The following is a 55,035-nucleotide window of genomic DNA, read 5'->3' as shown; positions in this document are numbered from 1 at the left end:
GGCCGACGTCCTCGAAATCGGCGACAACGGCGATGCGCGCTGGGTCAACGGCCCTATGTCATTGGCACCCGTGGCCAATCTGCCCGCAGACGACGCCGCCAGCGCCCTCCCGCTGGCCGAAGTTCCGGCCGAAACGCTGCTCGTCCCCGACCACGCCATGGCCATGCCCCACCGCACCGCCGCGCAGGTTCCCGCAGCCTATGCCGCCAAGGTGGCAGAGCTTGCCGCCCGTTTCGACCTCAGCCCCGCGCTGATCGAGGCGCTGGTGTGGCAGGAAAGCCGCTGGCGCACCAACGCCATCTCCCCCGTCGGCGCCCGCGGCCTGGCCCAGCTGATGCCGGGCACGGCCCGATATCTGGGCGTCGATGCCGATGATCCCTTTGCCAATCTCGAAGGCGGCGCCCGCTATCTGCGCGAACAGATCGACCGGTTCGACGGCGATCTGGAACGCGCGCTCGCCGCCTACAATGCCGGCCCCGGGCGCGTGATCCGCGCTGGTGGCATTCCGCGCATTCGCGAGACTCAGACTTATGTATCTGCCATCATGGGCAGACTTTCCGCCCATTCCCGGAGCCCTGAATAACATGCGTTTGTTTTCCCGACTGGCCCTGATGGCCACGCTTTTCCTGCCCGCCGCAGCCCAGGCCCAGTCCGGCGATCCGCAAGGGTCCGGCCCGATCGTCGCCGCGCTGTCGTGGATGCAGGGCACCATGCTGGGCAATGTCGCCACCGCCGTGGCCGTGATGGCCGTCGCAGCCGTGGGCTTCATGATGCTGACCGGGCGGATGAACTGGCGCTTCGGCGCGACCGTGATCATCGGCCTTTTCATCCTGTTCGGTGCCGCAACCATCGTTGCCGGTATCCAGAGCGCGGCAGCGGTCGGGTAACGCGGTCATGGAAATGGTCCGCAGCCCCGTGCATCGTGCCCTGACACGGCCGCAGATGTTTGCGGGCGTGACCATGAATTACTTCATCATCAACCTGCTGGTCACGACCGAAGCCTTCCTGATTTTCCGGAGCTTCTGGATCCTGCCCGTGCCGTTTGTGATGCATGTGATCGGCTATTTCGCCTGCCTGCGCGAACCGCGGATCTTCGACCTGTGGATCACCAAGGTCAGCAAATGTCCCCGCGTTCCCAACTGGAAACGCTGGGGCTGCAACAGCTATACCGCCTGAGCGCCGCCCTGACCGGCGCGATGGCCATGCCGCCTGGCGGCACGGAGTAAGTCAATGAAGACGAAGTGGCTGGGAGCTGCCGCATGGAGCGCCAAGGAGGCGCAGGCCGGCGATCGCCTGCCCTATGCGCGGCTCGTGGACCAGCACACCGTGCTGCTGCGCGATGGTTCGCTGATGAGCGCGCTGCAGGTGCCGGGGCTGTTGTTCGAAACCGAAGACACGGTTGCGCTCAACGCCCACGCCGCCACGCGCGAAGTGATGCTGCGCTCCAATCTGGATTCGCGCTTCGTCATGTACCACCACGTCATCCGCCGCCGCGTGGCGGTGGAGCTGGACGCGCAATTCGATGATCCGCTGTCCGCCCATATCGATCGGCGCTGGCGTGAAAAACTGTCCAGCGGCTCGCTGTTCGTCAACGACCAGTTCGTCACCCTGATCCGCCGCCCTGCCCGCGGCAAGGCCGGTTGGGCCGAACGGCTGGGCAAGATGCTGCAACGCCGCCGGCAGGACGATATCGAAGCCGATGTGAAGGACATGCGCGGCCTGCGCGCGGCGATCCAGGCGCTGGGCGCCTCGCTCGGCGATTACGGCGCGCAACCGCTGGGCGATTACATCGGTGCCAGCGGCAACACCAACAACGAACTGCTCGAACTGCTGAGCGCGCTCTACAACGGCGAAATGCGCCCGGTGCGCCGCCCGGAAAACGATGTCGATATCGGCAATATGCTGCCCTATCGCCGCGCCAGCTTCGGCGTGGATGCGATGGAGGTGCGCGGCGCCGGCGGGTCCGATTTCGCCGCCATGCTCAGCCTCAAGGATTATCCTGACGGCACTTCGCCGGGTCTGCTCGATGGCCTGCTGCGCATGCCATTCGAAATGATCGTCAGCGAAAGCTTCGCCCCGCAGGAACGGCAGACCGCGCGGGAAAAGATCGATCTGGCCATTCGCCGCCTGCGCTCTGCGGATGAGGATGCGATGTCGGAACGCGCGGACATGCTGTCCGCCCGCGATGCGCTGGGCAATGGTTCGGTGGCCTTCGGCGATCACCATCTCAGCGTGCTCGTGCGCGAAAGCGATCTGGCCCGGCTGGATGATGCGAGCGCTGCCTGCGCCGCCGCCCTGGCCGATACGGGCGCGATCGCCGTGCGTGAGGACACCAATCTGGAACCGGCCTTCTGGGGTCAGTTCCCCGGTAACGAGAGCTATCTGGCCCGCCGGTCGATGATCTCCACCGCCAATATGGCCAGTTTCGGCTCGCTGCACGGTTTCGCGCTGGGTCAGGCCCAGGGCAATCACTGGGGCGATGCCGTCACCCTGCTGGAAACCACCAGCGCCACCCCGTTCTTCTTCAATTTCCACAACGGCGATCTGGGCAATTTCTCGGTCATCGGCCCGTCGGGCTCGGGCAAGACCGTGGTGATGAACTTCCTCGCCGCACAGGCGCAGAAATTCTCCCCCCGGACCGTATTGTTCGACAAGGATCGCGGCGCGGAGTTGTTCATTCGCGGCATCGGCGGGCGTTATGATCGCATCCGCGCGGGTGAACCGAGCGGGTTCAACCCCATGGCCCTGCCCGACAATCCCACCAACCGCGCCTTCCTGCGTGACTGGCTGGGCGTGCTGCTGCAGGCCACCGGTCCCGAAGAACTGGCCACCATTGCCGGCGCGGTCGACGCCGCCTTCGGCAATGATGCCAGCCTGCGCCGGCTGCGCTATTTCCGTGAACTGCTGTCCGGCACCCGCCGCCCGCAGCCAGGCGATCTGGCCGATCGGCTGAACCCGTGGATCGAAAATGGCGAGCATGGCTGGCTGTTCGACAATGCGACCGATCAGCTGGATCTGTCGACCCGGGTAATGGGTTTCGACATGACCGCGCTGCTCGAAAATCCGCGCCTGCGCACGCCGACCATGATGTATCTGTTCCACCGGATCGATGAACGGCTGGATGGCGATCCCGCCATGATCCTGATCGATGAAGGCTGGAAGGCGCTGGATGACGAGGTGTTTGCCGCCCGCATCCGCGACTGGCTGAAAACCCTGCGCAAACGCAATGCGCTGGTCGGCTTTGCCACCCAGTCTGCCCGCGATGCGCTGGAAAGCCGTATTTCCACCGCATTGGTCGAACAGACCGCGACCATGGTGTTCATGCCCAATTCGCGCGCCCGGCCGGAAGATTATTGCGACGGCTTCGGCCTGACCGAACATGAGCTGGCGCTCATCCGCAGCCTGCCGGCCCACAGCCGCTGCTTCCTGGTGCGGCAGCCTGACGCCAGCGTTGTCGTGCGGCTGGATCTGTCGGGCGCACCCGAAGTGCTGACCATGCTGTCCGGCCGCGAAAGCGCGGTCCGGCGGGTGGATCTGCTGCGTGAAACTGTCGGCGATGATCCGGCGCTGTGGTTCCCGGCCCTGACCGGCCGCCCCTGGCCCGGTGCCGTTACCGAACCCGCGGTGGAAGAACCGCAGGCTGATGGCAGCTTCGCCCGGTGGGAAGCGGCGGAATGACCCCGGCCACCTGCCAGCAGGCGATCGACAATATCGGCGGCGGCGTCGGTTCGGCGCTGCGCGCGGTCGATTGCGCCGCTGGCCAGGCATCGCAGATGGCGGTCAGCCGCCTGATGGCCAACAGCAGTTTTTCCACTGCGCTGACCATCATGCTCACGATGTTCGTCGCCCTGCTCGGCTTCGGCCTGATCACCGGGCGGATGCGGATGGGCGTTGCCGCGCTCACGCCCAAGCTGATCACCATGACGCTGGTGCTGACCTTCGCCACCAGCCTGACCGCACTGCAGAGCACGATCTATGCCTTGGCAGCCGGCGCCCCGAATGAAATTGCCGGCTGGCTGATGGGCGGCGGCGAAACCGCCACCAATGTGTTCGCCGACAAGATCGATATCACTTTCAACGCCCTGCTGCAGGCGGCCGGCGATCAGGCGGAGACGGAGGCAACCTCGGTCTTCTCGCCCCCCGGGCTGATGTGGCTGGGCGCAACCCTGCTGCTGCTGGGCACCGTCGGCGTGCTGGCCACCTGCAAGATCGCGCTGGCCGTGCTGCTGGCCTTGGGCCCGGTGTTCACCGTGCTGGCGCTGTTCAAGGCGACACGCGGCCTGTTCACCGGCTGGCTCAAGGGCGTTGTGCTGGTGGCGCTGACCCCGCTGTTCGCGGTGCTGGGCGGATCGCTGATGCTGGAACTGGCGGTGCCGGTGATCGCCGCCATCGGCCAGACCCCTGGCAAGATCGAACCGCGCGCGGCCATGGCCTTCTTCATGATCGGTGCCGTGCATGTGGCGCTGATGATCATGGTGCTCAAGGTCGCGGGCACCATGGTGGCCGGCTGGAACGTCTTCGGCCTGGCTGGCGGCAGTTCCGATCGCGCCGATCGACAGTCCGACAACACCCCGCGCCCGGCGCCTGCACCCACGCCCGTCCCTGTGGCGCAGACGACGCAGGCCGCCGCCGTGGCCGCCGCCGCCGCACGCCAGATCCGCATGACCGGATCGATGGTGGCCGCGAATGACAGTGGTGGCGCCGGCGGTGGGGGAACTCATCGTGAAACCCGTATCATTGCCGGCGCCGTGACGCCCGGCAGCAGCCAGCCGCAATCGGCTGGCCCATCGCGCGCGCGCGGTATCGGCAGCCGGTTCCGCTCCGCCCCGCCGCGCAAACCGGAGACGAAGTAATGATTCGCGCCCTGCCTGCCGCAGTTCTGCCTGCCGCAGCGCTGCTTGCCACCGCCCTGGCATCCACCGGCCTCGCCCTGCCCGCTCAGGCCCGCGATGCGCGGCTGGTCGAACGGCTGTATGATCCCAATCAGGTGGTCCGCATCGACGGCCGCGTGAATGTGCAGGCCACGATCCAGTTCGGCGAAGGCGAAACGATCGAAAATGTCGCCATCGGCGATTCCCAGAAATGGCAGGTCACCCCCAATCGGCGGGCCAATCTGCTGTTCGTGAAGCCGCTGGCCGAACGCGCCGCCACCAATATGACGGTGGTCACCAGCAAGCACACCTATCTGTTCGATCTGGTTGCCGGGCCACAGGTGCGTACCCCGCTCTATGTGCTGGCCTTCACCTATCCCAAGGAGTTGGAGCCAGAGCCCGAAGAAGGCACGCAGGTGGCGGACGTCGAAGGGCCCAACGCAACCGAACTCGCGGCTGCAACCGATCCTTATGCTGTCACCGATCCGGCCCGGCTGAACTTCGCCTGGACCACCCGCGGCGCCAGCAAGCTGCTGCCGCAGCGGATTTATGACGATGGCGATGCCACCTTCCTGTCCTGGCCGGCCAGTTCTGTGCTGCCCGCCATTCTGATCAAGAATGAAGAAGGGGTGGAAGGCCCGGTGAATTTTGCCGTGCGGGGCGATACGATCGTGGTCGATGGCGTGCCGCGTGAAATCGTGCTGCGCGCGGGCGAAGATCTTGCCACACTGATCAACAATGGCCCGCCGCGTCAGGCGGCAGCACCGCGCGATGCGGCACTGGCGGCCAACAATTCCCGGTCGGGAGGAAACTGACATGAAGCTTGCGACGCGCCTGCCGGACAAGACCAGCCAGACCCGCAATGATGCCGATCCGCGCGAGGAAGCCAGCGCAGAGGTGATCGATCTGGCCAGCCGCACCGCCTATCCCACGGTCGCGGCGCGCAAGGGCCGCTCCGATGCGGTCGGTCTCGCCGCTGGCGTCGGGCTGGTGGCGCTGCTCGGCGCGGCGACACTGTGGGGTCTGAACGCAGCCCGCACCGACGACCAGCAGGCTGCCCAGCAGGCGGCGCAGGCCAATGCAGAAGCCAATCGCTTCATCCCACCAGCCGATCAGGAAGTGGTGCCGCTGGCCAATGCCCAGCCCGGCGCCCAGCCGCAGCAGGATCCGGCGCCCACCCCCGTGATGGCGGCCGATCCCAATGCCATGGCCCAGCCGGCCGGCAATCCCTATGCCTCGCAGACCATCGTGTTCGATGGCGGCGCCGTGCAGGTACCCGCAGCCGCCGCAGCCGCCATCGCGGCCCCGGAAGCCGCCCCCGCATCGGTCGGCGGCACGGCGGGCGATTTCGCCAGCCGCATCGGTGGCGTCGGCGGCGGACCGGCTGTTGCGCGCAGCGATTTCGATCCGGCCACCACCGTCACCCAGGGCACGATGATCCCGGCCGTGCTGGAAACCGCGATCAACACCGATGTGCCGGGCTATGTCCGCGCGCTGGTGAGCCAGGACGTGCGCAGTTTTGACGGCAAGCGCGTGCTGATCCCGCGTTCGACCCGGCTGATCGGTCAGTATCAGTCCGGCCTGCAGGCCGGGCAGAAGCGCGCCTATGTCATCTGGACCCGGCTGATCCGCCCTGATGGCGTGTCGGTCGCCCTCGCCTCCCCCGCCAGCGCCTTTGATGGATCGGGCGGCCTGCCGGGCAAGGTCGACAGCCATTTCTTCCAGCGCTTCGGTTCGGCCATGCTGCTGTCGGTGATCGGCGGCCTCAGCACCATCGCCAGCGGCGGCGGCACGGCCGTGGTGCTGGGCGGCGGGCAGAGCGCAGCCTCCACCGCCTTGCAGCAGAACGGCCAGATCAGCCCGACCATCCGCGTGCGACCGGGTGAGCCGGTGCGCGTGGTGACCGCGCGCGACCTCGATTTCTCGCAGGCCCCTCGCCTCTGATCGGGCAGGAACGAACACAGGCCGGATCATGAGTGCGGAGATTTTTCATTTGAACGCAGGCGATCCGCCTTCGGATGCAGCAGCCGTGGGGGCAGGTTACCCCGCCCAGGCCGACTTTCCCGATCAGCCCGCGCCGGTATTGTCGGGCAGCGTCTATCTCGATGCGTATCTGGCACCGTTTCGCCAATGGCTGGAACGCGACACCGTCACCGAGATCCTGGTCAACCGGCCCGGAGAGCTCTGGATCGAAGACGCCACCCATCCGGGCATGCAGCGCGTCGCCATTCCGGAAATCGATGACCGGCTGATCCAGCGTTTGGCCGAACAGGTCGCCCGTGTCAGTCATCAGGGCATCAACCGCGAACATCCGCTGCTGGGCGCGACCCTGCCCGATGGCGCGCGGATCCAGTTCTGCGGCCCGCCCGCCACGCGCAAGCACTGGGCCTTGGCCATTCGCCGGCATCGCCGGCTCGATCTGCCGCTCAGCGCCTATGATCATGGCCCGCTGCTGCAGCCGGCCGAACCGGTCATGCCCGATCCGGCGCTCGAACCGATCGCTTTCCTGCGAGCGGCGATCCAGGCGCGGCAGACGATCCTGATTTCCGGCGGCACCTCCACCGGCAAGACGACCTTCCTCAATGCCATGCTCGGCGAAATCCGCGCCGAAGAACGCGTGGTGCTCGTCGAGGACACGCCAGAACTCAAGCTGCCCGGCGCCAATGGCGTGGGGCTGGTGGCGGTGAAGGGCGAATTGGGCGAAGCGAAGGTCACCGCCAACGAACTGCTGCAATCCGCGCTGCGCCTGCGGCCCGACCGGATCGTGCTGGGCGAATTGCGCGGCGCGGAAAGCGTCAGCTTCCTGCGCGCGATCAACACCGGCCATCCGGGCAGCTTTTCGACCATTCACGCCAACTCGCTGCGCGGGGCGCTGGAACAATTGTCGCTGATGGTGATGCAGACCGGGATCGGGCTGACCCGCACGGATACCATTGCCTATGCCGCGTCAGTGATCGATGTCATCGTGCAGCTGGATCGCAGCAACGGCAAACGTGGTATCAGCGCAATCGCGCGTAGCAGGGACCTTGTATGAGCACTATTGCCCCGAATGCCCCGCAGGTAGGTGCCAATCTGTTACCCGAAGACCGCTATTTCAATCGAGAGCTCAGCTGGCTGACCTTCAACGACCGGGTCCTGGCCGAAGCGCGCAATGACGCCTATCCGCTGCTGGAACGGCTTCGCTTCCTGTCCATTTCCGGCAGCAATCTCGACGAATTCATGATGATCCGTGTCGCCGGGCTGGCGGGCCAGGTCCGGCGCGGGGTCGGCAATATCTCCATCGATGGCAAGACCGCCAATCTGCAGCTGGCCGCCATCAAGGCGCGCGCCCGCGAACTGGCGCGGTTCCAGCATGATACGCTGGCCGATCTGCAACCGCTGCTGGCCGCGCAGGGCATCCACATCAAGGGCGAAGATCGGATCGATTCCGACGCGGAAGCCTGGTTGCAACGCTATTTCATCGATCACATCATGCCGGTCATCACCCCGCAGGCGATCGACCCGGCGCACCCCTTCCCCTTTGTCGGCAATCGCGGCATCGGCACGCTGTTCACCCTCACCCGCCTGGCCGACAACAGCCGGCTGGTGGAAATGGTGCTGATCCCCTCGGCCATTCCGCGCTTCGTGCGCGTTCCCGGCCCCGAGGCGATCTACATGTCCATAGACCGGATCGTCTGCCGGTTTGCCCATATTCTGTTCCCGGGCTTCCGCGTGGAAGGCGACGGCGTGTTCCGCGTGCTGCGCGACAGCGACATCGAGATCGAGGAAGAGGCAGAGGATCTGGTCCGCTTCTTCCGCACCGCGATCCAGCGCCGCCGGCGCGGCAAGGTGATCCTGCTGGAACTGGACGAAAGCTTCGATCCGGCGGCGGAGGCGCTGCTGCGCGAACAGCTGGGGCTGGAACAGGCGATCGTCGTCAAGACAGAAGGCATGCTGGGCATCAGCGATCTGTCGCAGGTGGTCGGCGAAGACCGGCCGGATCTGAAATTCGCCCCCTACAGCCCGCGCTATCCGGAACGGGTGCGCGAACACGATGGGGATTGCTTCGCTGCCATTGGCGAGAAGGATCTGGTGATCCATCACCCCTACGAAAGTTTCGAGGTGGTGATCGATTTCCTGCGGCAGGCCGCCGTCGATCCGGCTGTCGTGTCGATCAAGCAGACGCTCTATCGCGCCGGCAACCAGTCCCCGATCATCGCGGCGCTCGTGCAGGCGGCGGAAAACGGCAAGTCCGTGACGGCCGTGGTCGAACTCAAGGCCCGTTTTGACGAGGAACAGAACCTCAAATGGGCGAGCGAGCTGGAACGCGCGGGCGTGCAGGTGATCTATGGCTTCGTCGACTGGAAGACCCATGCCAAGGTGTCCATGGTCGTGCGCAGCGAAGACAATGGCTATCGCACATACTGCCATTTCGGCACCGGCAATTATCATCCGGTGACGGCGCGGATATACACCGATCTCAGCTTCTTCACCGCCGATCCTCGGCTTGCGCGAGACGCGGCCAAGCTGTTCAATTTCGTGACCGGCTATGTCGAACCGCAAAATCTGGAAGCGCTGGCGCTGTCGCCGCTGAACATGCGCGAAACGCTGTATGAGCTGATCGACAATGAAATTGCCCATGCGCAGGCCGGGCGCCCGGCTGAGATCTGGGCCAAATTCAATTCGATCACCGAAAAGGGCGTGATCGACCGCCTGTACGAAGCCAGCCAGGCCGGCGTGCGGATCGTGCTGGTCGTGCGTGGCATCTGCTGCCTGCGCCCTGGCGTTCCGGGCTTGTCCGACAATATCTCCGTCAAATCGATTATCGGGCGCTTCCTGGAACACAGCCGCATCTGGGCCTTTGGTAATGGTCATCCCCTGCCAAGCGCAGAGGCGCGGTTGTTCATTGCCAGCGCCGATGCCATGAGCCGCAGCCTGAACCGGAGAGTTGAGACACTCGTGCCCATTTTGAACCCCACTGTGCACGATCAGGTGCTGGAACAGGTGCTGATGGCCAATCTGCTGGACACGGAGCAGAGCTGGCTGCTGGATGGCGAAGACGGCACCTATGAGCGTGTGGAAAGCGATGGCCCCGACGGGGGCTTCAACTGCCACGAATATTTCATGACCAACCCTTCGCTTTCCGGACGGGGTGACGCGCTGAAGAACAGCCGCGTGCCCAAGCTGAGCCTGCGCAAGGGAGCCATATGATCGCCAGCAATGCCGCGCGTCGACGTCCCCCGGTAAGCGACCAGCCTGATCGGGCGGTTATCGATATCGGGTCCAATACGGTGCGCCTGGTGGTCTATTCCGGCCCGCCCCGCGCCCCTAATGTCTGGTTGAATGAAAAAGTCAGTGCCCGGCTGGGGCGCGATCTGTCGCAGACCGGGCGCATGCCGGACAAGGCGATGGATCTGGCGCTGTCGGCACTGGGCCGTTACGCCGCGTTGTTGCCCGATCTGGAGGTGCGCAATGTCGACACTGTGGCAACCGCCGCCGTCCGCGATGCTGCCAACGGCCCCGAATTTCTGGAACGGGTGGTGCAGCTTGGCCTGTCCCCCCGCCTGCTGTCGGGAGAGGAAGAGGCGCTGACATCGGCCACGGGCGTGATCGGCGCCTTCCCCGGGGCGCTGGGAACGGTGGCCGATCTCGGCGGCGGCAGCCTGGAACTGGTGCAGGTCGAAAATGGCGAATTGCATGGTGCCGCCAGCCTGCAACTGGGCACGCTGCGCCTGCCCAAGCTGCGCGAAGCCGGCCTGCCCGCATTTCGCAAGGCGGTGGCGGAAGATCTGCACCGGGTCGGCTGGGCCAATGCCCACCCGGGGCCCCTCTATATGGTCGGCGGCACCTGGCGCGCGCTGGCCGCCTTTGCCATGCGGCGCGACAGCCATCCCGTCACCGATCCACACGGCTTCCGCCTCAGCTGCGAAGATGCCGACGCTGCGGCCAAGCAGATCATGCGCATGACGCCCGCGCAACTGGCGCCGATCCCGGGAATATCCTCTTCCCGCGCGGTCGGCCTGCCCGATGCGGCGGCCATGCTGCGGGTCATGCTGGCGCGGTTGAAGCCCGATGGTCTGGTGTTTTCATCATGGGGCCTGCGTGAAGGTGTGCTGTTCGATCGACTGAGCCCGGGTGCGAAGGAACAGGATCCCTTGATCGCCGCCGTCAGCCATTTCGTTGCGCCGCGCGGCGGTTCGGCAACGCTGGCCGCCACCATTGCCGCCTGGACTGCGCCCGTGGCCGGGGGCAGCGGCAATGGCAGCGAAAGGCTGCGCCTGACCGCGACCATGTTCGCGCTGGCCGCGGCACAGGTCGAACCCAACCATCGGGCACGCCATGCCTATGAATGGGCGATGGAAAAGCGCTGGCTGACTCTTTCCCCCGCCGACCGTGCGCGGATTGCCGCCGCGCTGCTGGCGTCCTGCGGCCGCAGCGAATTGCCGCCGGAACTGGCGCGTATCGCCAGCCCGGAACAATTGCGGGAAGCCGTGGGATGGGGGCTGGCGATCCGCCTGTGCCGCCGGCTCGGGGCCGGATCACGCGTATCGCTGTCCAGCAGCGCCCTGCGCCGCGACGAAAACCGGCTGATCCTGCGGGTCGATCCGGTCCGGGCAGCCCTGGTGTCGGATCTGGTGCGCAATGACTGCAAGGCCCTGGGCCAATGGCTTGGTCTGCAGCACGAAATCGTATTCGCGGAAGCTGCCACCGGATAACAGTGTTATCGCGCCATATATTGCAGTTTTGTGACGAGTTGACAGTTTGCTTGCCATGAATCACGCTGCGCCTGCATTCCAATCGATCAGCGAACGGAAGGTAGATATGGCGCGCAGCAGCAATACGAAGAAACCGGAAGAGGTGGCGCAAGCGGAGGCAACACATCCCGCAAGTGACCCGCCAGAAACACTGGCGGAACCGGCAGCCGCTGCCGCCCCCGCAAACGCCGCAAAGTCCACGCCCCCGGCACTCGATCCTGCCAACCTGACCCCGGCGGAACTCGCCCGCGCCGTGCTCGACCGGAGCATCCGCCCGCTGGCGGCGCATGTGCGCATTCTGGCAGAAGCCGTGCTGGCTGCCGAGGCCGGCCACGCCAAGCCCGCTAAGACCAAATCCGATAAATCATCGGACAAGAAGAAGAAGGCCAAAGAGAAGAAGGGCGGCGAAAAGAAGGACAAGAAGAAACTGGCCAAGATTCCCAAGGCTGGATCTGGTCCGAAGTCTGCCCGCAAGACGCAGGAAAAGCCCGCCACGTGACGGAGTAACAGGCGGGCCATGATGCCCGCCTGTCCCACCGCGGATCTAGCCGCGTGGCACGCTTACCAGGGGTCGCGTGTCTGCTCGTCGAAGGGCCGTGTATCGGCCGGCGGAGAGATGTGGCGCGGGCGCTGCGGCATTGTCCGTTCACCCTTCCACGGCACCTGATCCGCAGCCGTCCAGGCATTCACATGCAGGCGGAAGAACTTCCACCGGCCATCGCGCTTGACCAGACGATCGTCGCGCGTGCCGATGCCGAACACGAAGCTGGTGCCGTAATCGGCGTTCCATTGCAGGATCTGGAAGAAACAGCGCACCCGCGCACCTTCGGGATGCGGATCCATGATGAAATGGTTCATGGCGTGCTGGCGGCCATACCACCAATGCTGACGGTCGTACCAAAGGCTGCGCAGGTTTTCCCGGATCGCCTCGTGGCCATTGGCCTTGCCCTGCCACAGATGGTCGAACTCCGCGTCTTCCGCAAAAGTGGCGATCACCTGTTCTTCATCGGCGAGATCGAGCCCCCAGGCATAGCGGGCGTATAATTCCTGGATTTCACCGCGATCATCCGCAGGCATGATCTGCGGCACACCGTCAGGCCAGCACACTTCGGCCATTCATCCATCTCCTTTTATTGTGGTCTTGCCTTGAGGCGGCAACCCGGTTCACTCTGGGGGTAACATAAGGGAGAAAAAGATGCCGGAAATTTTCCATGCTGCGGCCAGTTTCGGCCAGCAGCACAAGAAACCGATGCGCTTTGAAGCGGATGTCTTCGAATGCGAAGTGGAAGGGACGATTCCGCCAGAACTGAAGGGGGGTTATTTCCGAATCGGACCTGACCGGCAGTATCCCAGTCTTGAAAATGACATCGTTCTCAATGGCGATGGGCAGGTATCGGCCTTCTGGTTCGACAATGGCCATGTCAGTTTTCGCAGCCGCTATGTGATGACCGAAAGGCTCAAGCGCGAACGCGAAGCGCGGCGCCGGCTGTATGGCAAATATCGCAACAAATATTCCGACGATCCTTCAGTCTCCAACATCCCCGACCGTGACAACACCGGCAATACCTACGCCTTCGCCCATCATGGCGAACTGTTTGCCTTGCGCGAGGATTCACGTCCCCACCGGATCGATCCGACTACGCTGGAAACCCTGCCGGTCGGCGATTTCGGGAAGCTGGAAAGCAGCGCACTGACTGCTCACCCCAAGATCGATCCCGTGACGGGCGAATGGTGGAGCTATGGCGTCTATGCCAAGGGCGAAGCGAGCACCGATGCGTCGCTGCATGTGTTCGACGCGGACGGCGCGCTGGTACGCGAAGAATGGTTCCATACCCCTTTCCCCGGCCTCAGCCATGATTGGGGCGTCACCCGCGATCACATCGTCTTCCCGATCATGCCGCTGCTGGCTAGTGACGCGCAACTGCGCCGGGGCGAGGCCTGGTATGTCTACGACGATGATCTTGCCTCTGCCTGGGGCGTGATGCCGCGCAATGGCACGGTGGATCAGCTGCGCTGGTTCCGAATTCCGAATATGGTGATGGGTCATGTGATGAACGCCTTCAGCGAAGGCGATGTGGTGCATGTCGACGTGCCCTATTCACCTGGCAATGTGTTCTGTTTCTTCCCCGACAAGCACGGCAATCTGCCCACGCCCGCTGAAGGCGTAACCCAGATCAGCCGCATCAGTTTCGACCTGTCGAAACCAGATGAGGAAGCGGTCACGATCACCCCGGTGGCCGGCGCACTGGGCGATATGCCGCGCATGGACGACCGTTTTGCCATGGGAAAATACCGTACCGGTTATTTCGCGCTGCGCGACTTTCCCAAAATGGGCATTGGGCAGCTCGATTGGGAAACCGGCGAGCTGATTTCGCACGACCTGCAGGGCGCCGCCGCGCAGGAACCGGTGTTCGTGCCGCGCAATCCGGATGCGCCCGAAGGCGATGGCTATGTGCTATCGGTGGTGGATCGTTTTGCGGAAAAGCGATCGGATCTGCTGATCCTGGATGGGCGGGACGTATCACGCCCGCCGATTGCCACCATCACCCTGCCCTTCGCCCTGCCGATGGCATTTCACGGCTGCTGGATGGATGGCGTCGTCGCCGATCTCTGATTGATAGATGGGAAGGCGCGCGGCACCACACCGCGCGCCCTCTCTCTTATTTCCCTGCGGCGGCACTGCGCCGGATGGCCCGCAGCGCAAAACCCGCCACCAGTCGTTCGATCTCTCTCTCGCTCGATCCGATGCTGAGGATCGGGGAGACATGGTTGTGCCCGGTGATCAGATGCATTTCCGGATAGGCCGCATGGGCCACGCCCCAGGCACCGACCAGTTGGGCTGCCTGTTTCTGGAAATCTTCCGGATCGAGTTCGGACAGGGTGAAGCACAGCGGAATATCGGTGTTGAGCAACCCGGCCATGCAGGATGCACGCCCCCAGCCCTTGGGGTCGTCGCCGTAATAGGCGATGTGGAAGCCATTGGGGATGACCGTCAGCGTATCGAACATACCGGAAAACATCTGCGCGCCGGCGATGCCGCCGCCCGGTTCCACATGCCATGCCTTGTGGGCGACATAGCCAGCGACATGGACCGCGCCCGCCGACTGCCCGACCAGCACGATCTTCGACGGGTCACCGCCGTAATCGGCGATATTGGCCTTCACCCAGCGGATGGCATTGGCCAGATCCTCGACCCCGGACGGGAAGCGGTTGGCCGGCGCCAGACGATAGGTGATCGGCACCCCGACCATGCCGCGCCGCGCCGCGAAATCGCCGAAATTGGAATAGAATGCGCTGCCCTCGCTGTGCTTGTCACCCATGACGAAGCCGCCGCCGTGAACGAAGATCAGCACCGGCGCGCCGCTGGTGCCATCCTGGGTGAACACATCCAGCCGGTTGCGCGGATCATCGCCATAGGAAATGTCGCGGGTGATCCGCGTTTCCGGCGCGATCCCAAGGTTGAGCCCGGCGAAGAGCGCGTTGGTGCCCTGGATCAGTTCAGGCGAAAGCTCCCGACCGAAGCCTTCCAGAATTGTGCGCAGTTCACGATTCATGCGGCTTGTCCTTCCATCAGCAAAACAGGTTTGATCACCCGGCCCGCCCGCGCATCGGCGAAAGCCCGGTCTATGTCGGCAAAGGGGTAAAATGTCAGCAAACGATCGAAGGGGAAACGCCCCTGTCGCCAATATTCGGCCAGCATGGGAATGAAACTGCGCGGGGCAGCATCGCCACCCAGCACGCCTTTCAACGACCGGCCGCCGCTGAGCATGGGAAACATCCTGGGCGCCCATTCGCCATAGGGGGCGCTGACGAAGGCGGCGGTGCCGCGCATGGCCAGGCAATCCATCGCCGCATCGAACACCGCCGGGGCATTGGTGGTGTTGATGCTGGCATCCACCCCGCGGCCGGTGATGGCGCGAATGGCGGCCGCAAGATCCGCCTGGTCGCCACGCAGCAGATCTGTCGCCCCCAGATCGCGGGCCAGTTTCAGCCGTTCATCCGACAGATCGACCGCGACGATCCGCGCCGCGCCGGCCAGCCGCGCCGCCATGATCGCCGCCAGCCCCACGCCGCCGGTGCCGAACACCGCCAGCGTCTGCCCCGGACGGATCGCCAGCGTTTCCAGCACGGTGCCGGCCCCGGTGATGATTCCGCAGCCCAGCGGTGCCAGGCTCGCCAGCGGCAGATCGGCCGGCACCTTCACCGCCGTGCGTTCGGGCACGATAGCATGGCTGGCGAAGCTCGACTGGCCGAAGAAATGCGAATGGATCGGCTCCCCGCCACTGCTCAGCGCCACCGACCGGTCCATCCGCCCGCCACCGAAAATGCGCGGCATGGCCGTGTCGCAATAGCTGGGCCGGCTGGCCGCGCAGGATGGGCAGGTGCCGCAGGAACTGCCCGACAGCACCACATGATCGCCCACGGCGAAATCGCTGATGCCATCGCCCAGCGCTTCCACCACACCCGCGCCCTCATGCCCCAGCACGATCGGCAGCGGGGTCAGCCGCCCGTCCTGCGCATGCAGATCGGTATGGCAGATCCCGGTGGCGACGATCCGCACGCGCATTTCTCCGGCGCGCGGATCCTCCAGTTCAGCCTCTGCAATATGCGGGGCCGTTTCCCCCGCCCGGCTGATCGCAGCCGCGATCCTCACTGCGGCGGGCCTTTGGGTGCGCCCAGGTGATGATCGTCCTGAATATCGGCCACTGCGCCATGCTGCGTCATCAGCGCCTTGCGGCGGACGAAGCGCAGGATCGAATCCAGCCCGGTGCGCGAACCGCCCAGCCCCGAGAAGCCAAAGCTGTGCGTGCCGACCGTGCGCATCTTGCCGAAGGTCAGGAACGTATCCTGCAGGAACACCGCCCCGGCATTGATCTGCCGCCCGATGGCCAGCGCATCCTCCTCATTGCCGGCGATGACCGATGCGGTCAGGCCGAACTGCGTGTCATTGGCCAGCCGGATCGCCTCATCGATGTCGGAATAAGCCATTACCGGCACGCAGGGGCCGAAGGTTTCCTCGCGCATGATCGCCATGTCATGCGTCACCCCGGTCAGCACGGTCGGGCGCATGTAGAGCCCGCCATCGTGGTTCTCGATTTCGCCACCCGTCAGCACCTGCGCGCCGGCCGATTTCGCCTCTTCGAGATGCCGCAGCACGATGTCGGCCTGGGGCGCGAAAGTGAAGGGTCCGATGTGGCCCGCGCGGGGATCTGGCGTGTTCAGGCGTACGTGGCGCGCTTTTTGCGCAAGCAGGGCGACGAATTCGTCATGTATGCTTTCGTGCACATAGACGCGTTCGGTGGAATAGCAGACCTGCCCCGTGGCATAGACCGCACCGCGCAGAACGGCGGTCGCCGCGCGTTCCAGATCGGCGTCTGCGGTCACGATCGCGGGGTCTTTCCCGCCCAGTTCCAGGAAGCAGGGGATCAGCCGCTGCGCACAGGCGACAGCCACCTTGCGCCCGGTCGGCACGCTGCCGGTGAAGCAGACCAGATCCACTTCCTCGATGACCGCCTGACCGACATCGCCGGCCCCGGCGACATAATCAAAAACAGCAGCCAGTTCAGGCACTTCGCGCACGGTTTCGAAGATCGCCTCGATCACCCGCGGGGTCACTTCGCTGGGCTTGATCAGCACGGCAGAGCCGGCGAACAGCGCCGGAATGGCATCGAGCATGGCCAGCATCAGCGGCGCATTCCACGGGCTGATCACACCGACCAGCGAATAGGGCACCAACTGGGTGCGCACCTCCACATCGGGCATCACCGCGCTGCGGCCGTGGAACTGGTAATTGTCCAGCGCCTTGCCCGCATCTTCGATCCACCCGCCGATATTGGCCATGGTGATGAAGCCCTGAATGTAGGAGGTGTGGCACCCGCCGGTGTCCACCGCATCGGCATTTCCGATGTCCGCCGCAGCGCGCCGGACAACGCCCAGCCACCGCCCCATCACGCCGCAGCGCGCATCGAGCGGCATCGCGGCCCATTCCCGCTGATTGTCACGCAGCCGCGCAGCCTTGGCCGCAACCTCTTCCGCCCTCGTCACGACCAGGCGGTGATCCGCCTGGCCAGTGCGCGGATTGCGCACGTCCAACACCTGTTCCCGCGCGATAACACTCGACGCCATCAACCTCTCCTGTTTCTATTTTGCGCGGAACCTAACCGGTCCCGCGCAAGCTTGATAGAGAGAACAGAAGCGTCCCGGCCGATGCCGGAAATCAGAAGCCGTAGCGCAGACCACCCCACACGGTCAGCGGCACGCCCATATCCATCGAACCGCCCTGGTTGCGGGTGATGATGGTCTGATCGAACAGGTTTTCCACCCGCCCGATGAAGGAGAACCCGGCCGCCAGCGGCAGCTGCGCGAACAGATCCACCGTGGTCGCGGCGGGCAGGCGATCATCCTGCTGATCATCTTCGAACTGGGCGCCGACATGGCGGAGAGTCACGGCCAGCGTCGTGTTGTCAGCCGGGCGATAGCTGATGGTGGCGCTGGTGGCCCATTCGGGGGTCTGGGCCGGGCGGAAGCCGTGCAGATCCGCCGCCGCGCCGGTGCCGCGCATCTTGGCATCGGTGTAGGCGAGCGAGCCGCTGAAGGTGAAATAGGCGATTTCGGCCTGGGCAGAGAATTCGATCCCGCGCGCCTTGATCGCATCGATATTGCGGCGCTGGCGCGTGGTGGCGTTGATGGTCACATTGGTGATCGCATCCTTCACCTGATTGTCGAACCCGGTCAGGGCAAAGCTGATCCCTTCGATCGGGGTGTAGTCCACCCCGACTTCGAACCCTTCGAGCCGTTCATTGCGCAGTTCGGCATTGGCCTGGGTGGTGATGGGGAAGACCACGAAGGGGCGGTAGAGTTCGTTCAGCGTCGGCAGGCGCAGGCTGGTATAGCCGGCCGCTCGCAAACGCAGGGTCTCGGTCGCCTGCAGCATGGCCCCGCCGCGATAGGACACATCCCAGTCGGACCGGTCGGCAAATTGATTGTCCACCGCCAGCGCGCCGGCTGCACTATAGGCGCGATAGTAGCCGTTGGAGATGGTGTAGCGATCGGCACGGATGCCCCCGGTCAGGGTGACCGGGCCAATGGTCCAGTCATCTTCCAGGAACAGGCCGAGATCGGTGTTGAGACCGCCGGCAAAGCGCCGCTGGGTCAGGGCGCCGCTGCTGGCGTTGTAGCCATCTTCGGCCAGATGGCCCGAGGAAGCGCGGTAATCGGCGCCCAGGCGCAGCACATGGCCGCCACCCACGGGCGGGCGCACTTCCAGCTTGCCGCCGAAGCCCGATGACGGCGTATCCTTCTGATCGAGCGAGCGGTTGAAGGTGGTGGAAGAGATCACGATATTGGTGAAATTGCGCCACTGGCCGTAGGCCAGCGCATCCACCTGCCACGGGCCGCGGCTGATGATGCGGGCGGAGATATCGCGCCCTTCGCTGCTGCTGTTGGCCCCTTCGAAGCGCAGCACACGGTTGTCTTCGAAGGCGAGGCCGCGCAACTGCAGTTCCACCTGTTCGCCGAGCGGCTGCACCACCCGCGCGCTGGCGGACCAGCTGTCATATTTCGCGCGGACGGAGGCGGGCACGCGCTGATCGTCGGGCGTGGTGTAGAAGCCCTGGCCGCGATCCCACCGGCCGCTGACCACCGCCATGCCGTCACCCACGCGCGGGGCGATCGTGCCCGACAGCTCGGTTTCCGCGCGGCTGCTGATCATTGCCTGGCCGCTGACCAGCGGCAGGGTGCGCAGATCGGCACTTTCGAGTTCGATCGTGCCCGCCAGCGCGCCCGCGCCGAACGGACCCGAGCCGCCGCCACGGGTGATGCGGATCGAATCCAGCCGTTCCGGCGCAGCGGCAGAGAAGGGGATGTAGCCGAAGAACGGATCGGCCAGCGGCACGCCATCGAGCAGCACCAGGGCCCGGCTGCTGGCATTGCCGCCCAGCGCGCGCAGGGTGATGCCCTGGGCCGAGGGGTTGGAAGACCGGCTGTCCGACCGGCGGAATTGCTGGAAGCCGGCGACATTGCCCAGCGCATCTTCCAGCCGGCCCGAGGCGGTGGAGGTCACCGTATTGCGGTCCAGCTCTATGACGTCATAGGCAGGCGTGGCCGGCGTTTGCGTCAGGCCCCGGCCATGGACGATAATTACGTTGCGATCATCCTCCACATCGGCATCCTGCGCCATGGCGGGAACGGCTGGCACGGCAATAGCGGACAGAAGCAGGAGAGGGATGCGCATAGGGGGGACCACCGGAAGGATTATGACAATTTCAGACGTCCCTAGCGGCCCATTCCCGCCGCGTCACCCCGCCAAATGAAAACGGACAAAATCAACTAACCGATCAAGACGACCCAATGACAACAATAAGGGGAACAAGGATGCCAATTGCCGGAAAGGCCCTGATTTTCATGGGCGCCGCTTTGCTGGCGGCGGCTCCCGCCCATGCTCAGGAGAATGCCCAGATGTCAGTACCACCCGTCGTTTCGCAGGATCATGCCGCGCTGCTGGCCAGCACCGATCCGAAATTGGCCGCCAACAAGCGGCTGGTGTACGATATGTATCGCATCGTGCTGCAGGCCGGACTGGCCGACCGGGCGCATGAATATATTGCCGACGGGTACATCCAGCATAATCCCAATGCCGGCCAAGGCCTGCAGGGGCTGGTCGATTACGTTCGCGCCACCCGGCCCGAACGCCCGATCCTGGAGGTGCTGGATCTGCCGCTGGTGCATCTGATGGCCGAAGGCGATTATGTAACCACCACCTTCGTCCGCCCGGAAAAAGATGCCAATGGCGAAACCTATTATTCCAGCTGGTTCGATCTCTATCGGATCGAAGATGGCAAGATCATCGAACATTGGGATCCCATGCTGAAGAGCGACCCCAAGATCGACCCGAACGACCGGAAGCTCTGAGCCGCTGGAATACGGGCGGGGAAGCGTCAGACTGTCACGTCTCCGCCCGCATCACCGCCCGCGCCGCCATACCGCCGACGCGGGCGCCACTCGCTGACCAGCACTCCAACCACAATGCAGGCCGCCCCAAGCAGTGCCAGCGCGGGGAGCCGATCCCCGGCGATGCGTCCGATCAAACCACCCCAGACCGGTTCCCCGGCATAGATCAGCGTCGCCCGGGTAGGCGAAATACGTTGCTGCGCCCAGTTCATCGCCCATTGGATCAGAGCGCTGGCGAGCCCCAGCCCGACCCCGCAGATGAGCCAGATGGGGGAGAATTCCGGCACCGACTGCCCCGTTGCCCCCATCATCAGCACGGCGAACAATCCGGCCGCGCACAATTGGATGACCGTCACCCGGCAGCTGTCCACCCGCTGGGCAAAATGGCTGATCAGGATGATTTCCCCGGCGATCGCCACAGCGCTGGCCAATGTAACCATTTCGCCGAGACTGAGCGCAATCGCGCCGGCATTGGGCCCCGCCATCAGCACCAGACCGGCAAAGGCCAGGGCAATGCCGGCCCAGGCCATCGGATGCGGCGCGCGGCGCAAGACAAACAATTGCAACAGCGGAACCATCGGCACGTAGAGCGCAGAGATGAAAGCGGACTGGCTGCTGCTGATCGTCTGCAGGCCCCAGGTTTGCAGGCCATAGCCCAGAAAAATCGCCAGCCCGATCAGCGCCCCTGCCTTGACCTCCGCCCAGGTCAGCCCGCGCATCGCGGTGCGAAACATCAGCCAACCGGCCGCCCCCGCCACCAGGAACCGCAATGCCACGAAGAACAGCGGATCGGCGTAGCGCATGGCGATATGCACCACCAGAAAGGTACCGCCCCAGATGATCGTGATGCCGATCAGCACCAGTTCTTCACGGCGCAGACCGAGGATGCGAAATTCGGGAGTGGGCCGCAGCTTGCCAGAATCAGGATTGTGCAACATATTGCACCTCTAGTCATGAGCAATATATTGCACAATACCCGTTCGGATGTTCCCCGGTCAGACGTGCTGGTGCATGTCAGCCGCAATCTGCGCCGCCTGCGCCAGACCGCCGGTCTGAGTCAGCAGGCGCTGGCCGACACATCGGGCATCAGCCGGCGGATGATCGTCGCGCTGGAACAGGGCGATGCCAATGTCAGCCTGTCGAGCCTCGATCGTATTGCCGAGGCGCTGGGGGTTGGCTTCGTCGACATGGTGGCCGATCCGGCAGTCGAGCATCGCCAGATCAATGAAGTGATGTGGCGCGGCGCGGCGCCGGAAAGTGTCGCCACCCTGCTGGGCAGCGCCCCCGGGCAGCATGACACGCAGATGTGGCTATGGGTGCTGGGCGCAGGGGAACGCTATCAGGCGGAGCCCGATCCCGGCGGCTGGCACGAGATGATCTATGTGACCGAAGGACGGCTGAGGCTGGAACTGGACGAAGGCGATCGGCTGATCGAACAGGGCGGCTTCGCCATTTTCAGCAGCGCGCAGAGCTACGCCTATGTCAATGCGGGCGACGGCATCGCCCGCTTCATCCGCAACAGCGTGACCTGACCGTCAGAGCGATTTCGAAGCAGGTGGAATCACCTGCTGACTCGGAAATCACGGCAAACAAAAGGATATGGAGCGGCGATCCGATGCAATCGGATTGAAATCCGGTCTAGTATCCCGCGCTGCGCAGCTGGCCGCGCAGGCTTTCCAGCTGGCGGACGGGCAGCGGAGAAAGATCGGCGGCAGGCTTGCCCTTGCGCAGCCGTTCGCGATCGCGTTCGGACGGTTCCACCACCCGGACCCGCACCGGGGCCACACCCTGCCGGCGAATGCCAAGCCGCTCCGCCGCACCGCGCGACAGATCGATCAGCCGCATATCCCCAGCGAAGGGCCCACGATCATTGACCCGCACGATGATCCGCCGCCCGGTATCGAGCGAGGTCACCTCGACATAGCTGGGCAGCGGCAGGGTGGTATGGGCGGCGGTGATCCATTCGGGCCGGAAGCGTTCGCCATTGGCCGTCTGATTGCCCGATTCCGAACCATACCAGCTGGCCAGACCGATCCGGTCATAGGTAGGATCGGCCGCCGGGGTGTAACTGTTGCCCCGGATCACATAGGTGCGCCCGATCTGCACCCGCGCATCGCTGACCGGGCGATAATCTCGCCCGCCACCGCAGGCGGCCAGGGCCAGCGCCATCAGAGCTATGGCGCCTGCGCGCGCCGTGCTGCGCCTGTCTGAAAAAGCCCTCATGCTGCAAAGCCTAGCCGCAGGATGGCTCTGCGGAAAGATTAGCCTCAGCCCTTCTCCTTATCTTCGGCCAAGGTGTGCGCAACGATCGCGTTAGCGTGGCCGTGCCCCATCGCGTGATCGGTCTTGAGCATGGCCACCAGTTCCATGTGCTTTGCCGGACAGGCCTGGCGCACCAGAGCCTGCCATTCGGAGATCGGGCGGCCGTATTTCTTCTCGATCGAGGGGAAATAGGATGCCGGGCCCTTGGGTTTTTCCTCTGCCATGAAGGGAGAGAACCTTGCTGCGCATGCGCTGTCAAGCGGGTTGGTTCCGTGTTGTTTGCCCAGTACCACATCCGCTCATGCTGAGCTCGCCGAAGCATCGGCAAAAGGCCGGACCCGGGCGCCGCCGTTGGCGCGTGGCCTTCGACGAGCTCAGGCTGAGCGGAGGTGGGTGCCGGGTCTGTGTTGCTTGTTCAGTCCTATAACCGCTCATGCTCAGCTGGGGTGGCCGACGGGTCTGTTGCTTGTTCATTACCGCATCCGCTCATGCTGAGCTTGTCGAAGCATAGGCAAAAGGCCTGACCCGAGCGCGACCGGTGGCGCGTGGCCTTCGACGAGCTCAGGCCGAGCGGAGGTGGGTGCCGGGTCTGGTGTGGCGAATGGATAGTTTGCCTGCTCTCACACGCTGGCTCAGGGCGACAAGGCAGGAAGTCCGAAAGCCCTCAACAGGCCAGCGCGATAAGCCCGCCCGGCGCTGGCGGAATGGGTTCCACCCTCGATCGACACCAGTTCTGCCTGCCATGGCAAATCCGTCCGGCCAGCCATCCCAGCGGCCCATTGTTCCGCAGCTGCGCGCAGAGGTGGCCGGTCACGTGTACCGCTGACGATGACCAGCCTGGACTGGCTGCGTGCAGCGCCGGGTGGGTGCTCCAAGTCATAGAGCCGCCCGTTGGCTTCCCGTGATGGGTTGCTGGCGACATAGGTTTGGAACAGGCTGGGTCGCTGATGTGCGGCATAGAGGGCAAAGGCCCCACCCCGGCTCTGGCCAAACAACATCAATGGAGTTGGATCAACCCGATAGCGCGCGGCGATTTGCGGCAACAACTCATCTTCGAGCATCTGCAGGAATGCCGGGGCGCCGCCGGGCGTACCATCATCAAGCGCTACGCTGAAATCAATATGCCGCTTGTTCACATCTGCACCCAGGCCGCCATAGGCCACCCCGACCACGATCGTTTCCGGCACGCCTTCATCATAGACCATCAACAGGCTCTGCGGCGCGATCATGGGGTAGGTCGTGTCGCCATCGAGAAGGATGCTGACGGGATAGGTGCGGGCGGGGTCGGTGCCGTAGGATTCCGGCAGTTTGACAAAGATATGGAACCGGCGCCCAACCGATGAGGAATCGAGTGGGAAGTAATCGCCAGCGATACCCGGCAGCAATCCAATCAACCCTGCAGCGGCTTCTCTGCCTGCAAGTGCTTCTGCCTGTGCCAGGGGAGTCCCGGCTGAGGGCCGAGACAATTCCTGCGATTGAACCGGACATGCGGCAGCCAAAGAGGCCAACGCCAAAGGAGCCATTACCCTCAACAGCATGCCACCCTCTATGGATCGATTTGAGTCAGGGGTAGACTATCGCCCGGCATCGGCAAACAAAACCGGCGGACCCTGTGGGGGCCCGCCGGCAATGAAGATCCGATTGTCAGCCTGATGCTCAGAGGCGTGCAGGTGCGCCGTCGAGCAGGATGGTCTTGGTTTCGAGATAGGCCCAGAGGCCTTCTTCGCCGCCTTCGCGGCCGATGCCGGACTGCTTGTAGCCGCCGAAGGGCATGCCGAATTCCATGCGCATGCCGTTCTGGCCCATCACGCCGGTGCGGATGCGGCGGCTGATGTCATAGGCGGCCTGCGGGTCGGTGGTCATGACGGAGCCGTTGAGGCCGAAATTGCTTTCATTGGCGATGCGGATCGCGTCTTCTTCGTCCTCTGCCGGGATCAGGCACAGCACCGGGCCGAAGATTTCCTCCTGCGCGATACGGCTGGTGTTATCGACATTGGCAAACAAGGTCGGTTCGATGAAGTAGCCCTTGTTCATATGCGCCGGGCGCTGGCCGCCAGTGACCAGTTCGGCGCCGCTCTTCTTGCCTTCCTCGATATACATTTCCACGCGTTCGAGCTGGCGCTTCATGGCGAGGGGGCCAAGCTGGGTTTCCGGATCTTCCGAATTGCCGATCTTGATGCCCTTCATCACGCCGGCGATGGCCTGGGCCAGTTCGTCATGGCGATCCTTGGTCACGATGGCGCGGCTGAGCATGGCGCAGACCTGGCCGCTCATCACGGTGATGGTGTTGCCCAGAATGCCGGCGGCCGCCTCGATCGGGAAATCGTCGCGGATGATGGCCGCACTCTTGCCGCCCAGTTCCAGGCTGCAACGGGTCATCTTGCCGCCGCAGACGCTGGCGATATGCATGCCCGCCGCGCTCGAACCGGTGAAGCTGACCTTGTCGATATCATTGCTGTGGATCAGGTGGTTGGAGGCTTCGCGTTCGCCGGCAACAAGGTTCACCGTGCCGGCGGGCAGGCCGGCAGCCTCTGCCGCTTCGGCGATGATGTAGGCTTCCAGCGGGGTTTCCGGCGACGGCTTCATGATGATCGTGCAGCCGGCGATCAGTGAATAGAACACCTTGTTGGCCATGATGCCGAAGGGGGCATTCCACGGCGCAATGCCGACCACCACGCCGACCGGTTCGCGCGCGATGATCGCGGTATCGACCACCATGCCCTTCTTCTGTTCGGTCCAGGCGAAGCTTTCGCCCATGGTGGCAATGCCGCGCAGGCCGGCAATGGCGCCGCCATGCATCATCGGGGCGAAGCTGGCGAGGCCGCCGACCTGCGCCGTCCAGGCGGCGGCGAGTTCGGGCACGCGCGCTTCGAGAATGTCGATCATCTTCATCAGCGCGGCGCCGCGTTCGGCCGGCGGGGTGTTCGGCCAGGCGCCATTGTCGAAGGCGTCGCGCGCTGCAGCGACGGCGCGGTCCATGTCGGTCGCATCCGCTTCGGCGACGCGGCCGATCACTTCTTCGCTGTTGGGGTTGGTCAGTTCGATCTGGCGACCGCTGTTGGCAGCGACCCATTCGCCGCCGATGAACAGCTTGTCCGGATGCTGGATATTCACGCCTTGGGGGGTCATCACTTCATCTCCGTTTGAATAGGCGGCCGGTCGCGGCCCACTGTGCGATTGTGGTTTCGAGTGTGCGTCAGAAATTGGACAGGATTGTGAGACTGCGGCTGTCGAGCGGTTTGCCCTGGGCCTGCAGCTGCAATTCGCGTGCGCGCAGTTTGGTCTGTTCATCGATCAGGAAAGCATGGATGGCCTTCACCTGATCCGGGGTAAGCAGATCGTTCCAGCGCGGCATGCCGTTCGATACCAGCAACCCTTCCAGCACGACCTGATCGAAGGCCTGATGCACGCCGGGCTGCATCCGCCGCAAATCCGGCAGCGGCGCGCGCGGCTGGTTGGAATGGCAGATCGAACAGTTTTCCGTAAACAGCGCCGAACCCGTGGCGATCATCTGCGGGGTGACGCCCTGCAGCTGTGCCGGGGCTGCGGGGGCCGGTTCCAGCGCAGGCAGATCGGCCGGCACCGGGGTTTCCCCGCCATCGAGACGGAACACCAGCAGGCGGTTTCGATTGCCCTTGGCATAGGCAGCAGCATAGGGCGGCACGAAGCCCCAGCCACCCCCGCCCCAGCCGGTCTGCACGGCGATATATTGCACGCCGTCCACCCGATAGGTCATCGGCGCGGCCAGGATCGAGCTGCCGGTTTCGATGGTCTTGAGCGCCTTGCCGGTTTCGGCATCGCGCACCACCAGTCGGCCGGCCAGATTGCCATGCACCACCAGCCCGCTGGCCGTGGCCAGCACCCCGGCGCGATCCTGCCAGCCATCGGCGTCCACCGACCAACGGGTCTGGCCCGTCATCGGATCGATGGCCCGCAATTGCGAGCTGTAGGGCATGTCGACCACCTGCTGCCATTGCGGCAGGGCCTTGATCGCGTCCTGCATCGGCGGGGGCAGCGTGGCCGCTGCTGCCTGCAGATCGGCGGTGAAGATCAGTGCGGCATCGGCATTGAGGAAATTCTTGCGATGCGGCGGGTTTTCCTGACCCGGCGGAATGAACATCAGATTGCCCATGTCCACGACCGGCGCGAAATAGAGATTGCGCGTCGGATCATAGGCGGCCGGGTGCCAGTTGCGTGCGCCCGAGGAAGCCGGGAACACGATCTTCGGCCCGTTCGAGTAATCCGAATATTCGGGCGTCAGCACCGGCTTGCCGGTCTGCATGTTCCACCCGCTGGCCCAGCTGGTGCGAACGATGGCATTGGCGGCCAGCGGCTTGCCGGTTTCGCGATCCACCACGAAGAAGAACCCGTTCTTCGGCGTGTGGAGGATCACCGGCTTGCCATCCATCTGCGCCAGCACCATCGGCTGGGTGGCGGTCAGATCCCAGCTGTCCTGCGGCGTTTCCTGGAAATGCCATTTGATCTGGCCGGTGGCGCGATCGAGCGCGACCAGCGAATTGAGATAGAGATTGTCCCCGCCTGAAGGCGAGCGGGTTTTTTGCGGATAGGGCCCGCCATTGCCAACCCCGATGATAACCTGATCGAAGGCGGGATCATAGGTGATCGCATCCCACACCGTGCCGCCCAGGCCGATGTCCCACCGGCTGTTCGGATCCCAAGTCTTGAGCGCGTCTTCCAGCGCCTGGCTTTCCTGCGGGCCAGCCTCCGGATCGCCGGGCACGGTCCAGAAGCGCCAGACCATTTCGCCGCTGCCGGTATCATAGGCGCTGACATAGCCGCGCGCGTCATATTCGGCGCCGGCATTGCCGATGATCACCAGATTGCCGGCCACTTCGGGCGCACCGGTGCTGGTGTAGCCGCGCGCACGATCGGTGATCGTATCGCTCTTCCACAAAACCGCGCCGTTCTTTGCGTCGAGCGCATAGAGCCAGCCGTCGAGGGCGGCGACGAAGACCTTGCCATCCTGCACCGCCACGCCGCGATTGGCCTGATCGCAACAGGCCGAGCGGTTGACCTGCATGTCCACCTCTGGCGTGAAGGCCCAGAGTTCCTGACCTGTGGCGGCATTCAGGGCATAGGTGCGGCCGAGATTGCCGGAGGTGTACATCACCCCGTCAATCACCACCGGCGTCGCTTCCTGCACCCGCTGGGTGCCGAGATCATATTCCCAGGCCAGCCCCAGCCGTTCTGCATTGGCGGGGTTGATGTCGGTCAGGCGGGAAAAATGGCTTTCCGCCCAGTCGCCACCGGGATTGTCCCAATTGTCACCCGCGCCATAGGTGCTGGTGTCGATGACCGGCGCATCGGCATATTTGTCCTTGCAGCCGGCCAGCGCCAGCAGCGCGGCCGCCGCAACCCAGAGCCGCCTCATTTCGGCCAGATGTGCTGATATTGTTCCAGCACCGAGCGCAGCGTGCGCGGCGCGCGGCCGGTGATGCGTTCGACGCAATCGGTCACTTCATCGAAATAGCCTTCGCGGATCGACATGCCGAAAGTGACCATGTCATCGCTGGACCACGGAATCGGACCATCGGGCACGATGTCGCTGGCATGGCGCACAACGCCGAGCGAATCGAAATATTCGAACATCCCCTCGTCATCGACATGCTGCACCTCGATCGGCTTGCCGGCGAGTTGGCTGACCAGCGCCATGGCATCGGGGATCGACAGCGCTTCGGGACCGGTCAGCGGATAGGCTTGGTTGCCATGACCATCCTGGGTCAGCACGCCCACGGCCACGGCCACGCAATCGTCACGGCTGACGAAGCTGACACGGCCATCTCCGCAATTGTCCGGCTTCACGCCCATCTGCAGCGCCGGGATCGCCATGGCGGCAGCGACGGCTTCGGAATACTGGCTGTCGCGCAGGAAGGTGTATTCCACGCCGGTGGCACGGATCGCCTGCTCGGTGGCGAAGTGATCATCCTTCACGATGGCGGGATTGCCCGGCCGATCGGCATTGATCAGCGAGGTATAGGCGATCTGCTTCACCCCGGCGGCCGCAGCGGCCTGGGCCGCATTGGTGTGCTGGCCTACGCGGGTGCCCACGCGCGCGGTGGAAATCAGCAGCATGCGTTCGCCACCGGCCATGGCGGCAGGCAGCGAGGCGGGATCGTCGAAATCGGCCTGGCGCACGATGGCGCCACGTTCGGCGAAATGCGCGAGCTTTTCCGGAGTGCGCGACAGAAACACCAGATCTTCCGGAGCACATGTTTCCAGCAGGCTGTTGGCAGCCGCGCCGCCGAACTGACCGGACGCGCCGGTGACGATAATCTTGCCCAAATTCTCTCTCCCGTCAGGGTGGCATTCGTGAATCCACCCGCTTGGCGATGATCATAACGAGTGTTACGGTTGAGGCAACACAACCAAGCACAAAGGGCCAAACAGAATGGCCCAAAGACGATGGGAGACACAGTTTTGAGCAAACTCGACGTAGCAGACCGGCTGGCGCTGCAGGATCTGATCGCCAATTACAGCTGGGCGCTCGACACGGGCGATGCCGATGCGCTGGTGGAATGTTTCACCGAAGACTGCCTGATGAGCGAGGAAGTGTTCGACGAACCCGACATCTGGGAAGGGCACGAAGGCATTCGCGGACTGATGAAGCATTATGCCAATGCGCCGGGCTTTCCCGGGCGCCAGCATCATGTGACGCAGGTCCAGTATCGCCCGCAGCCCGATGGTTCAGTAAAAATGCGCAGCTTTGCCTTCGTCACCGAATGCGAGGGCGAGCCGCCCTATCTGCTGCGCTTCACCGGCTGGTATGATGATGATGCGGTCAAGGGCGCCGATGGCGAATGGCGCTTCAAGCGGCGGATCGTGCGGCTGTGGGACGGGCAGGTGCTGGAGAAATTCCCCGGTCGCGGCCAGTGGGTCGCCCGCAAGCGCCCGGACAGCCTGATCATTCGCAAGTAATCCAGGTCGTCGCCCCGGGAGATGTGATCTTCCGGGGCGACGCCGAAGACTTATTTGCCGATCAGCACGTCACTCGCCTTCACGAACACGGTGACCCTGTTACCAACCGAGAGCCCGAGATCGGCAATCGCTTCCTCCGTGATGCTGGAGGTGATCACATTGCCGCCGCCGATATCGATCTTCACCGTGCCGTTGACGGCGCCATGATCGAGCGACTGCACCGTTCCCGACAGCTGGTTGCGCGCACTGATCTTCATGCCTGGTTTCTCCTGATGATAGCCCAACGCGCCGCACCCGTGATGGTGCCTCAGGCCTTGGGCGCGAGCACCCAGCCGATCACCAGCCCTGGATCGAGCCGCTGACCGAGTGCGGATCCGGCGGTCCGGGCCAGTATTTCGCCCGGCTTGGCAGCATAGGCGGCCAGCGCCTCCACCCAATCGCTGCCGGCCGCATCGGCCAGCCGACCCAGGGCGTGCCAGCCCGGGCGGCAATCGCCCACGACGCATTGATCGCGCCGGCCATGCAGGCTGGCCACGGCGGTGTAGCCGGCCTCGCCAGCGATATCGGCGATCATCAGGGCATCGGCATGGCGGCTGACGCCAGCGATCAGCGAAGGCCGGCGTTCCAGCGCCATACGGGTGAAGCGGACCCGGTCCCCCTCGATCGCGAGCACCCGGCCCCCCTGCGCGCGGCCCGCATCGGCGAAGCGGCGCCCGGCCGCCAGCGCGGCATCATGCAGCAGCAGATTGGTTTCGCCATGGCGCCAGCGCCAATGCGCCAGCCCGGCCACCGTCGGCACGGCCAGCGCCCCGGCCAGCAGGCTCCGGCGTGTGGTGGCGATCATTGCGCTGCTCCTGCAGGGGCACCATGCGGACCGGCCGCCAGATATTCGGCGATCTGGCGCAGTTCGGCATCGCTGACTTCGCCGCGCGGAATGGCCGGCATGTTGCCGATGCCCTGACGCGCGGCCAGCTCGACATAGTCGGTGGTCAGATCATCCCGCTTTTCCAGATCGGGCTGATCCATCCGCCGGGCCAGCAGGCCGAAGCCCATGCCATTGGGCCCATGGCACATGACGCATTTGGCGACATAGGCCGCCTCCCCACCGGTCGCATCGGGCCGCTTGGCCAGAGTGATGGGCTGCGGCATCGGCGGCGGGCCGCCCGCCGGGGGGCCGGCGGGGGCATCCGCGCCAGCATCGCTGGCCGCTTCGCAGCCGGTCAGCAGGCCTGCCGCGAGCAGCAGCGAAAGGGCGATGCGCCTGTTCATGCCTTCTTCTCCCCAATCAGATTGCTGGGCCAGATGCCGTTCTTGCCCGGCGCCAGAATGCCATTGGGATCCAGCGCATCCTTCACCTTGCGGTTCAGCTTGCCCAGGGCGCCGCCGCCCCAGTCATAGGTGTCGGAAACCAGATCCATATAATCGAGATGGGTGCGGTATTCGCCATAGCCCTGCGCCTTCGCATCGGCCACCAGCCGACGGAAGAAGCCGTCGATCTTGCCCATCATCGCGGGATCATCCTTGTTGAAGATCATCGCGTTGACATTGGTCAGGTGCCGTTCGCCAAAGGCGAAGCTGCCCTGATAATCCATGCCATATTCCTTGTAGCGATCATATGTCCGGCGGAACTGCGCCAGCGCGGCATCCCCGTTCTGGGGGATGATCGGCGAGAAACCGACATGGCCGCCGCGCCCGCCGTACCAGTTCACATTCTGCATCGGGAAGGTCATCGGCGTGCCGGTCCAGCCGGTATATTCGATCTGTTCGCCCTTCTTCCAGCTGGTCGGCTTGATCAGCTGCGGCTTGATCGAATTGATCGCCTGTTCGAGGATCTTGTAGGCGGCCTTGTTCACCTCTTCCCGGCCATAGAGGCGCAGCGACACGCCCCACCAGCCGATGTTGAATTTCTTGCAGATGGCCGCGATCACATCATCGCCCAGTGCGCCGGGCTTGTCCGTCCATTCATCACGCGTGGTCAGCACCGCCGCCGCGCGCAGCCAGTTGCCGATGCTGGGGCTCTGCGTCAGCACGCGTTCGCGCCGCAGCGGGCCGATGACGTCGACCATCGCCTTCAGATCATCCGCATTGGCGAATTCGACGTCCATGCCCATCAGGCTTTCGGGTTCGGGCATCAGCCACATGCCCATTTTCGTGACGACGCCGAAATTGGACTGCACGAACATCTGATCCCAGCCCGGGCCGAAGCCGAAGGGATAGGCCTGCCAGGTGGGGGCATTGCTGAAGGCGCCCATGCCGGTGCGCACGACTTCGCCGGTGGGCAAAACGACTTCGAGCCCGCAGATATTCTTCGTGTGTTCGCCATAGGGGGTGTAGCCCACCCCGCGATCCAGCGCATTGCCCATGACCGAGCCCCAGCTGTTGCCCGGGGTGGACAGCCAGAACGGCAGCTTGTTGGCCTGGATATAGTCGTAGAGATCGTAGAAGCCGACGCCCGGTTCGACCACCACGGTGCCGAGTTCCTCATCGAACTCGATCTTCTTCATGCCCGACAGATCCATCACCACGCTGCCCGGCAGCATGGGCGCGGTGCCGCCATAGCCCAGGTTCTTGCCCCGGCTGATCGGCCAGACCGGCAGCTTGTACTGGTTCGCGACACGCAGCGCGGCCTGCACTTCCTCCACACTGGTCGGGGCGATCGCGCCGGCCGGATGGTGGCGGCTTTCATCCAGCGAGAACTTGTCCTGATAACTCGTCCGGTCGACTTCGGTGAAGAAGACCTTGCCGGCGCCAAGCGCGCTTTCAAACGCGCGCTGCGCCTCGTTCAATTGCTGGAGGGAGATATTGGGGGGAAGCGGTGCATCAGCCATGGGTCTTCAGTCCTTCAGCTCGCCGACCATTGGGTACGGGCAGGCGGGCGGGTCCCGGCGTCGAGCCGGATCACATCGCCATTGAGAAGCGGGTTTTCGATCACGAACAGCGCCACGCGGGCGAATTCATCGGGGCGGCCGGCCCGGCGCGGGAATTCCGCATCCTTGAGCAGTTCGGCCAGGAAATCTTCGGGCAGGAAGGCCACCATCGGCGTGGCCATCAGGCCCGGGGCCACGCCCATGCAGCGAATCGCATGCTGCGACAGATCGCGCGCCCAGACCAGCACGAGCCCGGCGAGCCCGGCCTTGGCGGCGGTATAGGCGCTCATCCCCTCCTGCCCTTCGAAGCTGGCGATCGAGCAGGCGTTGATGATCACGCCGCGTTCGCCGTCTTCGCCGACCGGATCATTGCCGATCATGCGGTGGGCCACTTCTGCAGTGACGTTGATGGCGCCGAGCAGATTGACCTCCACCACACGGCGGACAGCCTCCACATCGCCCGGCCCCTCTGCCGTGGCGATGGCGCCGATGCCGCCGATGCCGGCGCAATTGACGAGGATGTGGATCGGCCCGTCGATGGCAGCGACGGCGGATTTGACCGCCGCCGGGCTGGCAACATCGCAGGCGATGAACTGAGCGCCATCGGGCGCGCTGCCGCCCAGATCGAGCGAGATCACGCGCGCGCCGGCCGCCAGCAATGCGTGCACAGTGGCTTCGCCCAATCCCGAATTTCCGCCGGTCACCACCGCGGTTCTGCCTGCCGGATCCATTCCCTCTCCCGTCTCGTCGCCGATCATCCCCGTGACGACTTTAACGAGTGTTACTTTTGGTCTAGCACTTGTGCAAGTCAAGCAAAGGGAGAGCGACTTGGCATCTAGGGATGAGCTTTACGCGGTGCTCGACCGCTACATCGCCGCGCTGGGCGACAGAAATGCTGCGGCGGTGCCGTGGGCGGACGGTGCGTTCACCAGCGAAAACAATGTCGCATTGGAACCGGGCGACGGGTTGTGGAACACGCTGACGGCCATTGGGCCCTATGATCTGCGCTTTGCCGACACGCGCAGCGGGCAGGTAGCGCTGTTCACCAGCGTGGAGGAAACCGATGCCGTTTCCCCCGCCGCGATCCGGCTGGAGGTGCGCGATGGCCGGATCACCGGCGTCGAAACCGTGGTGGCGCGCAACAAGGATGAGGGTTTCCCCTTCCTGGGCCAGCGATTCGATCGCAAGCCGGAGATGGAAACCCCCGTGCCGGCGGGCGAAACCTCGGACCGGGACGAGTTGCTGCGCATCGCCAATGGCTATTTCGAGACGATCGAGCGCAATGACGGGACCATTCGCACCAGATTCCACCCTGGGTGCAACCGGGTGGAAAACGGCGTGCAGACCACCAACAATGCCGATTTCCCGCTGCCCATCGCCCGGCTGGGGTGCGAGGAACAGTTCGCGCTGGGCTGGTATCGCTATGACGATCGGCTGCGCGGGCGGCGGTTCCCGCTGGTGGATGAAGAGCGCGGCATTGTGCTGGCGCATGGCTTTATCGATCATTGCGGCAAGGTCGGCGATTATCATCTGACCGACGGCACCCCTGCATCGAGCCCGGTGCGGCGGCCGCACAGCTATTACCTGGCCGAAGCCTTCAAGATCCGCGCCGGGGCGATCGAACAGGTGGAAGCGGTGTTCCACACCGTGCCCTACCACATGCCATCCCCGTGGGACGGGCGATGAACGACGCGGGCGGCGCGCAGGCGCCACGGATGAGCAATGGGCGCACGCTGCTGTGCCTGGTGCTGATCGCCGGGGTGTTCGTGATGGATGGCTATGACCTCAACGCCATGCCGCTCGCCGCCCCGCGCCTGGCCGAACCGCTGGGCCTGAGTTCCGATGATTTCGGCTGGGTGTTTTCCGCGCCGCTGTTCGGCCTGGGCGCCGGGGCCGCGCTGCTCGCGCCGCTCGGCGATCGGGTCGGGCGCAGGCTGCTGATCGTGACCGGCTGCCTGGCCGTGGCACTGGTGACGCTGGCGACCGCCCATGCCACGACCATCACCGGCTTTTTGATCTGGCGCTTCCTGACCGGACTGGCACTGGGTGCCTGCTTGCCCAATTGCACGGCAATGTCGGCCGAACTGGCACCCGACCGGCTGCGTGCGACAGTGATGTCCGTGGTTTCGGCCGGGATCGTGCTGGGGGCGATGGGGGCCGGGATTTCTGCCCCGGCGGTGACCACGGCGTTCGGATGGCAAGGGCTGTTCTACATCCCGGCGATCTTTGCCGCGCTGGTTGCGGTGCTGCTGTGGTTTATCATTCCGGGCGATCTGGCGCGGCCGGTCGCGCCGAAATCAGCTTCACGCATTCCGCAGCTGGAACTGCTGCGGGCGCCGTGGCTGTTTCCCTTTGCCATTTTCGCTGGTGCGCTGACGCTGAATGCGGCCAATCTTTATCTGCTGACGTCGTGGACCCCAACCGTGTTGCCGCAGGTGGGCTTTACCGCCGACCAGGCATCCTATGTCACCGGCTTGATGCAGGGCGTGGGGCTGGTCATCGGGATTGCCATGAGCCTGCTGATCGACCGGTGGAAGCCGGGCGTGACGCTGGTCGCGGCCTTTGCGCTGATGGCGGGATGTTTCGCCACGATCGCAATGACCGAAGCGGATCCGACGCTGTGGACGGTGCTGCTGCTGGCCGGGGTGGGCACCATCACCGGTACCGGCATGGCCCTGCCTGCGCTGACTGCCTATCTGTTCCCCGCGCATGTGTTGTCGTCAGCGATGGGCATGGGTGTGCTGGTGGCGCGCGTGGGTGCGATTGCGGGGCCGCTGATCGGCCAGGCGATGCTCAAGGCTGGCGTCGAGCCCGGGCTGATCCTGGGCATCGCAGCGCTGCCGGCGGTAATCGGGATGGTCATCTGCCTGGGGGTTCCGGCCGCGTTAAGGGTGCGCAGTCATGAGCTGAAAGGCTGACTGCTCGACGGGCTTCCCCACATCCCCACATTTGTGGTAATGTGGGGATGTACAAATGAGGTTTGCCATGAGCCGCCTGACCATCGATATCACCGAACAGCAGCACAAGAATTTGAAAGCGCTCGCTGCACTGCAGGGCAAAACGATCAAGCAATACGCGCTGGAGCGATTGTTTCCTGCCAATATGACCGACGCTTCCGGATCGCAGGAACTCAAGGCGCTGCTCGCCAAACGGATCGCCGATGGCCTGGCCGGGGATGTATCGAGCAAAACGGTCGATGCGATCATTGGTGAAGAACTGCCAGGGCAGAACGGCATTTGACCGCGCCCTATGTTTTAGGGTCGGCGGCGGAATCCGATTTGCGCGATATCCTGCGTTATACGCGTGATAAATGGGGCGTCGAAAAGGCCCGACACTATGCATCCCGCATTAAGGCCGGAATTGAAAATGCCGCTTCCGGGGATGGCATGATCAAGGACATGTCGGAATTCTATCCCGGTCTGCGGATGCTGCGCTGCCAACATCATTGGATATTCTGCCTGCCACGCCAGCAGGCCCCTGCCCTGATCGTTGCCATACTGCATGAACGCATGGATCTGATGGTCCAGCTTGTCGCGCGAATGGAAAAATAGCCGGTGGGGATGTTCGCCATCCCCACCGCTTGCATCACGGGCGGAAATCGAGCCCGCCGACGCGTTCGGCGAAGCGCCAGCCTTCGGCCGTGCGGACCAGGCGATCGGTGTAGGTGCCGATCAGCGGGGATTTGGGATCCTGCACGGGCAGGCCGCCGTCTTCCGGACGATCACCCATATAAAGCACGATCACGCTGAAGCCGCGGGCGTTGTCGGCATCTTCGACATCGACCACGATATTGCTGATCACATGGCGTTGCGCGCGCGGCGGGCGGGCGGTGAAGCTGGTGAGGATCGCGGCGCGGCCTTCGACGAATTCACCGGGCTTGCTCGGCCGGGCAAAACGCGCATCTTCGGTATAGAGCGCGGCGACAGCATCCCAATCCTGCGCGTCGTTGAGATTGACGTAAAGCTTGATCAGCCTTTCGCAATCGGCCTCGATCGCCCGGCGTTGTTCTTCGTTCACGCAGTCTCCTTTTCCGCTGCCTCGGCATCCATCATCGCCTGCAGCATGCGGCGGCCCTCTACCGCATTGGTGTCGCTCTTGACCATAAGTTCCGGCGGCGGAACGCCATCATAAAGGTCGATCATCTTTTCGATTTCGACCGAGGCGAAGATGTCTTCATCGATCACCGGCGCCAGATTGATCTGCATGCGTTCCACATCGACATCATCCTCCACCGCGACCGAAAACAGGTAATAGCAGCTGCGCGGGGTCGATGGGGTGATCGCGTGATAGACGCGGTTCATCGAAATCAGTTCACCCGGCGCCTGCGGGTGATCGTCAGGATAACCGACGCGGGTGATACCGCAATGCAGCCCCGGCAGATGGCTGGCCATGCCCATGGATCGGTCGATCCGTTCGGTGGGGTAGGTGCCATTGGCATGCATCATCGGCGGGCATGGGGCATTGCGGATATGGCGCATGCTGGAAACGAAGCCCGGCCGCTTGACCAGCTCTTCCGGTGTGGAGGCGTTTTCCAGAGTGCCGATGCTGGTGCCATGCAGGAACGCCAGATGCGACAGATCGAACAGATTGTCGTTCAGCAGCTGATAGCGGCAGGCCACTTCATGGAAGAACATGGTGTGCGGGGTCAGTCCTTCCCCCTCCAGCCCCAGTTCCACCAGCGAGGGCAGCAGCGCAGGATCGGCCTTGTCCTTGTCCCCCACCCAGATCCACAGCCACATGCCGTGTTCGACCACCGGATAGGTTGGCACACGCAGTGCGCGCGGGGTGTGCACTTGCGAAGGCACATCCACGCATTGCCCATCGGGACCGAAAGCCATGCCGTGATAGCCGCAGACAATGGTGTCACCCTTCAGGCAGCTTTTGGCGAGAGGGAAGTGGCGATGCGGGCAACGACCATCGAGCGCGACCACTTCGCCATCTTCCTTGCGGAAGATCACCACCGGCGTGTTGACGATCGTGCGACCGATCAATTCACGCCCGACATCCTTGCTGAAAGCGGCGACATACCAGGCATTGCGCGGCGCAAAACTGCCCGTTTTGAACGGATACATCGGCATTCTCCCGTGTGCGGCCACTGGGGCCAATTCATCTGCCGACGTGATTCGCCGGTCTGTGATGAGAAAAAGCTTACACTGTAAGCTTGCGCCCCGTCCAGTATCGGCGGATGGATGGTGCATGACCCTGGCAGATCCCAAACCGGTAGCGCAGCCCCGCCGACTGACCCGCGCCCTGATCGTCCAGGAGGCGATCACGCTGTTGAATGAGGGCGGGCTGGACAATGTCAGCCTGCGCAAGATTGCCGCCCGGCTGGACGTGCGTGCGCCATCGCTGGCCCGGCATGTGGGGGACAAGGCGCAATTGCTGGCGCTGGTTTCCGGCACCATTTTCGGGGAGGCGCTGGACAGCATTCCCGAAGGCCTGCGCGGGGATGACTGGCTGATGGCGTTTGGCCGCGCGCTGCATCGCAAGCAGGAAGAGACGCGCGATATCTTTGCCCTGCTCGGCACAGCCCCGCCGGATGCCACCACCGACGGGATGACCAGCGGAAGGCTGGAGGAACTGATGCGGCAGGCAGGGCTGGAAGGGCCACGCGCGCAATTGGAACAATCGGCCATTCAGGCGCTGGTGACGGGCTGGACCACCTTCGAAAAATCCGCCCGCGCCGCGCTGTTCCAGGCGCGGCTGCCGTCAGGCAACGGTTTCGATCAGAGCCTGGCGGCGCTGATCGCGGGCTTCAACGTCAGTCGCTGATCGCGCCCTGTCCGGTGTCGTCTTCGGGCCGGGTGTTTTCGAGGAACAGCGAATTGCCGTCATCGTCGCGTGCCTCCAGCGTGGCCACCAATTGCATCACCAGCCGATCGAGTTGGGCGACTTCCCCGTCGCTGAGTTCGGACAGCATATATTCGGCCACTTTTTCGCTCTGCGGCCGCATGATGGTGTAGAGGCGGCGTCCTTCATCCGTGAGGGTCAGCCATTTGCGCCGGCGATTGGCGTCATCAGGTTCGACCAGCAGCCGGCCATCCTTTTCCAGCGCGGCGACGGCACGGCTGATGCTCATGACATTGACGCCGGTCAGTTCGGCGACTTCATGGCTGGCCGTCCGCTTCAGCGCGCCGACCGTCATCAGCACACGGAATTCGTTCAGGCTGATGCGATAGCGATGCTGCAGATGGGTTGAGAACGGCGCCATCAGCCGGTTGGTCAGCTTGAGCAACCGGTGCAGCAGCGCAGCCTTGTTTCCGCCCAGCCCCGGATGCGGCGGGGGAGAATCTGCAGCGCCCGCCGTGGCGCGCATCGCGCTGGCATCCTGAACCTTATCCGTCACTACCCTCACCCAATTGATGCCGGTCAATTCCGACTGCTCTTTCCAACGATTATAACAGGCGTTAGCGTTTCGCCACGAGGAATCATCGGGAGAGATAACGGCCATGGGCGCGTTTCCACAAACTATTCATTTCATCGGCTCCAACACCCCCCGGCGGGTGGAGCTGTCCGTCCGCGATCTGGAGATCGAAGGGGAAATTCCGGCAGAAATCAATGGCGCATTTTTCCGCGCCGTGCCGGACAACACCCATGCGCCCCTGTTTGAGGACGATATTGCCCTGAACGCCGATGGCATGGTCGCGCGTTTCAACTTCGTCGATGGCGCGGTGGATTTCGACATCAAATGGGTCGAAACCGAACGTTATCTGGCCGAAAAGGCCGCCCGCCGCCGGCTGTTCGGCCAATATCGCAACCCCTTCACCGATGATCCCAGTGCCGAAGGCGTCGATCGCACCGTCGCCAACACCACACCCGTCTGGCACGGCGGCCGCCTGTTCATGACCAAGGAAGACGGTCGCGGGTACGAGATCAATCCCCATACGCTGGAAACAGCGGGCAAGTGGGATTATTACGGCACGCTGAAATCCGAAACCTTCACCGCCCACCCGCGCATCGATGACAAGACCGGGGAATTGTTCTTCTTCGGATATGAAGCCGGCGGGCTGTGCAGCGACGAGATCGCCTATGGCATTGCCGACAAGGACGGCAATCTGATTTCCGAACAATGGTTCAAGCAGCCCTATCTCGCCACGATCCATGATTTCGTGATCACCGAAAAATATGTGATCTGGCCAATCTTCCCCACCACCGCCGATCTGGACCGGCTGAAGGCCGGCGGTGCGCATTGGGCGCATCAGCAGGATCTGGAAAGCTGGCTGGCCGTGATGCCCCGATACGGCAAGGTGGAGGACATGCGCTGGATCAAGGGGCCCGTGGGCGTATCCAGTTTCCATCAGGTCAATGCCTATGACGACGGCGATCTGGTGCATATCGATCTGTGCCTGACCGATACCAATGCCTTTTCCTTCATGCGCGAAGCGGGCGGCATTCATCGCCAGCAGCAGGAAATCCAGGGCGCATTGACCCGCTGGACCATCGACCTGAGCAAGGACGATCCGCAAATCGAGGAACGCCCGCTGGGCCCGCCGGGCGATCTGCCGCGCCTGGCCGATGCCGATCAGGGCCGCCCCTACAACCGGGCCTGGTATCTGAGCATGAATCCGCAGGGCGGCCCGCCGATGCCGGGCGGCCCGGTGGGCATCAATTTCAACGCATTGATGCGGATCGAGCCCGGCAATGGCCGGCTGACCGTGATGGGCGTGCCACCGGGCGCGGCGATCAGCGAACCGGCGCATGTTCCCTCTGCCGATCCTGACCATGGCGGCTGGCTGCTGACCGTGATCGACGTGCCCAACAGCCCCAACCCCTCCGACTATTCATCCGAGCTGTGGATCGTGGCGGCTGACGAGGTGGAAAAGGGCCCGATCGCCAAGGTGAAAACCGGCCTGCCGCTGCGCAGCCAGGTGCATGGCAGCTGGGTCAGCCGGGCGAAGCTGGACGCCAGCAAGCTGCAGGGCAAGGCCTGAGCCAGCAGAAGGGGGGCGCACGATGACGTGGGTCTATCACGCCAGCCGCCTGATCTTTGGCGGCTGGTGGCTCTTTTCCGGGCTGATGCATTTCCTGTGGCCGCATCTGCAGCCGCTGGGCGATGAAAAAGCCGCGATCGACTTCACGCTGGCCCTGATGGCCAGCGGGTTGTTCGACTGGATCAAGGTGATCGAGGTGGTGCTGGGCATCACCATGCTGGCCAATCGCGGAATGCCGCTGACGCTGATCGCGCTGGTACCACTGAATATCGTGATCGTTTACTGGAACTTCGTGCTCGACACCGGCTGGACCGAATGGATCTTCGGCGCGCTGAGCATCGTGTTCAATGCGATCCTGGCCTGGCCCTGGCGGCGGTACTTCTGGCCGATATGCGTGTGGCGTGGGGTACCAGATTACGGCACGGATATCGGCTTCGGCCAGGAACAGCCGCCGAAACCGACCCTGCACTAACAGGGAAAGAGGCACTGACACGAAAAGGGGCCGCAGAGATCATCTCTGCGGCCCCTTTTTCAATCTGCCCGGCGTTGCGCCTGGAAAGCGCGGATCAGGACTGATGGGTGTTCTGTTCCGCCGGCTTGGAGACATCGGCGGTGCTGGCGATCTGCGGTGCGGGCGCGGCAGGCTTGGAGGCCTTCGATTCCTCTTCCGAGAGGCCCTTGCGGAAGCTCTTTATGCCCTTCCCGAAATCACCCATCGTTTCGGAAATCTTGCCCCGGCCGAACAGGACCAGCACGACCAGCGCGACAATGATCCAATGCCCATAACCACCAAAACCCATGACCTGCTCCTAAATCAGTAGCGGCAATATAGGCCTTGGTCTGTGACAGGGCAATGAACCATCCGAAGATGGCGCAGCCCGCCATTCGCGGCCTTTTGCGGTAAAAGGCTGCGAATGGGCGGATTTGTGCGGGTTTACGCGCCCTTTTTGGTCAGCGCATTGGCCAGCAGTTCGGACACAAAACCAAAAATACCGCCGATGATGATCGACAGAATCACCGGGCCGATGGCTTCCTGCGGGGTCTTGCCCGCCAGCAGAATCGGGCCGGCAACCGAAGCGAAGCCATAAACGCTGGCCGGAATGGTCGCCAACAACGGCGCCTTGCTGGCAAGGCAGATCACGAAAGCGCCAACACCCACGGCAATCGGCGCAGCCATCACGCCGGTGCCGACCAGCGGACCGCTGGCGCCCATGACGGCGAGCATACCGACGATCGCGCCAAAGCTCATGCAGACAATTGCGGTGGTCGTGCCCTTGGCGCCGCCGCCCGAATGGAAATGACAACCCCAGGCGATGAAGGAAATCCACACCAGGCCAGCCAGCGCCGTGGTGGCGAGCGGCCCGACATAGATCCAGGTGTCGAGTACGGCCAGCAGGCCAACGGAAACAGCAAGCGCATAATATGCGGGCATCGAAAATCCCTCCCTGAAACAATCCCAGTCTCCGCCCGATCTTGCGCCGGGCAGCAGCGCGCGACGCTACGCCAAGTGGCGCAACGTGCAATAGCCTATTTTGCAGGGCGCAACTGGCGGCGGGTCAGAAGATTCCGTTATCGTGCGGCAGTTTTTCGGGAATTTCCTGCACCACTTCCCAATGTTCCTTCACCTTGCCGCCTTCCAGACGGAAATAATCCACGATCGACATGCCCGGATCACCGGGAAAGCGGATCGTGTGGATATGGAACATGGTCCGGTCGCCGTCGACCATGCTGGCCTTGATCGCGAAACTGATGTTCGGAAAATGATGCGCGCGGTTCTCGAAGAAATCGCGCAGCCCTTCCTTGCCCCCGCTCGCGGCAGTGGAATGCTGGATATAGTCGTCGGCCAGGAATTCATCGATCCGGCTCGCATCGAAACGAAACAGCATTTCGTTATACATGCGGGTGCAGAAATCGAGATTGGCCTGTTCCTGTTCCGTGCGGCTCATACCGTCACCCTCCCTGAAGTTCCTGTGGCTCAGCGCAGTTCGAGCATGCCGCCGTCGACATAGAGATTGGCCGCCGTGATGAAGCTGGCATCGTCGGACGCCAGGAACAGCACGGCCTTGGCCACCTCATCGCTTTCGCCCATGCGATGCATCGGGACATTGGCGATCATCTTTTCCTTCAGCCCGGCGATCGCTTCATCGGTCATGCCGGGGTTGCGATAGAGCAGCGGAGTGTCGATCGGACCGGGGCTGACCATGTTGAGCCTGATGCCTTCGGAAACGAGTTCCCCGGCGAACACCTTCATCACGGCATAGAGCCCGCCCTTTGCCGCCGCGTAAACGCCATTGCCCGGCAGGGATGCATGCGCGCCGATCGATCCGGTGACCACGATCGATCCGCCCTTCCCCATCAGCCGGACGGCCTTCTGCAGGGCAAACACGCAGCCCTTCAGATTGATCGAATGGGTCAGATCCCAGCTGTCGGGCGTGATATCGCGCAGCGGGGCAAAGCCGCCCACGCCGGCATTGATGAACAGCACATCGATCCGGCCGTCTTCCGCCTCAATCGCGGAAACCACCGCTTCGCTGGCGGCGATATCGGCGATGTCGGCGCTGTAGCCCTTCGCACCCGGAATCTGCGCCACCGCATCATCGATGGTCTGCTGGTTGCGCCCGGTGAGGTGGACCTTGGCGCCTTCGGCGGCGAAAGCCCTGGCAGAGGCGAGCCCCATGCCGCTGTTGCCGCCCATAACGAGCACGATCTTATCCTGGAAACGCATTCTATCCTCTCCCTGTCCGCCCGCTTTTATCCCTGCGGTTGCGGTTCGATCAGAATGGCGAGAGCGGGTTGGGCCCGCCTTCGATCACATCCTGCATGACATCCCAATGTTCGGCGACGAGGCCGTTTTCGACCCGGAAAATATCGATCACCGCCCAGCCCAGATCATCGGGCCAGCGGCGCACATGATAATGCACCGTAACGTGATCGCCATCGACGAAGGCGCGCTTCACATCATGAACCGCATTGGGCGTCTGTTCCCGGATCATGTCCAGAAACGCCTTCAGCTTGTCCCGCCCCGGTTCCACCGACTGGTTGTGCTGGATGTAATCGGGCGCGATGAAACGGTCGACCGCCGCTGAATCCATCGGGTTCAGCACTTCGGCAAACATGCCGAGCACGATATCCAGATTGGCCTGTTCTTCTGCGGTGCGGCTCATGCGGCGTCCCTTTCCGGCAATTCGGCGCGCGGCAGGCTGCGGCCCAGGATCAGATCGGCCGCCTTTTCCCCCACCATGAAGGCCGGCAGATTGGTGTTGCCACCCGGAACCGTCGGCATGACCGAGCAATCCGCCACGCGCAGCCCCTCCACCCCGATGACGCGCAGTTCATTGTCCACCACCGAGCGTTCACCCATACCCATGGCGCAGGTGCTGGTGGGGTGTTGCGCCACATAGCAGCTGGCGCGGATGAAGGCGTCGAGTTCATCATCGCTGTCCACCTGCACACCGGGCGTGCGTTCGGATGCGATCAGATCGGACATCGGCTTGCTGTTGTAGATCTTGCGCGTGACGCGGAATGCCCGCCGCATCTGTTCGCGGTCCGCCTCTTCCGACAGGATGTTGAGCGTGACCGAAGCCACATCGCGCGGGTCGTTGCTCTTCAATTCGACCCAGCCGCGGCTTTCCGGATGCAACTGCACCACACCGGCCCAGAACACATGTCCCTGCTGCGCCTTGATGCCGGGGAACCAGGGGTGCGCGTCGAAGCGGATCGGATTGACCATGATCTGCAGATCGGGCCGATCGAGATGCGGCGCGGTGCGGATCACGACATTGCAGCTGTTGACCTGCGTCGCCATCGGCCCCTGACCGGTCAGCGCCCAGCGGATCGAATTCATCGCGATCTTGTCCCAGCGCAGCTGATTGAGGAAAGTCACCGGCTTGGCAGCGTTGAATTCCAGGCTGGCGCAGGGATGTTCCTGCAGATTGCGGCCCACGCCAACGCTGTCATGCACGACGGCGATACCATGGCTGCGCAGATGTTCTGCCGGACCAATCCCGGAAAGCAGCAGCAGATGCGGGGAGTTGTAGGCGCCGCCGGACAGGATCACTTCGCGCCGGGCGCGCAGCTGCTGCGGGCCATTGGGACCATCGATTTCCACGCCGACGCAGCGCTTGCCCTCAAACACCAGCTTGCGCACCAGCACGCCCGAACGGACATCCAGGTTCTGCCGCCCCATCGCCGGCTTCAGATAGGCGGTGGCGCCGCTGACCCGGCGCCCATTTTCATCAACCGTCTGTTCGCCGCGCGCGAAGCCTTCCGGATTGGCGCCGGCGAGATCGTCGGTGGTGGAAAATCCGGCCGCCGCCGCCGTGCGCATCATTTCGTCATGCAGCAGATAGGGCGAATCGATCGGGCGGGTTTTGATCGGCCCGCTGCCGCCGTGATAGGTGTTTTCGCCGCGCCAGCTGGTTTCCGACTTGCGGAAATAGGGCAGCACATCGGCAAAGGACCAGCCACGGGCACCCATCTGCGCCCATTGATCGTAATCCGCCGGATGGCCGCGCATGGCGAACATGCCGTTGATCGAGCCCGACCCGCCGACGACCTTGCCGCGCGGCAAAGGCATGCGCCGCCCGTCCAGATGCGGTTCGGCCTCCGTCCAGTAATTCCAGTTGAAACGCGGATCAGGCATCGCCTTCAGAAAGGCGAGCGGCATCTTCAAATAGAGATGTTCGTCGCGCTGACCGGCTTCGAGCACCAGCACCTTGTTTGCCGTATCTTCGCTCAACCGCGCTGCGACGACGCAGCCCGTGCTGCCCGCGCCCACCACGATGAAATCGAAATCGGCGTCCGCCTGTGTTGCGACCATCAAATACTCTCCCTTGCGGCAACCCTAACGATCGTTAGGATCACTGGCAAGAACAGGTGAGGATACCAAAGGGAGAGTTGATGATGGCTCAGCTGCGATCGGCAGAGGATTACGCCCGCTATGCCGCCGCGTTCAATGCGCGCGATTATGATGCGGTGTTCGATTTTTACGACGACAATCCGCGCATGGCGTTTTTCGGGATCGAGATCACAACCCGTCAGCAGTTGCGCGATTTTTATGGCTTCCTGCATCAATATGTCATCGAGACGATCACGGTGGAGCGGATCGCCGTGAGCGAGAGTCTGGCGGCCGTCGAAGGGGTGATCCGGATCGAGGCGACCGGAGACCTGACGCGTGAGACGCTGGACGCCCGTGGGATGGCCCAGTTCTTCCCCATTACCAAAGGCGATGTGCAGGAAATGCGGCAATATATTCATTACCATCTCAAGGATGGAAAGATCGCCAGCGTGGGCTGCGCGCTGGTGCCGTGAGCCGCCAAGCGCGGTGCTTTTCGCACTTGCGTCTATTTCGCATATATGAAAGAACGCGCTCTACTCTGGAGAGCGTTCTTTCATGATCAAGACCACACATGTCGGCAGCCTGCCCCGTGGGCCGGAACTGGTTCCCGTATTGCTCGCGCGTGACAAGGGCGAAGCCTATGACGAGGCGGAATTCGACCGTCTGGTCCAGGCCGCAGTCGACCAGGGTGTGAAGGATCAGGTTGCCGCCGGTGTTTCGATCGTCAGCGACGGCGAATTGGGCAAGGTCGGCTATTCCACCTATATCATCGAGCGCCTGTCCGGCTTTGGCGGCCATTCGCCGCGCAAGCCCGCGCTGGATCTGGCGCAGGTGCCGGAACTGACCAAGAAGCTGTCCGCCATCATGGGCGCGCAGGAATTCACCCGCGCCAGCGCCATCGACAAGGTGGAACTGGTCAATCTGCAGCCGCTGCATGACGATATCCGCCGCTTCAAGCTGGCGCTGGAACGGCATGGGAATGGAGTGGAAGCCTTCCTCAATTCGGCCAGCCCGGGCCTGATCACCGCCTTCCAGCCGAACCAGTATTACCCGACCCATGAAGCCTATCTGGCCGATCTCGCCACCGCGATGCGCCCGGAATATGAAGCGATCGTCGATGCCGGTTTCCAGCTGCAGCTCGACTGCCCGGATCTGGCGATGAGCCGCCACACCGGTTACCAGGACATGGATGAGGCCGAATTCCTCCGTACCATCCAGGCCAATGTCGAGGCGCTGAACGAAGCGACCAAGAACATCGCGCCGGAAAAACTGCGCATGCATGTGTGCTGGGGCAATTACGAAGGCCCGCATGATTTCGACATTCCGGTCGAAAAGATCCTCGACATCGTGCTGTCGGCCCGCCCGGCGACCATCCTGTTCGAAGGCGCCAATCCGCGCCACGAACATGAATGGGTGGTGTGGCGCGACGCCAAGCTGTCGGACGAGAAGATCCTGGCCCCCGGCTTCATCGACAGCTGTTCGAACTATATCGAAACGCCCGAACTGATCGCCCAGCGCATCGAACGTTTTGCCGATTTCGTCGGCAAGGACCGGGTCATCGCCAGCAGCGATTGCGGCTTCGGCACCTTCGCCGGTTACGGCAAGATCGACCCGTCGGTGGCGTGGAAGAAGCTGGCCAATCTGCGGGCGGGTGCCGATATCGCGGATGCCCGGATCGGCTGAACATGGCGGATTTCCCGCCCCATCCGGGGCATTCCGGCATCGCGCAGTCAAGTCAGGTCAAATCGGCCACCCGTACGCTCGACATCATCGAATTCGTTGTCGCGCATGATCGACCGCTGGTGGCGCAGGAAATCGCCACCGCGCTCGGCATTCCGGTGTCCAGCCTTTCCTATCTGCTCGCGACGCTGGTGGAACGGGATTATCTCGCCCGTGACGGGCGCCGTTACTCGGCCGGGCCAGGGCTGGCCCGGCTGCAGGCACGCAGCGGCAATCTGCAATTGGCGGAGCGCGCCGCACCGCTGGTGCGCGCGCTGCGCACGCAATTGAACGAAACCGCCAGCTTCTTCGTGCTGACCGATTGGGATGTGGAAGCGCTGGTGACCGAAAGCAGCGAACAGGCGCTGCGCTATTCGGTCGATATCGGCAAGCGCATGCCCCTGCACGCCATGGCATCGGGCAAGGCCGTGCTGGCCGCCTTGCCGGAGGCGGAAATCGACCGCTATTTCCGCGAAACCATCCGCGAGCGCTTCACGGCCTCGACCGTCACCAGCGAAAAGGCGCTGCGCAAGCAGATCGAAGACATCCAGCGCACCGGCTTCGCCTATATGGACGAGGAATATTCGCTGGGCATTCGCGGTGTCAGCCGGGTGGTGATGCAGGCCGGCGTGCCGGTCGGATCGCTGTCTGTCGCGATCCCGAGCGCACGCTGGAACGAGGCGCTGGAGCAGCGCGTGCTGGACATGCTGCAGCGCACCGCCGGATTGCTCGACACCATCTGAGCCGCCGGTCAGTTGCCGGATCACCTCCGGTTTTGGCCATTTTCCAATATCAGCGCAGCTTTTCACCGCATGGATGACCGTGTGCGTTGACCTCTGCCCTTGCGCGACCTATCCGCTATTGCGAGTCAATGTTATTAGCAAATCAAGGTCGCGCAGTGATGGTTTCGAAGGTCGGTTTACGGTTTGATTGTGTGTTGGGGCGCAGCTGCGCCGGAAAGCTGAGAGGGGCAATGTTGGCTGGTGCAGCACTGGGGATTGCCGCCCCGGCCATGGCTGCAGAAGATGATGCCGCCAGCGACCAAAGCCGCGATGCCAGCATTACCGTCACCGCCACCCGGGCGCCGATCAAGCTGGAAGACGCACCGGCCACGGTCACGGTCATTTCCGATACCCAGATCGCCGATATGCTGGTGACCGACATCAAGGATCTGGTCCGCTTCGAACCCGGCGTATCGGTGCGGCGCGGCCCCGCGCGCTTCGGCGCGGCGCTTGGCGCCACGGGAAGGGCCGGGAATGAAGGCTTCACCATCCGCGGCATCGGTGGCAATCGCGTGCTGATCCAGGTGGATGGCATCCGTACACCGCAAGGCTATTCATTCGGCGCGCAGGATGCCGGGCGTGGCGGCTATACCGATGTCGGGCTGATCAAGTCGGTCGAAATCCTGCGCGGCCCCGCCTCCGCCCTCTATGGCAGCGACGGGCTGGCCGGTGCGGTCAGCTTCACCACCTCCGACCCGGAAGATCTGCTGCGTCCGGGACAAGATGTCGGCGGCTTTGGCCGGGTGCAATATTCTTCAGCCGACAATGAATGGGCCGAAACCATCGCCGCCGCCGGGCGCGCGGGCAATTTCTCCGTCCTGCTGGCCTATACCCGCCGCGATTTCCAGGAACTGGAGAACCAGGGCACCGTCGATGGCATCGGCGCGACGCGGACCCTGCCCAATCCGCAGGATGGCCAGTCCGACGCGGTGCTGGGCAAGCTGGTCTACACCGATGGTGGCCACCGCGTCCGGCTGACCGGGGAATTGCTGCGCACCAATGTGTTCAGCAATGTGCTGTCAGGCGAAGGCCCGTCCGGGCTCGGTTGGAATGTCGATCAACTGACCGCAGAGGATCGCACGCGGCGCGGGCGGGTCTCGGCGGACTGGAGCTGGCAGGGCGAAGGGGTGGTCGATTACGCCCATGTCGCCGGATATTGGCAGAACGGCCAGGATATCCAGTTTTCGGACGAGGACCGTTCGCCATCGGCCGACCGCGAACGGCTCAACACCTTTGAAAACCGCGTATGGGGCCTGTCGGCCGAAGGGCGCAGCGATTTCGCCACGGGCGCGCTGGGCCATCGCCTGTCTTTCGGCGGCGATATCAGCTGGACCGAGCAGAAGGGCCTGCGCGACGGGGTGGCCCCGCCGGCGGGTGAGACCTTCCCGTCGAGCGCCTTCCCCAAGACCGATTTCATGCTGGGCGGCGTGTTCCTGGGTGATGAGATCAGCATTGCCGACGGGCTGGTGACGCTGTTCCCGGCATTGCGGTTCGATTTCTATCGCCTCGAACCGCAGGATGATCTGCTCTATCCGGCCGCCAGCCAGGCCGGGCAGGAGGATTCCCGCCTGTCGCCCAAGTTCGGCGCCGTGGTCAATCTGGGCCATGGCATCCGGTTGTTCGGCAATTACGCGCAGGGCTTCCGCGCGCCGACGCCGAGCCAGGTGAACAATTTCTTCGGCAATATCGCCTATGGCTACACCTCCGAACCCAATCCCGATCTGGGGCCTGAGCGCAGCGAGAGCTGGGAAGGCGGCGTACGCTATACCGGCAACGGCTTCTCGCTCTCCGCGACCTATTTCAAGGCCGATTACGAGGACTTCATTTCCCAGGAAGTGGTGTCGGGCTCTTTCACTCCGGCTGATCCCGCGATCTACAAATATATCAATCTGGGCCAGGTGGAGATTTCCGGGGTTGAGGCCAAGGGTGATTTCACCACCGGTTTCGGCCTGACCGGCCGCGCCGCGATTGCCTATGCCGATGGCAAGAAAATCGCCGCCAACGGCAGCAAGAGCCCGCTCGATACCATCGACCCGCTGACCATCGTGGGCGGGCTGGGCTATCGCGATCCGGGTGGTGTGTTCGGGACCGAGCTGATCGTGACGCACAATTCGGGCAAGAGCGCCGAGGATGCCGTCGATGCGTGCAACAGGAACCTTTGCTACATTCCGCCAGCATCCACCGTGCTGGACCTGACCGCATTCGTAAAGGTTACAGACGCGCTGACCATTCGTGGCGGCATCTTCAACCTGACCGATGAAACCTATGCGCTGTGGAGCGATGTTCGGGGGCTGACCCAACATCTTCCCACCACCACCGACACCGTTAACCCGACCATTCCTGCCTACACCCGCCCGGGCCGCAACGGCAGCGTTTCGATCAGCTACCGGTTCTAAGGGAAACAGAGATCATGACACGCCTTACCCTCAGCCTTGGCACTGCGATGCTAGCCTTGGCCATGGCGGCCAGCCCGGCGCTGGCCCATCCGCCGATCGCCAAGGCAGCCACCAACGCCGCAGCGGCCGCATTCGATCAGGACCGGGCCGACATCCTGGCCATGGCCGGCGATTTCCTCGTGCGGTTCGACATGCAGGAATCGACCCCCTTGCGGGCCGGTTACCAACCGATCGACCCGAAAATCTCTGGCGGGCATGAATCGGTCCGCGTGGTGGAAGATACCGGGCGCAAGATCGTACTGCAGCATCTGCTGGTGGCCGAACATGAAGGCCAGACCTTCATCATCAAGCATTGGCGGCAGGACTGGGAATATGAACCTGCCCGGATTCTGGCCTATTCCGACCGCAATGAATGGAGTTGGCAAGAGGTGCCGGCCGATCAACGGCAGGGGCGCTGGTCACAGACCGTCTATCAGGTGGATGACAGCCCGCGCTATTCGGGCTGGGGCCAGTTCGAAACCGAGACTGGCGTCCGGCGCTGGCGTTCCAACCTGACCTGGCGCCCGCTGGCGCGGCGCGATGCCGTGCGCAACCCGGTCTATGACCGGTACTATGGCATCAACCGCCATCAGGTGACCCCGAATGGCTGGATCCACTGGCAGGACAACACCAAGCTGGGCCTGACGGATGGGCAGTTGCAGCCCGTGGTGCAGGAATATGTGCTGAACAGCTACACCCGCTTCAGCGATTACAATGTCGCGGCGGCGGATGAATATTGGGCCAAGACGCAGGGCTTCTGGGCCGGGGTGCGCGCGGTCTGGGCCGAAGTGGCCGATCACCATGGCGCGATCCGGATCAAGGAAGAAGCGGAGACTGGCACGGTCATCGCCGGGCGCCTGCTGCAGATTGCCGAGGATATCCGCGGCGGCAAGACCGCCGAGGCGGCGGGCCTGGCCGAAGCGCGGCAGCTGATTGTGGCAAACACCGGCGGCTAAACGCCAAGACTTTCCCGTGACTGGCGTCGTTGCCGTTCCTTTCGAGGGCGGCAACGGCGCCTTTTTTGTTGTGCGACAGCCCTGAGGCAAACCCGAAGAGACAACAAAAAGGGCGGCCATCCTGCGATGGCCGCCCCGATTGTTCATTCGGCAATGCCTGGGTTCAGGCCGCCAAAATCAGCACCTGATAAATCAGGCGTTGGCGCCAACGCCCTTCTGGCGCCAGCTGTCCGCATAGGCGTCACGAGCGACGTTCGAATACGGAACCGGCGAGATGATCGCCTTGATTTCCGTCTGCACGTGCTTTTCGACCGTCGGCTTGGTGGTGCCGCCATTGGGTTCGCCCCAAACCAGCGTCACTTCCTTGCCCATTTCGACATAGGCCGGGTCGATCATGGCCAGGCTCAGCATCTTGCCTTCATTGGACGAGTAACCGATCCAGGTCGAAACGCCGATCACCTTGCCGTCAACCTTGACTTCGTCGAACGGGTGCATTGCGTACACCGAGCTCGGGAATTCGAAGTACTTGGCGCGATCGCCTTCGGCATAGAGCGAGCTGAGCACGCGGGTCATGGCTTCGTTGTCGAGAGCCAGCGTGACCTTCTGCTTGTGCGTTTCGTTGGCCATCTTTTCGAGAGCTTCGCGGCCCACGAAATCATGGTCGAACTTCACGATGTGGCCGTAACCGATATCCCACGGGGTCAGGTAGTAGCCTTCGATCGATTCCGGAACATAGGAACCGCCGATCGAGCACATGCCGGCATAGGACTTGCCCGAAGACCATTCGCGGAACTGCTTGAGCATCGGATGGTCACCGGTGAAGGTGGCCGGCAGCGGCGAAGGCAGCCAACCCGATTCAAGGGTGTTCGACGAATAGGCGCGGCCGCCGACCAGGGTCAGACCGAAGTCCTTGCCTGCTTCGACCAGAGCCGAGTGCACGGCTTCGTAATCTGCCCAGGGGCCGAACAGTTCGTAGCCCGGCTGACCGGCCATGCCGTGGCGGAGCGCGATCACGTCCTTACCCGAGATGTCGATGTGTGCCATGTTGAAGAACTTCAGATCCGGCGGGGTCTGGCCCATGGCCTTTTCCAGCACCTTCATCGCGTTCGGGCCTTGGAGCTGGAAGCGATAGTTCTTGCGCTTGCCGTCGTTGCGCAGCGCCCAGCGTTCGTCACGCTCAACGGTCACGTCCCAGTCGCCGGTTGCGGCGTGGAATTCGACCCATTCGATGGCCGGTGCACGGCCGACGAGCGAGAATTCGTTTTCGTCGAGGTAGAACAGGATCACGTCACCGATGACGTAGCCGTCCGGAGTGACCGGAACATACTGCTTTGCCTTGTTGACGGTGAAGCCCTTGAAGCTGTTGATCGCGGTGTATTCGAGCAGCTTGAATGCGTCGGGGCCGCGAACATAGAGTTCGACCATGTGGTACGACTGGTTGAACAGCACGGCCGATTCGGCCCATGCGCGCTGTTCGTTGCGCCAGTTGGAATATTCTGCGGGAACGCCCGGATAGACGTTCGGGCCGGTCTGCTGGTTGCGCAGGAATTCGACGACGTCGCCGACCGAATCCAGCTTCTGCTGCAGGTTCTGTTCACTCATAAGCTTGCCTCTCCGCTAAAGAAAAAACGTGTCTAGCTTGGGTTAATCATCCGCCGGCATATCGAGCCAGCGAGCGATGGCGGTGTTCACCTCTCCGGGCGCTTCGAGGGGCAGCATATGCCCTGCACCGGGAACGATGACGAGTTGGGAATTCGCAATTTGTCCTGCAAAAGCCTCGTGCTGGACCGGCGGCGCCCAACCATCTTGCTCGCCGGTGATGACAAGCGTGGGACAGGTGATCGTGGCCAGCAGGCTTTCACATTCAGGACGGGTGACCAGCGCGTTGATATGCGCATCGAATCGGGCCTGGCCCTGATCCAGGCACATCTGCCGCATCGGTTCGTAAATTTCCGGCTTTGCGCGGTTGGCCTCTGCCACCATCGGCGGCAGCCATTGATCGACCAGTGCCTCAAACCCATGATCGTAACCGACCTGCTGCAGCACAGCCCGCTTTTCCGGTTCACCCGGGCGGACGGGGTGCACGCCGGTGGAGGACAGTGCCAGCCGGCGCACGCGTTCGGGCGCCAGGCGATAGACCTCCAGCGCGATGCGGCCGCCCATGGAATGGCCGAACAGATCGAACCGATCGGGCGCCTGATCCAGGGTTATGCGGGCCATTTCCTGCAGCGTATCGGCCGGGCTTTCATCCGGGCCATAGCTGTTCATCGCCCACGAATCGGCAAAGGCCGCGACTTGCGGCGCAAATGTGCGCGCATCACAGATCAGGCCTGGAAGATATATCAGCATCGCTCTCGAACGTGGTTGCGTTTGAATTCGCAGGTATGAAATTTTCGTCTATCCGAAAAAAATGACCTGCGCTAGACACTTTGTGAAACCGCGCAGAACGCCTATGGCCGCCTGCGTAAGCGAGACGAGAGGAGTAGATTCCATGTCCTATGCCGCAATCCACCCGGATTGGGAAAAACCCCGCAGCAATATGGTCGATGGCTATTCGCTGGAAATGACAGCGAAGGAAACCGCAGGCCTGCGCGAAGCCGCATCGGCGATCCGTCCGGGCACGCAGATTGCCGTGACCTTCCTGCCGGGCGAAGAAATCGAACAGCGCGTCGAAGCTGCCGTGCTGGTGCGCGAGCTCGGGTTCGAACCGATCGTTCACCTGTCTGCCCGCCGCATCCTGTCGGAAGAGCAGCTGGAAAACTATCTGCGCGACATCACCACCAAGGCTGGCGTGAAGCGCGTCTTCATCATCGCTGGCGATCCGCCTGAAGCCGAAGGTCCCTATTCCGATTCGCTGCAGATCATCGAAACCGGCCTGCTGGAAAAGTATGGCATCGAAATCGTCGGCGTCGGCGGCCACCCGGAAGGCCACCCGAACAACACCAAGGACCAGCTGTGGGACTGGATGGAGCGCAAGATCGCAGCTGTCCGCGCACATGGCATGACCCCGCTGGTCGTTACCCAGTTCGCATTCGACGATGATGCGATCGTGGAATGGGTGGGCGAAATGCGCGCCCGCGGCATCGATGTTCCCGTGCGCCTGGGCGTCCCCGGCCCGGCCGGCATCAAGCGCCTGCTCGGCTTTGCCAAGCGTTGCGGCGTTGGCGCATCGGCATCGGTCATGAAGAAGTATGGCGTTTCGATCACCAATCTTCTCGGCAATGCCGGCCCGGACAAGCTGGTCAATTCGCTGAATGAGCTGCTGGGCGACCAGCATGGCCGCGTGCGCCTGCACCTTTATCCGTTCGGCGCGCTGAAGGCGTCAGCCGATTGGATCAACAGCTACGACGCCAAGCACTGATAATTTGCCCCGGGCGGCACGCTGCGTGCCGCCCGTCTGGGGCCGAGGGAGATTCAATGGCAGAGATTATCGATGGGCGCGCCGTCGCCAACAAGCTGGATGAGCGCACCAAGCAGCAGGTCGACGAAATGGTCGCCGAAGGCCTGCCGCGCCCTGGCCTGACCGTTATTCTGGTGGGCGACGATGGCGCCAGCCAGGTCTATGTCCGCCGCAAGATCAAGGCATGCGAAAAGGTCGGCATCATTTCGACCGAACACCGCCTGCCGGCGGAGACCAGCCAGGCCGATCTGCTGGCGCTGGTGGAACAGCTGAACGCTGATCCCGAAGTGCATGGCATTCTCTGCCAGGTGCCACTGCCCGACCATATCGACACCCGCACCGTGCTGCGTTCGATC

57 protein-coding genes (2 of these 57 only partly in view) are annotated in these 55,035 nt (G+C 63.5%); 29 read left to right on the top strand and 28 right to left on the bottom strand.

Annotation, left to right across the window (positions count from 1 at the left end; translation table 11 throughout):
* From GRI97_RS15555 to GRI97_RS15505, 11 genes are all read left to right on the top strand, one after another.
* Nucleotides 1-583, top strand: partial view of a lytic transglycosylase domain-containing protein gene (locus GRI97_RS15555; protein WP_235917876.1) — the 3' portion only. 68 nt of this gene lie to the left of the window's left edge; 583 of the gene's 651 nt are visible here — the last part of the coding sequence; its start codon lies beyond the left edge, outside the window; its stop codon occupies nucleotides 581-583.
* A 1-nt stretch (nucleotide 584) separates the two neighbouring features.
* On the top strand, nucleotides 585-887 hold the full coding sequence (locus tag GRI97_RS15550) for a TrbC/VirB2 family protein (protein ID WP_161392113.1): 303 nt from the start codon (nucleotides 585-587) through the stop codon (nucleotides 885-887).
* A 7-nt stretch (nucleotides 888-894) separates the two neighbouring features.
* On the top strand, nucleotides 895-1,176 hold the full coding sequence (locus tag GRI97_RS15545; RefSeq protein WP_161392112.1) for a type IV secretion system protein VirB3: 282 nt from the start codon (nucleotides 895-897) through the stop codon (nucleotides 1,174-1,176).
* Nucleotides 1,177-1,230: 54 nt separating this feature from the next.
* On the top strand, nucleotides 1,231-3,678 hold the full coding sequence (locus tag GRI97_RS15540; RefSeq protein WP_161392111.1) for a VirB4 family type IV secretion/conjugal transfer ATPase: 2,448 nt from the start codon (nucleotides 1,231-1,233) through the stop codon (nucleotides 3,676-3,678).
* Entirely contained in the window at nucleotides 3,675-4,853 is a 1,179-nt protein-coding gene (locus GRI97_RS15535; protein WP_161392110.1) for a type IV secretion system protein, read from the top strand. Before GRI97_RS15540 ends, GRI97_RS15535 begins: the two co-directional genes overlap by 4 nt.
* Entirely contained in the window at nucleotides 4,853-5,686 is an 834-nt protein-coding gene (locus tag GRI97_RS15530) for a TrbG/VirB9 family P-type conjugative transfer protein (protein WP_161392109.1), read from the top strand. Before GRI97_RS15535 ends, GRI97_RS15530 begins: the two co-directional genes overlap by 1 nt.
* 1 nt (nucleotide 5,687) lies before the next feature.
* The gene (locus GRI97_RS15525; RefSeq protein WP_161392108.1) at nucleotides 5,688-6,815 is read left to right on the top strand and encodes a TrbI/VirB10 family protein; all 1,128 of its coding nucleotides are present in this window, start codon (nucleotides 5,688-5,690) and stop codon (nucleotides 6,813-6,815) included.
* 28 nt (nucleotides 6,816-6,843) lie between these two features.
* The gene (gene virB11, locus GRI97_RS15520; RefSeq protein ID WP_161392107.1) at nucleotides 6,844-7,905 is read left to right on the top strand and encodes a P-type DNA transfer ATPase VirB11; all 1,062 of its coding nucleotides are present in this window, start codon (nucleotides 6,844-6,846) and stop codon (nucleotides 7,903-7,905) included.
* Nucleotides 7,902-10,061, top strand: a complete 2,160-nt coding sequence (locus tag GRI97_RS15515) for an RNA degradosome polyphosphate kinase (protein ID WP_161392106.1) — start codon at nucleotides 7,902-7,904, stop codon at nucleotides 10,059-10,061. Before virB11 ends, GRI97_RS15515 begins: the two co-directional genes overlap by 4 nt.
* The gene (locus GRI97_RS15510) at nucleotides 10,058-11,566 is read left to right on the top strand and encodes a Ppx/GppA family phosphatase (RefSeq protein WP_161392105.1); all 1,509 of its coding nucleotides are present in this window, start codon (nucleotides 10,058-10,060) and stop codon (nucleotides 11,564-11,566) included. Before GRI97_RS15515 ends, GRI97_RS15510 begins: the two co-directional genes overlap by 4 nt.
* 106 nt (nucleotides 11,567-11,672) lie before the next feature.
* Nucleotides 11,673-12,104, top strand: a complete 432-nt coding sequence (locus GRI97_RS15505) for a hypothetical protein (RefSeq protein ID WP_161392104.1) — start codon at nucleotides 11,673-11,675, stop codon at nucleotides 12,102-12,104.
* Between the two features lie 62 nt (nucleotides 12,105-12,166).
* Here GRI97_RS15505 and GRI97_RS15500 read toward each other — a convergent pair whose 3' ends face one another.
* Nucleotides 12,167-12,721 (bottom strand): nuclear transport factor 2 family protein, encoded by a 555-nt coding sequence (locus GRI97_RS15500; protein WP_161392103.1) that lies wholly within the window; start codon nucleotides 12,719-12,721, stop codon nucleotides 12,167-12,169.
* Between the two features lie 79 nt (nucleotides 12,722-12,800).
* Here GRI97_RS15500 and GRI97_RS15495 point away from each other — a divergent pair, with 79 nt between their 5' ends.
* Complete coding sequence (locus GRI97_RS15495) at nucleotides 12,801-14,219, top strand: carotenoid oxygenase family protein (protein WP_161392102.1); 1,419 nt, start codon at nucleotides 12,801-12,803, stop codon at nucleotides 14,217-14,219.
* Between the two features lie 46 nt (nucleotides 14,220-14,265).
* Here GRI97_RS15495 and GRI97_RS15490 read toward each other — a convergent pair whose 3' ends face one another.
* The 4 genes from GRI97_RS15490 to GRI97_RS15475 form a co-directional block, all read right to left on the bottom strand.
* The gene (locus GRI97_RS15490) at nucleotides 14,266-15,159 is read right to left on the bottom strand and encodes an alpha/beta hydrolase (protein ID WP_161392101.1); all 894 of its coding nucleotides are present in this window, start codon (nucleotides 15,157-15,159) and stop codon (nucleotides 14,266-14,268) included.
* The gene (locus GRI97_RS15485; protein ID WP_161392100.1) at nucleotides 15,156-16,259 is read right to left on the bottom strand and encodes an NAD(P)-dependent alcohol dehydrogenase; all 1,104 of its coding nucleotides are present in this window, start codon (nucleotides 16,257-16,259) and stop codon (nucleotides 15,156-15,158) included. Before GRI97_RS15485 ends, GRI97_RS15490 begins: the two co-directional genes overlap by 4 nt.
* On the bottom strand, nucleotides 16,256-17,731 hold the full coding sequence (locus tag GRI97_RS15480) for an aldehyde dehydrogenase family protein (RefSeq protein ID WP_161392099.1): 1,476 nt from the start codon (nucleotides 17,729-17,731) through the stop codon (nucleotides 16,256-16,258). The genes GRI97_RS15485 and GRI97_RS15480 overlap by 4 nt, the downstream gene beginning before the upstream one ends.
* Nucleotides 17,732-17,822: 91 nt before the next feature.
* Complete coding sequence (locus GRI97_RS15475; protein WP_161392098.1) at nucleotides 17,823-19,838, bottom strand: TonB-dependent receptor; 2,016 nt, start codon at nucleotides 19,836-19,838, stop codon at nucleotides 17,823-17,825.
* A gap of 224 nt (nucleotides 19,839-20,062) precedes the next feature.
* Between GRI97_RS15475 and GRI97_RS15470 the strand changes: the two genes are divergently transcribed.
* Nucleotides 20,063-20,515, top strand: coding sequence for a nuclear transport factor 2 family protein (locus GRI97_RS15470; RefSeq protein WP_161392097.1), 453 nt, complete (start codon nucleotides 20,063-20,065; stop codon nucleotides 20,513-20,515).
* 26 nt (nucleotides 20,516-20,541) lie between these two features.
* Here the strand turns inward: GRI97_RS15470 and GRI97_RS15465 are convergent, their stop codons facing one another.
* The gene (locus GRI97_RS15465) at nucleotides 20,542-21,492 is read right to left on the bottom strand and encodes a DMT family transporter (protein ID WP_161392096.1); all 951 of its coding nucleotides are present in this window, start codon (nucleotides 21,490-21,492) and stop codon (nucleotides 20,542-20,544) included.
* A gap of 15 nt (nucleotides 21,493-21,507) precedes the next feature.
* Here GRI97_RS15465 and GRI97_RS15460 point away from each other — a divergent pair, with 15 nt between their 5' ends.
* Nucleotides 21,508-22,086 (top strand): helix-turn-helix domain-containing protein, encoded by a 579-nt coding sequence (locus tag GRI97_RS15460; protein ID WP_161392095.1) that lies wholly within the window; start codon nucleotides 21,508-21,510, stop codon nucleotides 22,084-22,086.
* A 106-nt stretch (nucleotides 22,087-22,192) separates the two neighbouring features.
* Here the strand turns inward: GRI97_RS15460 and GRI97_RS15455 are convergent, their stop codons facing one another.
* The 6 genes from GRI97_RS15455 to GRI97_RS15430 form a co-directional block, all read right to left on the bottom strand.
* Nucleotides 22,193-22,777, bottom strand: a complete 585-nt coding sequence (locus GRI97_RS15455) for a septal ring lytic transglycosylase RlpA family protein (protein WP_161392094.1) — start codon at nucleotides 22,775-22,777, stop codon at nucleotides 22,193-22,195.
* 44 nt (nucleotides 22,778-22,821) lie between these two features.
* Nucleotides 22,822-23,040 (bottom strand): DUF4287 domain-containing protein, encoded by a 219-nt coding sequence (locus GRI97_RS15450; protein ID WP_161392093.1) that lies wholly within the window; start codon nucleotides 23,038-23,040, stop codon nucleotides 22,822-22,824.
* 408 nt (nucleotides 23,041-23,448) lie between these two features.
* A complete protein-coding gene (locus GRI97_RS15445) occupies nucleotides 23,449-24,201 on the bottom strand; it encodes an alpha/beta hydrolase (protein ID WP_161392092.1) in 753 nt (250 codons plus the stop codon).
* Nucleotides 24,202-24,472: 271 nt separating this feature from the next.
* Entirely contained in the window at nucleotides 24,473-25,945 is a 1,473-nt protein-coding gene (locus tag GRI97_RS15440) for an aldehyde dehydrogenase (protein ID WP_161392091.1), read from the bottom strand.
* Nucleotides 25,946-26,012: 67 nt separating this feature from the next.
* Nucleotides 26,013-28,208 carry a PQQ-dependent dehydrogenase, methanol/ethanol family gene (locus GRI97_RS15435; RefSeq protein WP_161392090.1) on the bottom strand — a complete coding sequence of 732 codons (2,196 nt, stop codon included), beginning with the start codon at nucleotides 28,206-28,208 and terminating at the stop codon, nucleotides 26,013-26,015.
* Nucleotides 28,205-29,119: an NmrA family NAD(P)-binding protein gene (locus GRI97_RS15430; protein ID WP_161392089.1), complete on the bottom strand. Its 915-nt coding sequence runs from the start codon at nucleotides 29,117-29,119 to the stop codon at nucleotides 28,205-28,207. Before GRI97_RS15430 ends, GRI97_RS15435 begins: the two co-directional genes overlap by 4 nt.
* Before the next feature lie 135 nt (nucleotides 29,120-29,254).
* On the opposite strand from GRI97_RS15430, the gene GRI97_RS15425 reads away from it, so the two are divergent.
* Nucleotides 29,255-29,752, top strand: coding sequence for a nuclear transport factor 2 family protein (locus tag GRI97_RS15425; RefSeq protein WP_235917875.1), 498 nt, complete (start codon nucleotides 29,255-29,257; stop codon nucleotides 29,750-29,752).
* Between the two features lie 50 nt (nucleotides 29,753-29,802).
* On the opposite strand, the gene GRI97_RS15420 is transcribed toward GRI97_RS15425, so the two are convergent.
* From GRI97_RS15420 to GRI97_RS15400, 5 genes are read right to left on the bottom strand one after another with little or no spacing between them, the layout of a single operon-like run.
* The gene (locus GRI97_RS15420; RefSeq protein ID WP_161392087.1) at nucleotides 29,803-30,009 is read right to left on the bottom strand and encodes a TOBE domain-containing protein; all 207 of its coding nucleotides are present in this window, start codon (nucleotides 30,007-30,009) and stop codon (nucleotides 29,803-29,805) included.
* A 50-nt stretch (nucleotides 30,010-30,059) separates the two neighbouring features.
* Complete coding sequence (locus tag GRI97_RS15415; protein WP_161392086.1) at nucleotides 30,060-30,596, bottom strand: hypothetical protein; 537 nt, start codon at nucleotides 30,594-30,596, stop codon at nucleotides 30,060-30,062.
* Nucleotides 30,593-31,021: a c-type cytochrome gene (locus GRI97_RS15410; protein WP_161392085.1), complete on the bottom strand. Its 429-nt coding sequence runs from the start codon at nucleotides 31,019-31,021 to the stop codon at nucleotides 30,593-30,595. The genes GRI97_RS15415 and GRI97_RS15410 overlap by 4 nt, the downstream gene beginning before the upstream one ends.
* A complete protein-coding gene (locus GRI97_RS15405) occupies nucleotides 31,018-32,580 on the bottom strand; it encodes an FAD-binding oxidoreductase (RefSeq protein ID WP_161392084.1) in 1,563 nt (520 codons plus the stop codon). The genes GRI97_RS15410 and GRI97_RS15405 overlap by 4 nt, the downstream gene beginning before the upstream one ends.
* Nucleotides 32,581-32,594: 14 nt before the next feature.
* A complete protein-coding gene (locus GRI97_RS15400) occupies nucleotides 32,595-33,350 on the bottom strand; it encodes an SDR family NAD(P)-dependent oxidoreductase (RefSeq protein WP_161392083.1) in 756 nt (251 codons plus the stop codon).
* Between the two features lie 97 nt (nucleotides 33,351-33,447).
* Between GRI97_RS15400 and GRI97_RS15395 the strand changes: the two genes are divergently transcribed.
* From GRI97_RS15395 to GRI97_RS15380, 4 genes are all read left to right on the top strand, one after another.
* Nucleotides 33,448-34,305 (top strand): hypothetical protein, encoded by an 858-nt coding sequence (locus GRI97_RS15395; protein ID WP_161392082.1) that lies wholly within the window; start codon nucleotides 33,448-33,450, stop codon nucleotides 34,303-34,305.
* On the top strand, nucleotides 34,302-35,537 hold the full coding sequence (locus GRI97_RS15390) for an MFS transporter (protein ID WP_161392081.1): 1,236 nt from the start codon (nucleotides 34,302-34,304) through the stop codon (nucleotides 35,535-35,537). Before GRI97_RS15395 ends, GRI97_RS15390 begins: the two co-directional genes overlap by 4 nt.
* A 67-nt stretch (nucleotides 35,538-35,604) precedes the next feature.
* A complete protein-coding gene (locus GRI97_RS15385; protein WP_161392080.1) occupies nucleotides 35,605-35,859 on the top strand; it encodes an antitoxin in 255 nt (84 codons plus the stop codon).
* Complete coding sequence (locus GRI97_RS15380) at nucleotides 35,856-36,170, top strand: type II toxin-antitoxin system RelE/ParE family toxin (RefSeq protein WP_161392079.1); 315 nt, start codon at nucleotides 35,856-35,858, stop codon at nucleotides 36,168-36,170. Before GRI97_RS15385 ends, GRI97_RS15380 begins: the two co-directional genes overlap by 4 nt.
* A 34-nt stretch (nucleotides 36,171-36,204) precedes the next feature.
* Here the strand turns inward: GRI97_RS15380 and GRI97_RS15375 are convergent, their stop codons facing one another.
* Both GRI97_RS15375 and GRI97_RS15370 read right to left on the bottom strand, forming a co-directional pair.
* Complete coding sequence (locus tag GRI97_RS15375; protein ID WP_161392078.1) at nucleotides 36,205-36,636, bottom strand: nuclear transport factor 2 family protein; 432 nt, start codon at nucleotides 36,634-36,636, stop codon at nucleotides 36,205-36,207.
* On the bottom strand, nucleotides 36,633-37,691 hold the full coding sequence (locus GRI97_RS15370; protein ID WP_161392077.1) for an aromatic ring-hydroxylating dioxygenase subunit alpha: 1,059 nt from the start codon (nucleotides 37,689-37,691) through the stop codon (nucleotides 36,633-36,635). Before GRI97_RS15370 ends, GRI97_RS15375 begins: the two co-directional genes overlap by 4 nt.
* A 124-nt stretch (nucleotides 37,692-37,815) precedes the next feature.
* On the opposite strand from GRI97_RS15370, the gene GRI97_RS15365 reads away from it, so the two are divergent.
* Nucleotides 37,816-38,391, top strand: coding sequence for a TetR/AcrR family transcriptional regulator (locus GRI97_RS15365; protein WP_161392076.1), 576 nt, complete (start codon nucleotides 37,816-37,818; stop codon nucleotides 38,389-38,391).
* On the opposite strand, the gene GRI97_RS15360 is transcribed toward GRI97_RS15365, so the two are convergent.
* On the bottom strand, nucleotides 38,381-38,965 hold the full coding sequence (locus GRI97_RS15360; protein WP_328598576.1) for a MarR family winged helix-turn-helix transcriptional regulator: 585 nt from the start codon (nucleotides 38,963-38,965) through the stop codon (nucleotides 38,381-38,383). The two genes, GRI97_RS15365 and GRI97_RS15360, sit on opposite strands and share 11 nt — an antisense overlap.
* A gap of 103 nt (nucleotides 38,966-39,068) precedes the next feature.
* On the opposite strand from GRI97_RS15360, the gene GRI97_RS15355 reads away from it, so the two are divergent.
* Nucleotides 39,069-40,550: a carotenoid oxygenase family protein gene (locus tag GRI97_RS15355; RefSeq protein WP_161392075.1), complete on the top strand. Its 1,482-nt coding sequence runs from the start codon at nucleotides 39,069-39,071 to the stop codon at nucleotides 40,548-40,550.
* A 22-nt stretch (nucleotides 40,551-40,572) separates the two neighbouring features.
* Entirely contained in the window at nucleotides 40,573-41,022 is a 450-nt protein-coding gene (locus GRI97_RS15350; RefSeq protein WP_202392788.1) for a hypothetical protein, read from the top strand.
* Nucleotides 41,023-41,116: 94 nt separating this feature from the next.
* Here the strand turns inward: GRI97_RS15350 and GRI97_RS15345 are convergent, their stop codons facing one another.
* From GRI97_RS15345 to GRI97_RS15320, 6 genes are all read right to left on the bottom strand, one after another.
* Nucleotides 41,117-41,350: a twin-arginine translocase TatA/TatE family subunit gene (locus GRI97_RS15345; protein ID WP_161392074.1), complete on the bottom strand. Its 234-nt coding sequence runs from the start codon at nucleotides 41,348-41,350 to the stop codon at nucleotides 41,117-41,119.
* A gap of 134 nt (nucleotides 41,351-41,484) precedes the next feature.
* The gene (locus GRI97_RS15340) at nucleotides 41,485-41,982 is read right to left on the bottom strand and encodes a DUF1097 domain-containing protein (RefSeq protein WP_161392073.1); all 498 of its coding nucleotides are present in this window, start codon (nucleotides 41,980-41,982) and stop codon (nucleotides 41,485-41,487) included.
* Nucleotides 41,983-42,106: 124 nt separating this feature from the next.
* A complete protein-coding gene (locus tag GRI97_RS15335) occupies nucleotides 42,107-42,496 on the bottom strand; it encodes a nuclear transport factor 2 family protein (protein ID WP_161392072.1) in 390 nt (129 codons plus the stop codon).
* A 29-nt stretch (nucleotides 42,497-42,525) separates the two neighbouring features.
* Nucleotides 42,526-43,275: an SDR family oxidoreductase gene (locus GRI97_RS15330; RefSeq protein ID WP_161392071.1), complete on the bottom strand. Its 750-nt coding sequence runs from the start codon at nucleotides 43,273-43,275 to the stop codon at nucleotides 42,526-42,528.
* A gap of 49 nt (nucleotides 43,276-43,324) precedes the next feature.
* The gene (locus GRI97_RS15325; protein ID WP_161392070.1) at nucleotides 43,325-43,714 is read right to left on the bottom strand and encodes a nuclear transport factor 2 family protein; all 390 of its coding nucleotides are present in this window, start codon (nucleotides 43,712-43,714) and stop codon (nucleotides 43,325-43,327) included.
* The gene (locus GRI97_RS15320) at nucleotides 43,711-45,369 is read right to left on the bottom strand and encodes a GMC family oxidoreductase (protein WP_161392069.1); all 1,659 of its coding nucleotides are present in this window, start codon (nucleotides 45,367-45,369) and stop codon (nucleotides 43,711-43,713) included. The genes GRI97_RS15325 and GRI97_RS15320 overlap by 4 nt, the downstream gene beginning before the upstream one ends.
* An 80-nt stretch (nucleotides 45,370-45,449) precedes the next feature.
* Between GRI97_RS15320 and GRI97_RS15315 the strand changes: the two genes are divergently transcribed.
* The 5 genes from GRI97_RS15315 to GRI97_RS15295 all read left to right on the top strand — a co-directional run bounded on the left by GRI97_RS15315 (nucleotide 45,450) and on the right by GRI97_RS15295 (nucleotide 51,279).
* Nucleotides 45,450-45,860 (top strand): nuclear transport factor 2 family protein, encoded by a 411-nt coding sequence (locus GRI97_RS15315; RefSeq protein WP_235917874.1) that lies wholly within the window; start codon nucleotides 45,450-45,452, stop codon nucleotides 45,858-45,860.
* An 82-nt stretch (nucleotides 45,861-45,942) separates the two neighbouring features.
* On the top strand, nucleotides 45,943-47,070 hold the full coding sequence (locus GRI97_RS15310) for a cobalamin-independent methionine synthase II family protein (protein WP_161392068.1): 1,128 nt from the start codon (nucleotides 45,943-45,945) through the stop codon (nucleotides 47,068-47,070).
* 2 nt (nucleotides 47,071-47,072) lie between these two features.
* Nucleotides 47,073-47,849 carry an IclR family transcriptional regulator gene (locus tag GRI97_RS15305; protein ID WP_161392067.1) on the top strand — a complete coding sequence of 259 codons (777 nt, stop codon included), beginning with the start codon at nucleotides 47,073-47,075 and terminating at the stop codon, nucleotides 47,847-47,849.
* A gap of 269 nt (nucleotides 47,850-48,118) precedes the next feature.
* Nucleotides 48,119-50,284 carry a TonB-dependent hemoglobin/transferrin/lactoferrin family receptor gene (locus GRI97_RS15300; protein WP_235917873.1) on the top strand — a complete coding sequence of 722 codons (2,166 nt, stop codon included), beginning with the start codon at nucleotides 48,119-48,121 and terminating at the stop codon, nucleotides 50,282-50,284.
* A gap of 14 nt (nucleotides 50,285-50,298) precedes the next feature.
* Entirely contained in the window at nucleotides 50,299-51,279 is a 981-nt protein-coding gene (locus tag GRI97_RS15295) for a DUF6607 family protein (protein WP_161392065.1), read from the top strand.
* A gap of 192 nt (nucleotides 51,280-51,471) precedes the next feature.
* Here the strand turns inward: GRI97_RS15295 and desA are convergent, their stop codons facing one another.
* Both desA and GRI97_RS15285 read right to left on the bottom strand, forming a co-directional pair.
* On the bottom strand, nucleotides 51,472-52,881 hold the full coding sequence (gene desA / locus GRI97_RS15290) for a syringate O-demethylase (RefSeq protein ID WP_161392064.1): 1,410 nt from the start codon (nucleotides 52,879-52,881) through the stop codon (nucleotides 51,472-51,474).
* Nucleotides 52,882-52,923: 42 nt separating this feature from the next.
* Nucleotides 52,924-53,628 (bottom strand): alpha/beta fold hydrolase, encoded by a 705-nt coding sequence (locus tag GRI97_RS15285; protein WP_161392063.1) that lies wholly within the window; start codon nucleotides 53,626-53,628, stop codon nucleotides 52,924-52,926.
* A gap of 142 nt (nucleotides 53,629-53,770) precedes the next feature.
* On the opposite strand from GRI97_RS15285, the gene GRI97_RS15280 reads away from it, so the two are divergent.
* Nucleotides 53,771-54,640 carry a methylenetetrahydrofolate reductase gene (locus GRI97_RS15280; RefSeq protein ID WP_161392062.1) on the top strand — a complete coding sequence of 290 codons (870 nt, stop codon included), beginning with the start codon at nucleotides 53,771-53,773 and terminating at the stop codon, nucleotides 54,638-54,640.
* Nucleotides 54,641-54,696: 56 nt separating this feature from the next.
* A protein-coding gene (folD, locus tag GRI97_RS15275) for a bifunctional methylenetetrahydrofolate dehydrogenase/methenyltetrahydrofolate cyclohydrolase FolD (protein ID WP_161392061.1) crosses the window boundary here: on the top strand, nucleotides 54,697-55,035 show its 5' portion. Its footprint extends 597 nt past the window's final position; only the first 339 of its 936 coding nucleotides appear in the window; it begins with the start codon at nucleotides 54,697-54,699; its stop codon lies beyond the right edge, outside the window.

The sequence above is a fragment of the Croceibacterium xixiisoli genome, from assembly GCF_009827305.1.
Lineage (GTDB): Bacteria > Pseudomonadota > Alphaproteobacteria > Sphingomonadales > Sphingomonadaceae > Croceibacterium_C > Croceibacterium_C xixiisoli.
The sequence above is the reverse complement of the archived record's forward strand: the minus strand, read 5'-3'. Positions and strand labels throughout refer to the sequence as shown.

Excerpts from the sequence above, each read along its gene's own strand:
- GRI97_RS15550 (WP_161392113.1), top strand. The coding sequence starts at position 585 with ATGCGTTTGTTTTCCCGACTGGCCCTGATGGCCACGCTTTTCCTGCCC.
- GRI97_RS15545 (WP_161392112.1), top strand. The coding sequence starts at position 895 with ATGGAAATGGTCCGCAGCCCCGTGCATCGTGCCCTGACACGGCCGCAG.
- GRI97_RS15540 (WP_161392111.1), top strand. The coding sequence starts at position 1,231 with ATGAAGACGAAGTGGCTGGGAGCTGCCGCATGGAGCGCCAAGGAGGCG.
- GRI97_RS15535 (WP_161392110.1), top strand. The coding sequence starts at position 3,675 with ATGACCCCGGCCACCTGCCAGCAGGCGATCGACAATATCGGCGGCGGC.
- GRI97_RS15530 (WP_161392109.1), top strand. The coding sequence starts at position 4,853 with ATGATTCGCGCCCTGCCTGCCGCAGTTCTGCCTGCCGCAGCGCTGCTT.
- GRI97_RS15525 (WP_161392108.1), top strand. The coding sequence starts at position 5,688 with ATGAAGCTTGCGACGCGCCTGCCGGACAAGACCAGCCAGACCCGCAAT.
- virB11 (WP_161392107.1), top strand. The coding sequence starts at position 6,844 with ATGAGTGCGGAGATTTTTCATTTGAACGCAGGCGATCCGCCTTCGGAT.
- GRI97_RS15515 (WP_161392106.1), top strand. The coding sequence starts at position 7,902 with ATGAGCACTATTGCCCCGAATGCCCCGCAGGTAGGTGCCAATCTGTTA.
- GRI97_RS15510 (WP_161392105.1), top strand. The coding sequence starts at position 10,058 with ATGATCGCCAGCAATGCCGCGCGTCGACGTCCCCCGGTAAGCGACCAG.
- GRI97_RS15505 (WP_161392104.1), top strand. The coding sequence starts at position 11,673 with ATGGCGCGCAGCAGCAATACGAAGAAACCGGAAGAGGTGGCGCAAGCG.
- GRI97_RS15500 (WP_161392103.1), bottom strand. The coding sequence starts at position 12,721 with ATGGCCGAAGTGTGCTGGCCTGACGGTGTGCCGCAGATCATGCCTGCG.
- GRI97_RS15495 (WP_161392102.1), top strand. The coding sequence starts at position 12,801 with ATGCCGGAAATTTTCCATGCTGCGGCCAGTTTCGGCCAGCAGCACAAG.
- GRI97_RS15490 (WP_161392101.1), bottom strand. The coding sequence starts at position 15,159 with ATGAATCGTGAACTGCGCACAATTCTGGAAGGCTTCGGTCGGGAGCTT.
- GRI97_RS15480 (WP_161392099.1), bottom strand. The coding sequence starts at position 17,731 with ATGGCGTCGAGTGTTATCGCGCGGGAACAGGTGTTGGACGTGCGCAAT.
- GRI97_RS15475 (WP_161392098.1), bottom strand. The coding sequence starts at position 19,838 with ATGCGCATCCCTCTCCTGCTTCTGTCCGCTATTGCCGTGCCAGCCGTT.
- GRI97_RS15470 (WP_161392097.1), top strand. The coding sequence starts at position 20,063 with ATGTCAGTACCACCCGTCGTTTCGCAGGATCATGCCGCGCTGCTGGCC.
- GRI97_RS15465 (WP_161392096.1), bottom strand. The coding sequence starts at position 21,492 with ATGTTGCACAATCCTGATTCTGGCAAGCTGCGGCCCACTCCCGAATTT.
- GRI97_RS15460 (WP_161392095.1), top strand. The coding sequence starts at position 21,508 with ATGAGCAATATATTGCACAATACCCGTTCGGATGTTCCCCGGTCAGAC.
- GRI97_RS15455 (WP_161392094.1), bottom strand. The coding sequence starts at position 22,777 with ATGAGGGCTTTTTCAGACAGGCGCAGCACGGCGCGCGCAGGCGCCATA.
- GRI97_RS15450 (WP_161392093.1), bottom strand. The coding sequence starts at position 23,040 with ATGGCAGAGGAAAAACCCAAGGGCCCGGCATCCTATTTCCCCTCGATC.
- GRI97_RS15440 (WP_161392091.1), bottom strand. The coding sequence starts at position 25,945 with ATGACCCCCCAAGGCGTGAATATCCAGCATCCGGACAAGCTGTTCATC.
- GRI97_RS15435 (WP_161392090.1), bottom strand. The coding sequence starts at position 28,208 with ATGAGGCGGCTCTGGGTTGCGGCGGCCGCGCTGCTGGCGCTGGCCGGC.
- GRI97_RS15420 (WP_161392087.1), bottom strand. The coding sequence starts at position 30,009 with ATGAAGATCAGTGCGCGCAACCAGCTGTCGGGAACGGTGCAGTCGCTC.
- GRI97_RS15415 (WP_161392086.1), bottom strand. The coding sequence starts at position 30,596 with ATGATCGCCACCACACGCCGGAGCCTGCTGGCCGGGGCGCTGGCCGTG.
- GRI97_RS15410 (WP_161392085.1), bottom strand. The coding sequence starts at position 31,021 with ATGAACAGGCGCATCGCCCTTTCGCTGCTGCTCGCGGCAGGCCTGCTG.
- GRI97_RS15405 (WP_161392084.1), bottom strand. The coding sequence starts at position 32,580 with ATGGCTGATGCACCGCTTCCCCCCAATATCTCCCTCCAGCAATTGAAC.
- GRI97_RS15400 (WP_161392083.1), bottom strand. The coding sequence starts at position 33,350 with ATGGATCCGGCAGGCAGAACCGCGGTGGTGACCGGCGGAAATTCGGGA.
- GRI97_RS15390 (WP_161392081.1), top strand. The coding sequence starts at position 34,302 with ATGAACGACGCGGGCGGCGCGCAGGCGCCACGGATGAGCAATGGGCGC.
- GRI97_RS15385 (WP_161392080.1), top strand. The coding sequence starts at position 35,605 with ATGAGCCGCCTGACCATCGATATCACCGAACAGCAGCACAAGAATTTG.
- GRI97_RS15370 (WP_161392077.1), bottom strand. The coding sequence starts at position 37,691 with ATGTATCCGTTCAAAACGGGCAGTTTTGCGCCGCGCAATGCCTGGTAT.
- GRI97_RS15365 (WP_161392076.1), top strand. The coding sequence starts at position 37,816 with ATGACCCTGGCAGATCCCAAACCGGTAGCGCAGCCCCGCCGACTGACC.
- GRI97_RS15355 (WP_161392075.1), top strand. The coding sequence starts at position 39,069 with ATGGGCGCGTTTCCACAAACTATTCATTTCATCGGCTCCAACACCCCC.
- GRI97_RS15350 (WP_202392788.1), top strand. The coding sequence starts at position 40,573 with ATGACGTGGGTCTATCACGCCAGCCGCCTGATCTTTGGCGGCTGGTGG.
- GRI97_RS15345 (WP_161392074.1), bottom strand. The coding sequence starts at position 41,350 with ATGGGTTTTGGTGGTTATGGGCATTGGATCATTGTCGCGCTGGTCGTG.
- GRI97_RS15340 (WP_161392073.1), bottom strand. The coding sequence starts at position 41,982 with ATGCCCGCATATTATGCGCTTGCTGTTTCCGTTGGCCTGCTGGCCGTA.
- GRI97_RS15335 (WP_161392072.1), bottom strand. The coding sequence starts at position 42,496 with ATGAGCCGCACGGAACAGGAACAGGCCAATCTCGATTTCTGCACCCGC.
- GRI97_RS15330 (WP_161392071.1), bottom strand. The coding sequence starts at position 43,275 with ATGCGTTTCCAGGATAAGATCGTGCTCGTTATGGGCGGCAACAGCGGC.
- GRI97_RS15325 (WP_161392070.1), bottom strand. The coding sequence starts at position 43,714 with ATGAGCCGCACCGCAGAAGAACAGGCCAATCTGGATATCGTGCTCGGC.
- GRI97_RS15320 (WP_161392069.1), bottom strand. The coding sequence starts at position 45,369 with ATGGTCGCAACACAGGCGGACGCCGATTTCGATTTCATCGTGGTGGGC.
- GRI97_RS15315 (WP_235917874.1), top strand. The coding sequence starts at position 45,450 with ATGATGGCTCAGCTGCGATCGGCAGAGGATTACGCCCGCTATGCCGCC.
- GRI97_RS15310 (WP_161392068.1), top strand. The coding sequence starts at position 45,943 with ATGATCAAGACCACACATGTCGGCAGCCTGCCCCGTGGGCCGGAACTG.
- GRI97_RS15305 (WP_161392067.1), top strand. The coding sequence starts at position 47,073 with ATGGCGGATTTCCCGCCCCATCCGGGGCATTCCGGCATCGCGCAGTCA.
- GRI97_RS15300 (WP_235917873.1), top strand. The coding sequence starts at position 48,119 with ATGGCTGCAGAAGATGATGCCGCCAGCGACCAAAGCCGCGATGCCAGC.
- GRI97_RS15295 (WP_161392065.1), top strand. The coding sequence starts at position 50,299 with ATGACACGCCTTACCCTCAGCCTTGGCACTGCGATGCTAGCCTTGGCC.
- desA (WP_161392064.1), bottom strand. The coding sequence starts at position 52,881 with ATGAGTGAACAGAACCTGCAGCAGAAGCTGGATTCGGTCGGCGACGTC.
- GRI97_RS15285 (WP_161392063.1), bottom strand. The coding sequence starts at position 53,628 with ATGCTGATATATCTTCCAGGCCTGATCTGTGATGCGCGCACATTTGCG.
- GRI97_RS15280 (WP_161392062.1), top strand. The coding sequence starts at position 53,771 with ATGTCCTATGCCGCAATCCACCCGGATTGGGAAAAACCCCGCAGCAAT.